The sequence below is a fragment of the Bradyrhizobium sp. MI1.11 genome (genome assembly GCF_055811255.1).
This window is the reverse complement of the sequence record NZ_JBVVPM010000042.1, coordinates 17,505-67,109: the sequence shown is the minus strand read 5'-3', so window position 1 is coordinate 67,109 and position 49,605 is coordinate 17,505. Positions and strand designations below refer to the sequence as shown.

General features: G+C 64.1%; 53 protein-coding genes and 3 pseudogenes. 32 read left to right on the top strand and 24 right to left on the bottom strand.

What is annotated here, in order from left to right; translation table 11 throughout:
* Positions 1-125: 125 nt before the first annotated feature.
* The gene (hslV, locus tag AC0L30_RS31160) at positions 126-686 is read right to left on the bottom strand and encodes an ATP-dependent protease subunit HslV (RefSeq protein WP_007598435.1); all 561 of its coding nucleotides are present in this window, start codon (positions 684-686) and stop codon (positions 126-128) included.
* Between the two features lie 191 nt (positions 687-877).
* Here hslV and hisB point away from each other — a divergent pair, with 191 nt between their 5' ends.
* From hisB to AC0L30_RS31120, 8 genes are all read left to right on the top strand, one after another.
* The gene (hisB, locus tag AC0L30_RS31155) at positions 878-1,471 is read left to right on the top strand and encodes an imidazoleglycerol-phosphate dehydratase HisB (RefSeq protein WP_473405960.1); all 594 of its coding nucleotides are present in this window, start codon (positions 878-880) and stop codon (positions 1,469-1,471) included.
* A 65-nt stretch (positions 1,472-1,536) separates the two neighbouring features.
* Entirely contained in the window at positions 1,537-2,067 is a 531-nt protein-coding gene (locus tag AC0L30_RS31150) for a DUF2628 domain-containing protein (RefSeq protein WP_354172018.1), read from the top strand.
* Positions 2,064-2,714 (top strand): imidazole glycerol phosphate synthase subunit HisH, encoded by a 651-nt coding sequence (gene hisH, locus AC0L30_RS31145; protein WP_007598439.1) that lies wholly within the window; start codon positions 2,064-2,066, stop codon positions 2,712-2,714. Before AC0L30_RS31150 ends, hisH begins: the two co-directional genes overlap by 4 nt.
* A gap of 166 nt (positions 2,715-2,880) precedes the next feature.
* Positions 2,881-3,612, top strand: a complete 732-nt coding sequence (hisA, locus tag AC0L30_RS31140) for a 1-(5-phosphoribosyl)-5-[(5-phosphoribosylamino)methylideneamino]imidazole-4-carboxamide isomerase (RefSeq protein WP_354127083.1) — start codon at positions 2,881-2,883, stop codon at positions 3,610-3,612.
* A 10-nt stretch (positions 3,613-3,622) separates the two neighbouring features.
* Positions 3,623-4,399: an imidazole glycerol phosphate synthase subunit HisF gene (hisF, locus tag AC0L30_RS31135; protein ID WP_007604055.1), complete on the top strand. Its 777-nt coding sequence runs from the start codon at positions 3,623-3,625 to the stop codon at positions 4,397-4,399.
* A gap of 100 nt (positions 4,400-4,499) precedes the next feature.
* Positions 4,500-4,826, top strand: a complete 327-nt coding sequence (locus tag AC0L30_RS31130; protein WP_007598445.1) for a phosphoribosyl-ATP diphosphatase — start codon at positions 4,500-4,502, stop codon at positions 4,824-4,826.
* Between the two features lie 20 nt (positions 4,827-4,846).
* Entirely contained in the window at positions 4,847-5,803 is a 957-nt protein-coding gene (gene coaA / locus AC0L30_RS31125; RefSeq protein ID WP_007598451.1) for a type I pantothenate kinase, read from the top strand.
* A 97-nt stretch (positions 5,804-5,900) separates the two neighbouring features.
* A complete protein-coding gene (locus AC0L30_RS31120; protein WP_354200292.1) occupies positions 5,901-6,140 on the top strand; it encodes a hypothetical protein in 240 nt (79 codons plus the stop codon).
* An 84-nt stretch (positions 6,141-6,224) separates the two neighbouring features.
* On the opposite strand, the gene AC0L30_RS31115 is transcribed toward AC0L30_RS31120, so the two are convergent.
* The 5 genes and pseudogenes from AC0L30_RS31115 to AC0L30_RS31095 all read right to left on the bottom strand — a co-directional run.
* Positions 6,225-6,854, bottom strand: coding sequence for a histidine phosphatase family protein (locus tag AC0L30_RS31115; protein WP_354200293.1), 630 nt, complete (start codon positions 6,852-6,854; stop codon positions 6,225-6,227).
* A 102-nt stretch (positions 6,855-6,956) separates the two neighbouring features.
* Entirely contained in the window at positions 6,957-9,182 is a 2,226-nt protein-coding gene (locus AC0L30_RS31110; protein ID WP_473405963.1) for an ATP-binding protein, read from the bottom strand.
* A 140-nt stretch (positions 9,183-9,322) separates the two neighbouring features.
* Positions 9,323-9,790: a hypothetical protein gene (locus AC0L30_RS31105; protein ID WP_007598455.1), complete on the bottom strand. Its 468-nt coding sequence runs from the start codon at positions 9,788-9,790 to the stop codon at positions 9,323-9,325.
* Positions 9,791-9,909: 119 nt separating this feature from the next.
* Entirely contained in the window at positions 9,910-10,251 is a 342-nt protein-coding gene (locus tag AC0L30_RS31100) for a hypothetical protein (protein WP_354127084.1), read from the bottom strand.
* 53 nt (positions 10,252-10,304) lie between these two features.
* Positions 10,305-11,210: pseudogene (locus tag AC0L30_RS31095) on the bottom strand (YifB family Mg chelatase-like AAA ATPase); the annotation flags it as partial.
* A gap of 46 nt (positions 11,211-11,256) precedes the next feature.
* On the opposite strand from AC0L30_RS31095, the gene AC0L30_RS31090 reads away from it, so the two are divergent.
* Positions 11,257-12,987 carry a recombinase family protein gene (locus tag AC0L30_RS31090; RefSeq protein WP_473405959.1) on the top strand — a complete coding sequence of 577 codons (1,731 nt, stop codon included), beginning with the start codon at positions 11,257-11,259 and terminating at the stop codon, positions 12,985-12,987.
* 8 nt (positions 12,988-12,995) lie between these two features.
* On the opposite strand, the gene AC0L30_RS31085 is transcribed toward AC0L30_RS31090, so the two are convergent.
* Positions 12,996-13,577, bottom strand: a complete 582-nt coding sequence (locus tag AC0L30_RS31085) for a DNA-3-methyladenine glycosylase (protein WP_473405962.1) — start codon at positions 13,575-13,577, stop codon at positions 12,996-12,998.
* Positions 13,578-13,820: 243 nt separating this feature from the next.
* Positions 13,821-14,459, bottom strand: a complete 639-nt coding sequence (locus AC0L30_RS31080) for a hypothetical protein (protein WP_473405958.1) — start codon at positions 14,457-14,459, stop codon at positions 13,821-13,823.
* A gap of 283 nt (positions 14,460-14,742) precedes the next feature.
* On the opposite strand from AC0L30_RS31080, the gene AC0L30_RS31075 reads away from it, so the two are divergent.
* A complete protein-coding gene (locus AC0L30_RS31075; protein ID WP_085352473.1) occupies positions 14,743-14,925 on the top strand; it encodes a DUF3606 domain-containing protein in 183 nt (60 codons plus the stop codon).
* A 41-nt stretch (positions 14,926-14,966) separates the two neighbouring features.
* Here AC0L30_RS31075 and AC0L30_RS31070 read toward each other — a convergent pair whose 3' ends face one another.
* The gene (locus AC0L30_RS31070) at positions 14,967-15,899 is read right to left on the bottom strand and encodes a 3'-5' exonuclease (RefSeq protein ID WP_473405957.1); all 933 of its coding nucleotides are present in this window, start codon (positions 15,897-15,899) and stop codon (positions 14,967-14,969) included.
* A gap of 187 nt (positions 15,900-16,086) precedes the next feature.
* Between AC0L30_RS31070 and ku the strand changes: the two genes are divergently transcribed.
* Positions 16,087-17,016, top strand: a complete 930-nt coding sequence (gene ku, locus AC0L30_RS31065; RefSeq protein WP_473405956.1) for a non-homologous end joining protein Ku — start codon at positions 16,087-16,089, stop codon at positions 17,014-17,016.
* 20 nt (positions 17,017-17,036) lie between these two features.
* Positions 17,037-17,243 (top strand): hypothetical protein, encoded by a 207-nt coding sequence (locus AC0L30_RS31060; protein ID WP_473405955.1) that lies wholly within the window; start codon positions 17,037-17,039, stop codon positions 17,241-17,243.
* A 109-nt stretch (positions 17,244-17,352) separates the two neighbouring features.
* On the opposite strand, the gene AC0L30_RS31055 is transcribed toward AC0L30_RS31060, so the two are convergent.
* From AC0L30_RS31055 to AC0L30_RS31035, 5 genes are all read right to left on the bottom strand, one after another.
* Positions 17,353-18,480 carry a PAS domain-containing sensor histidine kinase gene (locus tag AC0L30_RS31055; RefSeq protein ID WP_473405954.1) on the bottom strand — a complete coding sequence of 376 codons (1,128 nt, stop codon included), beginning with the start codon at positions 18,478-18,480 and terminating at the stop codon, positions 17,353-17,355.
* On the bottom strand, positions 18,480-19,271 hold the full coding sequence (locus tag AC0L30_RS31050) for an alpha/beta fold hydrolase (protein WP_473405953.1): 792 nt from the start codon (positions 19,269-19,271) through the stop codon (positions 18,480-18,482). The genes AC0L30_RS31055 and AC0L30_RS31050 overlap by 1 nt, the downstream gene beginning before the upstream one ends.
* A gap of 119 nt (positions 19,272-19,390) precedes the next feature.
* On the bottom strand, positions 19,391-19,753 hold the full coding sequence (locus AC0L30_RS31045; RefSeq protein WP_473405952.1) for a response regulator: 363 nt from the start codon (positions 19,751-19,753) through the stop codon (positions 19,391-19,393).
* 88 nt (positions 19,754-19,841) lie between these two features.
* Positions 19,842-20,108, bottom strand: a complete 267-nt coding sequence (locus AC0L30_RS31040) for a hypothetical protein (protein WP_473405951.1) — start codon at positions 20,106-20,108, stop codon at positions 19,842-19,844.
* Positions 20,109-20,977: 869 nt separating this feature from the next.
* A complete protein-coding gene (locus tag AC0L30_RS31035; protein WP_456766558.1) occupies positions 20,978-21,415 on the bottom strand; it encodes a MerR family transcriptional regulator in 438 nt (145 codons plus the stop codon).
* 81 nt (positions 21,416-21,496) lie between these two features.
* Between AC0L30_RS31035 and AC0L30_RS31030 the strand changes: the two genes are divergently transcribed.
* From AC0L30_RS31030 to AC0L30_RS31015, 4 genes are read left to right on the top strand one after another with little or no spacing between them, the layout of a single operon-like run.
* On the top strand, positions 21,497-22,063 hold the full coding sequence (locus tag AC0L30_RS31030) for a hypothetical protein (protein WP_473405950.1): 567 nt from the start codon (positions 21,497-21,499) through the stop codon (positions 22,061-22,063).
* Between the two features lie 10 nt (positions 22,064-22,073).
* Positions 22,074-22,466, top strand: coding sequence for a thioredoxin family protein (locus tag AC0L30_RS31025; protein ID WP_473405949.1), 393 nt, complete (start codon positions 22,074-22,076; stop codon positions 22,464-22,466).
* 10 nt (positions 22,467-22,476) lie between these two features.
* Positions 22,477-23,199: a cytochrome c biogenesis CcdA family protein gene (locus tag AC0L30_RS31020; protein ID WP_473405948.1), complete on the top strand. Its 723-nt coding sequence runs from the start codon at positions 22,477-22,479 to the stop codon at positions 23,197-23,199.
* Between the two features lie 24 nt (positions 23,200-23,223).
* Positions 23,224-23,547 carry a YnfA family protein gene (locus AC0L30_RS31015; protein ID WP_473405947.1) on the top strand — a complete coding sequence of 108 codons (324 nt, stop codon included), beginning with the start codon at positions 23,224-23,226 and terminating at the stop codon, positions 23,545-23,547.
* A 79-nt stretch (positions 23,548-23,626) separates the two neighbouring features.
* On the opposite strand, the pseudogene AC0L30_RS31010 reads toward AC0L30_RS31015, so the two are convergent.
* The 3 genes and pseudogenes from AC0L30_RS31010 to AC0L30_RS31000 form a co-directional block, all read right to left on the bottom strand.
* A pseudogene (locus AC0L30_RS31010) lies at positions 23,627-23,815 on the bottom strand (SOS response-associated peptidase); the annotation flags it as partial.
* A gap of 186 nt (positions 23,816-24,001) precedes the next feature.
* Positions 24,002-24,205, bottom strand: coding sequence for a hypothetical protein (locus AC0L30_RS31005; protein WP_473405946.1), 204 nt, complete (start codon positions 24,203-24,205; stop codon positions 24,002-24,004).
* A 75-nt stretch (positions 24,206-24,280) separates the two neighbouring features.
* Positions 24,281-24,480, bottom strand: a pseudogene (locus AC0L30_RS31000) (hypothetical protein).
* Positions 24,481-25,293: 813 nt separating this feature from the next.
* Between AC0L30_RS31000 and AC0L30_RS30995 the strand changes: the two are divergent.
* From AC0L30_RS30995 to AC0L30_RS30965, 7 genes are all read left to right on the top strand, one after another.
* A complete protein-coding gene (locus AC0L30_RS30995) occupies positions 25,294-25,800 on the top strand; it encodes a hypothetical protein (protein ID WP_473405945.1) in 507 nt (168 codons plus the stop codon).
* 18 nt (positions 25,801-25,818) lie between these two features.
* Positions 25,819-26,787: a formylglycine-generating enzyme family protein gene (locus AC0L30_RS30990; RefSeq protein WP_473405944.1), complete on the top strand. Its 969-nt coding sequence runs from the start codon at positions 25,819-25,821 to the stop codon at positions 26,785-26,787.
* Positions 26,788-26,820: 33 nt separating this feature from the next.
* Positions 26,821-28,545 carry an arylsulfatase gene (locus AC0L30_RS30985; RefSeq protein WP_473405943.1) on the top strand — a complete coding sequence of 575 codons (1,725 nt, stop codon included), beginning with the start codon at positions 26,821-26,823 and terminating at the stop codon, positions 28,543-28,545.
* An 87-nt stretch (positions 28,546-28,632) separates the two neighbouring features.
* Complete coding sequence (locus tag AC0L30_RS30980; protein WP_473405942.1) at positions 28,633-29,631, top strand: HAD family hydrolase; 999 nt, start codon at positions 28,633-28,635, stop codon at positions 29,629-29,631.
* A 61-nt stretch (positions 29,632-29,692) separates the two neighbouring features.
* Entirely contained in the window at positions 29,693-30,010 is a 318-nt protein-coding gene (locus AC0L30_RS30975; protein WP_473405941.1) for a hypothetical protein, read from the top strand.
* Between the two features lie 39 nt (positions 30,011-30,049).
* Positions 30,050-30,922: a dienelactone hydrolase family protein gene (locus AC0L30_RS30970; RefSeq protein WP_473405940.1), complete on the top strand. Its 873-nt coding sequence runs from the start codon at positions 30,050-30,052 to the stop codon at positions 30,920-30,922.
* Positions 30,919-31,539, top strand: a complete 621-nt coding sequence (locus tag AC0L30_RS30965) for an invasion associated locus B family protein (RefSeq protein ID WP_473405939.1) — start codon at positions 30,919-30,921, stop codon at positions 31,537-31,539. Before AC0L30_RS30970 ends, AC0L30_RS30965 begins: the two co-directional genes overlap by 4 nt.
* Positions 31,540-31,692: 153 nt before the next feature.
* On the opposite strand, the gene ligD is transcribed toward AC0L30_RS30965, so the two are convergent.
* Positions 31,693-32,583, bottom strand: coding sequence for a non-homologous end-joining DNA ligase (ligD, locus tag AC0L30_RS30960; RefSeq protein WP_473405938.1), 891 nt, complete (start codon positions 32,581-32,583; stop codon positions 31,693-31,695).
* Positions 32,584-32,924: 341 nt separating this feature from the next.
* On the opposite strand from ligD, the gene AC0L30_RS30955 reads away from it, so the two are divergent.
* Positions 32,925-33,152 (top strand): hypothetical protein, encoded by a 228-nt coding sequence (locus AC0L30_RS30955; RefSeq protein WP_473405937.1) that lies wholly within the window; start codon positions 32,925-32,927, stop codon positions 33,150-33,152.
* A 138-nt stretch (positions 33,153-33,290) separates the two neighbouring features.
* Here the strand turns inward: AC0L30_RS30955 and AC0L30_RS30950 are convergent, their stop codons facing one another.
* From AC0L30_RS30950 to AC0L30_RS30940, 3 genes are read right to left on the bottom strand one after another with little or no spacing between them, the layout of a single operon-like run.
* Positions 33,291-34,031 carry an SOS response-associated peptidase gene (locus AC0L30_RS30950; RefSeq protein WP_473405936.1) on the bottom strand — a complete coding sequence of 247 codons (741 nt, stop codon included), beginning with the start codon at positions 34,029-34,031 and terminating at the stop codon, positions 33,291-33,293.
* Between the two features lie 2 nt (positions 34,032-34,033).
* Entirely contained in the window at positions 34,034-34,483 is a 450-nt protein-coding gene (locus AC0L30_RS30945; RefSeq protein WP_473405935.1) for a hypothetical protein, read from the bottom strand.
* Positions 34,484-34,492: 9 nt separating this feature from the next.
* Positions 34,493-34,837 (bottom strand): hypothetical protein, encoded by a 345-nt coding sequence (locus AC0L30_RS30940; protein WP_473405934.1) that lies wholly within the window; start codon positions 34,835-34,837, stop codon positions 34,493-34,495.
* A 96-nt stretch (positions 34,838-34,933) separates the two neighbouring features.
* Here AC0L30_RS30940 and AC0L30_RS30935 point away from each other — a divergent pair, with 96 nt between their 5' ends.
* From AC0L30_RS30935 to AC0L30_RS30925, 3 genes are read left to right on the top strand one after another with little or no spacing between them, the layout of a single operon-like run.
* A complete protein-coding gene (locus AC0L30_RS30935; protein WP_473405933.1) occupies positions 34,934-35,335 on the top strand; it encodes a helix-turn-helix domain-containing protein in 402 nt (133 codons plus the stop codon).
* Positions 35,332-36,309, top strand: coding sequence for an AAA family ATPase (locus AC0L30_RS30930; RefSeq protein WP_473405932.1), 978 nt, complete (start codon positions 35,332-35,334; stop codon positions 36,307-36,309). The genes AC0L30_RS30935 and AC0L30_RS30930 overlap by 4 nt, the downstream gene beginning before the upstream one ends.
* A 36-nt stretch (positions 36,310-36,345) precedes the next feature.
* Positions 36,346-38,967, top strand: coding sequence for a S8 family peptidase (locus AC0L30_RS30925; RefSeq protein WP_473405931.1), 2,622 nt, complete (start codon positions 36,346-36,348; stop codon positions 38,965-38,967).
* Here AC0L30_RS30925 and AC0L30_RS30920 read toward each other — a convergent pair.
* The 3 genes from AC0L30_RS30920 to AC0L30_RS30910 form a co-directional block, all read right to left on the bottom strand.
* Positions 38,964-40,727 (bottom strand): CHAT domain-containing protein, encoded by a 1,764-nt coding sequence (locus tag AC0L30_RS30920; protein ID WP_473405930.1) that lies wholly within the window; start codon positions 40,725-40,727, stop codon positions 38,964-38,966. The two genes, AC0L30_RS30925 and AC0L30_RS30920, sit on opposite strands and share 4 nt — an antisense overlap.
* 56 nt (positions 40,728-40,783) lie before the next feature.
* Positions 40,784-42,157 (bottom strand): esterase/lipase family protein, encoded by a 1,374-nt coding sequence (locus AC0L30_RS30915; RefSeq protein ID WP_473405929.1) that lies wholly within the window; start codon positions 42,155-42,157, stop codon positions 40,784-40,786.
* Positions 42,158-42,393: 236 nt separating this feature from the next.
* Positions 42,394-42,630 carry a hypothetical protein gene (locus AC0L30_RS30910; protein ID WP_456652990.1) on the bottom strand — a complete coding sequence of 79 codons (237 nt, stop codon included), beginning with the start codon at positions 42,628-42,630 and terminating at the stop codon, positions 42,394-42,396.
* Positions 42,631-42,945: 315 nt separating this feature from the next.
* Here AC0L30_RS30910 and AC0L30_RS30905 point away from each other — a divergent pair, with 315 nt between their 5' ends.
* The 5 genes from AC0L30_RS30905 (at position 42,946) to AC0L30_RS30885 (ending at position 49,417) form a co-directional block, all read left to right on the top strand.
* Positions 42,946-43,548, top strand: coding sequence for a hypothetical protein (locus AC0L30_RS30905; RefSeq protein WP_473405928.1), 603 nt, complete (start codon positions 42,946-42,948; stop codon positions 43,546-43,548).
* 1,030 nt (positions 43,549-44,578) lie between these two features.
* Entirely contained in the window at positions 44,579-46,579 is a 2,001-nt protein-coding gene (locus AC0L30_RS30900) for an AAA family ATPase (RefSeq protein WP_473405927.1), read from the top strand.
* A 62-nt stretch (positions 46,580-46,641) separates the two neighbouring features.
* Positions 46,642-47,577: a GIY-YIG nuclease family protein gene (locus AC0L30_RS30895; RefSeq protein WP_473405926.1), complete on the top strand. Its 936-nt coding sequence runs from the start codon at positions 46,642-46,644 to the stop codon at positions 47,575-47,577.
* Between the two features lie 60 nt (positions 47,578-47,637).
* Complete coding sequence (locus tag AC0L30_RS30890; protein ID WP_473405925.1) at positions 47,638-47,886, top strand: hypothetical protein; 249 nt, start codon at positions 47,638-47,640, stop codon at positions 47,884-47,886.
* Between the two features lie 334 nt (positions 47,887-48,220).
* The gene (locus AC0L30_RS30885) at positions 48,221-49,417 is read left to right on the top strand and encodes a tyrosine-type recombinase/integrase (protein WP_473405924.1); all 1,197 of its coding nucleotides are present in this window, start codon (positions 48,221-48,223) and stop codon (positions 49,415-49,417) included.
* Positions 49,418-49,605: the final 188 nt, after the last annotated feature.

Below are 49,605 nucleotides of genomic sequence, written 5' to 3'. Positions count from 1 at the left end.
CCGAGGCCGCACAAAAAAATACCCCATATCGAGCCTCACTCCCGCTCGGCCAATTAAGCAAAGCCCTCGCAAGCGGGTGAGGTTGCAGCCAGTCCTGAGCTACATTGTCCAGTCACAGTTAGGCCCTAGCCGGCCGACAGCGCTTCGACGGTGACATTGCGGTTGGTGTAGACGCAGATGTCGGCGGCGATGTCGAGGGAGCGGCGGACGATGGTCTCGGCGTCCTTGTCGGTGTCGAGCAGGGCGCGGGCGGCCGCCAGCGCATAATTGCCACCGGAGCCGATCGCCATCACGCCGGCCTCGGGCTCCAGCACGTCGCCGGTGCCTGTCAGCACCAGGGAGACGTCCTTGTCCGCGACGATCATCATGGCCTCCAGCCGTCGCAAATAACGGTCGGTGCGCCAGTCCTTGGCGAGTTCGACGGCGGCCCGGGTCAATTGCCCCGGATATTGCTCGAGCTTGGCCTCCAGCCGCTCGAACAACGTGAAAGCGTCGGCGGTGGCGCCCGCAAAGCCACCAATGACGTCCCCCTTGCCGAGTTTCCGGACCTTCCTGGCGTTGTGCTTGATCACGGTCTGGCCGATCGAGACCTGGCCGTCGCCGCCGACCACCACCGTGCCGCCCTTGCGGACCGTCAAAATCGTGGTGCCGTGCCAGCCCGGCGAGCTGTTTGGGGAGTCCTGCATGAATGATCCTCATTGTCCGGGCTGATTTAGGCGGTCGGGAGCGGGGGCACAACGGGCCGCTCCGGGACCAATTTCGCTCACCATAGGCAGAAGTAGAGGCCCGGCCAGCCGTTCCCGCAGTAGCGAAGGCGTCATTTGGCTGTTAAAAGACCGGCGTTTTCGGCCCCGAACGAGGATGAAAGCTAGTTTTGATGCGCACCGCGACGATCAAGCGCAAGACCAAGGAAACCGACATCGAGGTCACCGTGAACCTCGATGGCACCGGCGTGTCCAATATCGCGACCGGCATCGGCTTTTTCGACCATATGCTCGATCTCCTCGCCCGCCATTCCCGCATCGACCTCACGGTCAAGGCGGTCGGCGATTTGCACATTGATCATCACCATACCACCGAAGACACCGGCATCGCGCTCGGCCAGGCCATCAAGCAGGCGCTCGGCAACATGGCGGGCATCACCCGCTATGCCGGCGTGCACATGCCCATGGACGAGACGCTGTCACGCGTGGTGATCGACATCTCGGGCCGCCCGGTCCTGGTGTTCAAGGTCGACTTCCCCCGCGACAAGATCGGCGAGTTCGACACCGAGCTGGTGCGCGAGTGGTTCCAGGCCTTCGCCATGAACGCCGGCGTGACTCTTCACGTCGAGACCCTATATGGCGATAACAGCCACCATATCGCCGAGTCCTGCTTCAAGGGTCTGGCACGGGCGCTGCGCACCGCCGTCGCGATCGATCCGAAGGCGGTGGGCGAAATCCCGTCCACCAAGGGCTCGCTCGGCGGCTGACGTCTTTCGGCCCGCGGCACGCGCCGTTTGCGGTATCACTGAATTCTTGGGAACGGGGCATCGCCATGTCCGTCTACACAGTTCATGCTCCCTCCCCTGCCGGAGCGGATCTGCGCGCGACCGACAAGTTCGTCTTCGTGCGCGACGGCTTCCATTTCTGGGCGATGATCTTCGGCCCGCTCTGGCTGCTGTGGAATCGGCTGTGGCTGGCGCTGATTGGCTGGCTGATCTTCGTTGCCGCGTTCAACGTCGGGCTGTCCAGCCTCGGCGTCGGCCGTTCCTCGATCTTCTTCGCCGACGTCATCGTCGCGCTCCTGATGGGATTCGAGGCCTCGAGCCTGCGCCGCTGGACGCTGTCGCGCGGTAAATGGCGGCAGCTCGACGTGGTGATTTCCGACGACGAGGACACCGCCGAGCGCCGTTTCTTCGAGCGCTGGAGCCAGAAGCAGCGCGGCATCGTCAACGATCAATGGGCCGTCGATCGCGGCGGCCCGCCGCCGACCCGCAACGTGCCGGGTCAGCAATTCTCCAACCCGCCGCCGATGCCGGCAGGTGGCATCATTGGTTTGTTTCCAGAACCGGGAGGGTCAAGATGAGCGTCGCCATCATCGATTACGGTTCCGGCAATCTGCATTCGGCCGCCAAGGCGTTCGAGCGCGCCGCGCGCAGCATGGACAATCCGCAAAAGGTGTTCGTCACCAGCGATCCGGACCAGGCCTACGGCGCCGACCGCCTGGTGCTGCCGGGCGTCGGCGCCTTCGCCGATTGCCGGCGTGGGCTCGATGCCGTCAACGGCATGGTCGAGGCGATCACCGAGGCGGTGCGCGTCAAGGCGCGGCCGATGTTCGGCATCTGCGTCGGCATGCAGCTGTTCGCCACCCGCGGCAAAGAGCACGTGATCACGCAAGGCCTGAACTGGATCGGCGGCGACGTCGAGAAGATCACGCCGCGCGACGAGAGCCTCAAGATCCCGCACATGGGTTGGAATACGCTCGATGTGCTGCGCGAGCATCCGGTGCTGGACGGGCTGCCGCTCGGCCCCAAGGGCCAGCACGCCTATTTCGTGCACTCCTACCACCTCAAAGCCGCCAACGAAGCGGACGTGCTTGCGCGCGCCGATTACGGCGGGCCCGTCACCGCGATCGTCGGCAAGGACACGGCGATCGGGACGCAGTTTCACCCCGAGAAGAGCCAGCGCTTTGGTCTGGCCCTGATCTCGAACTTCTTGCGATGGAAACCGTGATGGCCGCTGCTCTTGTTACCTCCCCCCTTGTGGGGGAGGTCGAATGCGAAGCATTCGGGAGGGGGGTAGCCACAACGGTGGTGCCCGTGGCTTACCCCTCTCCCCAGCCCTCCCCCACAAGGGGGGAGGGAGCGCACCGTTCGCGCAGAAAAATCCTGGCTCAATCATGATTCTCTTTCCTGCGATCGACCTCAAGAACGGCCAATGCGTGCGCCTCGAACAGGGCGACATGGCGCGCGCGACCGTGTTCAACCTCAATCCCGCCGCGCAGGCCGAGAGCTTCGTCGCGCAGGGCTTTGAGTATCTCCACGTCGTCGATCTCGACGGCGCGTTTGCCGGCAAGCCCGTGAATGCGCAGGCGGTCGAGACGATGCTGAAGACGATCACGATTCCGGTGCAGCTCGGTGGCGGCATTCGCGATCTCGCGACCGTGGAAGCCTGGCTCGAAAAGGGCGTCACCCGTGTCATCATCGGCACCGCCGCGGTGCGCGACCCCGAATTGGTGAAGGCTGCTGCAAAAAAATTCCCCGGCCGCGTCGCGGTCGGGCTCGACGCACGTGACGGCAAGGTCGCGGTCGAAGGCTGGGCCGAGACCTCGCAGGTAACAGTGCTGGAGATCGCACGGCGTTTCGAGGATGCCGGCGTCGCCGCCATCATCTTCACCGACATCGCGCGCGACGGCCTGCTCAAGGGCCTGAATCTCGATGCGACCATTGCGCTGGCGGATGCGATCTCGATTCCCGTGATCGCCTCCGGCGGCCTCGCCTCGATCGAGGACGTCAAGGCGATGCTGACGCCGCGCGCGAAAAAGCTCGCCGGCGCGATCGCCGGTCGCGCGCTTTACGATGGCCGGCTCGATCCCTCAGCCGCCCTCACCCTGATCCGCGCCGCGGCCTAGGAGACATCCGATGTTCAAGGTGCGCGTGATCCCCTGCCTCGACGTCAAGGACGGCCGGGTCGTCAAGGGCGTCAACTTCGTCGACCTGCGTGATGCCGGAGACCCCGTCGAAGCGGCGATCGCCTACGACGCTGCCGGCGCCGACGAGCTCACTTTCCTCGACATCACCGCGACCCATGAGAATCGCGGCATCATGCTGGACGTGGTCCGGCGCACCGCGGAAGCCTGCTTCATGCCCGTCACCGTGGGCGGCGGCGTGCGTGAGGTCAACGACATCAAGACCCTCCTGCGCGCGGGCGCCGACAAGGTCTCGATCAACAGCGCCGCGGTGTCGCGGCGCGAGTTCGTCAAGGAAGCTGCCGAAAAATTCGGCGGGCAGTGCGTGGTGGTCGCGATCGACGCCAAGCGGGTCAAGCGCGCCGGTGGCGGAGAGCGCTGGGAAATCTTCACCCATGGCGGCCGCAACTCGACGGGGATCGACGCGATCGAATACGCCCAGGAGGTGGTCTCGCTCGGCGCCGGTGAAATCCTGCTCACCTCGATGGACCGCGACGGCACCAGGCAGGGTTTTGACATCCCGCTGACCCGGGCGATCGCCGACAGCATTCCCGTTCCCGTGATCGCCTCGGGCGGCGTCGGCAATCTCGACCACCTGGTCGACGGTATTCGCGACGGCCACGCCACCGCCGTGCTGGCCGCCTCGATCTTCCATTTCGGGGAATTCACCATCCGCGAAGCTAAGGAGCACATGTCCCGGCGCGGGCTGCCCATGCGCCTCGATGCCTGACGACTCCCATCCCTAAAAATGCTACATCATCGGCAGGAACCGGCTTATCCCGCCGGATAGACAGCCAATACCGGCCAAGGCGCGTTTTCCGGGTATTTGTATGCCGCGTTTCACGATCCACGATCTGGCCGAGACCATCGACGCCCGCGCGGCAGCGGGTGGCGAGGCGTCCTATACCCGCAAGCTCCTCGACAAGGGCGCCGAACATTGCGCCAAGAAGTTCGGTGAGGAAGCAGTCGAAACCGTAATCGCAGCAGTCGAAAACGATCGCGCGCATCTGATCGCCGAAGGCGCCGACCTGCTCTATCATTTCCTTGTGCTGCTCAAGGCCCGCGGCGTAAAGCTGGAAGAGGTCGAGGCCGCATTGGACAAGCGGACCAATATGTCAGGGTTGGAAGAAAAGGCGTCGCGCAAGGGCGGCAGCTAGCCGAGGTGGAGAGTCGCGTCATGGATATCCGCGCACCCGAGCAGCAGTATAATCCTTACCGCGTCTATACGCGTGAGGAGTGGTCGCGACTGCGCGACGACACGCCGATGACGCTGGAGCCGGGCGAGTTCGACCGGCTGCGCTCGCTGCACGACCGCCTCGACTTGCAGGAGGTCGAGGACATCTACCTGCCGCTGTCGCGCCTGCTGTCGATCTATGTCGATGCGATGCAGCGGCTTTATTACGCGGAGCGCCAGTTCCTCAACATCCGCGACCGCAAGATGCCCTACATCATCGGCGTCGCCGGTTCGGTCGCGGTTGGAAAATCCACCACGGCCCGCGTGCTTCAGGCGCTGCTGGCGCGCTGGTCGCCGCGTCCAAAAGTCGAGCTGATCACCACCGACGGATTTCTGTATCCCAACGCCGTGCTGGAGCGGCAGGGCATCATGCAGAAGAAGGGTTTTCCGGAAAGCTACGACCTGCCGCTGCTGCTCAGCTTCCTCTCCGACATCAAGGCCGGCCGCCGCCATGTGCGCGCGCCGGTCTATTCGCATTTGACCTACGACATCGTGCCGAACCAGTGGGCCGAGATCGACCAGCCCGACATCCTGATCGTCGAGGGCGTCAACGTGCTGCAGACCGGCAAACTGCCGCGTGACGGCAAGGCCGTGCCCGTGGTGTCCGACTTCTTCGATTTCTCGGTCTATATCGACGCCGACGAGGCCGCGCTGCGGCAGTGGTACATCAGGCGCTTCCTGTCGCTGCGCGACACCGCGTTCACCAATCCAAAATCCTACTTCAACCGCTACGCGCTGTTGTCGGACGAGGAAGCCACCGCCACCGCGATCGCGATCTGGGAACGCACCAACCTCGCAAATCTCGAGGACAACATCCTGCCGACCCGCCCCCGCGCGACCCTGATTCTGAAGAAGGGCGCCGACCACACGGTGGCGAGCGTGGCGCTGCGCAGGCTGTAATCGCTGCGGTCGACGAGTCTAGCCCGCGCGCAGAGTGTCTTTTGTTGCAGACCGGCAAAGGGTATTCCGCTATGACCTTCGTAAACGCGAGGGACCCATGGTTGATCGTCTCAGAAACGCCGCCGAGCAGCTGGAAGCACCGACCTGCCCGGACTGCCATATCGAGATGAAGTGGTTCCGTTCCGAACTGCTGGCGGACGAGCCGACTCCGATCATCGCGCATCTTTTCGTGTGTCCGCATTGCAAGCGCGCGGCCCAGGCAGACACCAAATTCAAGGGCACGCCAGCGCCGACGGCCAAGCTGTCCGCGCCGCGGTTTGCTGCTCACGCCGCATAACGGTTCATCCCGCCGGAGCGCGCTGCGATGCTGGGCGCCCAGCCTGCGCCGCACCCAAGCTGACGTGCGTCGCCGGCAAGCGGCTCACTTGCCGGCCTTCGCGATCCAATCCGCAGGCTTGATGCGCCCTGCGAAAGCCGCCGCACCGGTGGTGCTTGCCCGGTAGACGAAAGCTTCGCCTTCCTGCACGTCCCCGGCATCCTTGCCGAAGGCATCGGCGATGTTGGTCTTGTGGGTGACCAGGACGGTGTTGGTGCCCGCCTTGGGCGGCGCATCGACGAGCTGCCGCACGGCCTGGCCCGCTTTTGCATTTGCACCGGTCGGATTTGCCATGCCCGACGCACTCGCGTTGCTGCTGTCCGTCAACGCGTCGACTGGCTTGAGCTCGCGACCGGAGATCAGTCTGCCCGCCTCGATCGCGCGGTTCAGCTTGCTGGTGTAGACATCGCCGATCGGGATCGCGAGTTCCTTGATGGCCGTCCCGATCTGGCGCGCCATGTCGCGGCCCTTTTCACTGAGCTGACGCTGGGCGCTCATGTCGTCGAACTTGAAAGGGTAGACATCCTTTTGGCTGTCGTCGGTGGCCGTGTGGCGAAACACCAACACGTAACCGCCTTGCTTGAGCGAGGCGATCAGTTGCGAGCTATCGGCCGCGGTGGCTTGAGTGGAACCACAGAGAAGGATCACGAAGGCGAGGCGGCAAAGCATGTTCATGCGAAATCCTCTGCTTAAAATGCCCCAGAGGATGGTGACGCGCGAAGCGCTCGATTTCAATTGTCGATTGCCGTCCGAGATCGGGTTCCTATGGAATCCGGATCAAACCGTCAGCTGCCGCGCCGCCGCCAGTCCGGCCAGCGCCTCTTCCAGCTTCTCGCGATCGAGCGGCTTGATCAGAAACCCGTTCATGCCCGCTTCAAAGCAGGCGTAGCGATCTTCCACCAGCGTATTGGCGGTGAGCGCGAGGATCGGCGTGTGGTGGCCGCCTTTGGCCGCCTCATGCGCACGGATGCGTTTTGTCGTTTCGATGCCGTCGAGCTGCGGCATCTGGATGTCCATCAGCACGAGATCATAGGGCGTGCCGGCCGAGGACGCGCCGAGCCAGGATTCCAGCGCGGCCTCGCCATTGATCGCGATGATGACGCGGTGACCGAGTTTCGCCAGTAGCGAGCGCATCAACAGCGCATTGATCTCGTTGTCCTCGGCGACGAGAACCGAGAGGCCTTTCGCCGGTACCGCGCCGGTGGATGGGGCAGATGGCTCCGGCGCGAGATCGGGCGAGGCGACCTCCGGGGGCAGCGCGAGGCGTGCGGCGAGTGAGGCCGCGCGCAGCGGCTTCACCAGGAAGCCGGTGAAGGCCGGCGAGATTTTCTCGTGGCGCGAGCCGGACGTCAGCAGCACGAGGCGTTGCGTCGCATGGCTGCGTGCGGCTTCGCCGAGGCGGTCGGCAATGGCAGCGCCGAGCGCGCGATCGATGAGCACCGAATGCCATGAGCGTTCCGGCAGCAGCGCTTCCGCCACCGCGGCGTCCGTCACCATGCAGGTCTGGCCGCCCCAGCGCTCCAGCCGCCGCGCGATCAGTGACGCCTCGATGCCGTCGGCAATCAGCAGGATCGACTTGCCTGTGAGGTCGGGACTCGGGAACGCCGTTTCTTTCGTGCCGACAGGGGATGACGCCAGCGGTACCGCGACCTCGAAGGTCGAACCCTTGCCCGGCTCGCTCGCGAGCGTGATGCGGCCGCCCATGCGCTTGACGATGCGCTCGCTGATAGCGAGACCGAGGCCGGTGCCGCCATAGGTGCGGGCGACGCGTTCGTCGGCCTGCTCGAATTCGCGGAAGATGCGCTGTTGCGCGTCGGCTGCGATGCCGATCCCGGTGTCGCGCACCAGAAAGCTGATTTCGTTCGGCCAGATGCCGGGCTCGACGATCAGCGCGACGCCGCCGCTCGCCGTGAACTTGATGGCGTTGCCGGCGAGGTTGAGCAGCACCTGGCGCAGCCGCGCGGCGTCGCCGACCACTTCGAGCGGCAGCCGCTCGTCGACATAAGCGGCGATCTCGAGCTGTTTCGCCTGCGCGCGCGGCGCGAGCAGCTCGGTGATGTCCTCGATCAGGGCCGAGAGCGCGAAGGGACGCTGCTCGAGATCGAGCTTGCCGGCCTCGATCTTAGAATAGTCGAGCAACTCCTCGATCAGCGCCATCAGCGCTTCGCCGGAGGTCTTCACGGCCCTGGCGTAGGTCGACTGCTCCGGCGTCAGCGTGGTGTCGAGCAGCAGCCCGCCCATACCGATGATGCCGTTGAGCGGCGTGCGGATCTCGTGCGACGCCATCGCCAGGAAGCGCGATTTGGCCCGGTTGGCGGCGTCGGCCTGATCGCGGGCCTCGGACAGCGCCCGCTCGGTCTCGGTGCGGTCGGTGACGTCGCGTCCGACGCTCTGCAATTCGGCGGGCTGGCCGGCGTCGAGGCGGACATAGCCTTCGCGCCAGGCGATCCAGCGCGCGCCGAGCGGAGTTGCGATCTTCTGGTCGTGAATCCGCGTGCCGTTGCTCTCGCGGGCGCTGTCGCCCTGCTCCAGCACGTCGAAATCAAAGCGCGTGCCGACCAGCGCGCCGCGCGCCTGTGCGGCAAGCGCGCAATAGGCGTCGTTGGCGAAGGTGATGCGGCCGCCTGTGTCGCGCAGCACGATCAGATCGCCCTGCTGTTCGAACAGGCTGCGAGCGCGCTCCTCGGCCTCCTTCAGCTCCCAATTGCGGTCGATCAGCGTTTCGTTGTGGGCAGCCAGCGCACGCATCCGCTTGTTGACGAAGCGCAGGCGCATGCTCAGCGTGGCGAGGCCGAGGCAGGCGAGCGCGAACAGGAAGCTGACGCCGATCGCAAACGCATTGGGATCGTAGCCGGACGTCTCGGACCGGCTGCCGGAGACAAACCCATAGGCGCCGCCGAAGGTCGCCGAGAAGATCATGAAGGAGCGGATCGCGAAGGCGATTCGTGGGTACTGTCGCCTGAAGCGACGCATGCGCACCTTGATCCGGAACGTCCGATCCATCGCCACCGACCCGACTCTTTTCGTAAAAACCTGTGCTCGCTGTAAACGACGATGTGCCGCCGACCTTGCGAACAGTTTGAGGCCCTGCGACCGCCTCCAAACAGGGTTGACGAGACGTTAACGGCGCAAAGCGAGGCGGCTCAAAGCGAGGCCGCCTGGAGATGGCGGTGGCCGCCGCGGGCGCCGACGATCAGCGCCGCCGCCTCGCGCTGCGAGAAGGTTTTCGAGCGCACATAGACCCGGTAATCCGCCGGCCCCTCGGTGGAGAGATAGACCACCTGACCGCCGTCGACGGGCTGTGCGGCAATCGAGATCAGGCGAGTCGAAGGGTTGGCCTGACAGGACTCCGATTCCGAACCGGGGCCGTCGTCGACAACGGCGAAATCGGCAGCGTCCGCATCCTCGGTGATCTGAACCCGCACCGTGGCGCGCGCGGGATCGTCGGTGAAGGCGACATGCACGCCGGCGGTCCAGAACAGCGACGTCAGCTCGACCGAGGTGTCGCCGAGGGCGATGCAGGGATGCGAGACCGATCCGATCTCGCTGCGCGCGAACACCGCGGCCGCCAACAGGGGAACAACCGAGGCCAGGATCTTGAAACGCAACATGACACGCTACTCGCCAGGCCCTGTACGGGGAACTGATGGGCCTTATGGTTTGCAGAGCGTAAAGGAAACTCGTTACCGCCGGGTTGATGCCGGTATCTGGGGATGAGAATCTCAGTCGGTTAAGCGCTTCTATTCGTTTTTCGCTCGACTTCAGTGAGAACCAAATAGCTGTTCTTGCCGAAGCTGATCGCCCACAGCGCTGCCCAGGCGCCCCACCTGTTCCTGACCTCAATCTCGACGATTTGGCCAGGCGTGGTGCGAACGATGAGCGGCTGGCTCCTGCCCCAATCAATGGTCGCCTCGATCGTGCAGGCACCGGCCGGCAGCGTGACCTCCAACGCGTCATTGCGCGCAAGCTTCCCAACGCTGGTCCCGTTGACCCACAACTCGTACGACCTCAGCCGATCGGCATATTGGGACGGGCGGACAAATCTGATGGTGCAGGCATTGACGTCGGTCATGGTTCAATCTCGGGCATGGTGATGTTGTCGAGAAAGCTGCGGCGGCGCATCGCTCAGGCCAACTGGCGCACATCCTCCGCGAGTGCGCGGTAGGACAAGGCTTCGGCGAGATGCAGCCGGCCGATCCTGTCGGCGCCGTCGAGATCGGCGAGTGTGCGCGCCACCCGCAGCACGCGGTGATAGCCGCGTGCCGACAGCCGCATGGTCTCGGCGGCGTCGCGCAGCAGCTTCTGGCCTTGCGCATCCGGCTTGGCGATCTCCTCAAGCACCGAGGCCGGCGCTTCGGCATTGGTGCGAACCTTCGGCAGGCCGGCATCCGCGTAGCGCGCGAGCTGGATGTCGCGCGCGGCGGCCACGCGCGCGGCGACTTCGGCCGAGCCCTCCGCCGGCGGCGGCAGGATCAAATCGGCCGCGGTCACGGCGGGAACCTCGATGCGCAGGTCGATACGGTCCATCAGCGGCCCCGAGATGCGGGCCTGGTAGTCGCCAGTGCAGCGATCGATGCGGCCGCGCTTGCAGGCATAGCCGGGCTCGAACGCATTGCCGCAGCGGCACGGATTCATCGCCGCGACCAGCATGAAGCGTGCGGGATAGGTGACGCGGTGATTGGCGCGGGACACCGAGACCTCGCCGTTCTCCAGCGGCTGGCGCAGCGAATCCAGCACGCGCGGATCGAATTCGGGGAGCTCGTCGAGGAACAGCACGCCCTGATGCGCGAGCGAGATCTCGCCTGGCCGCGCCCGCATGCCGCCACCGGTGAGCGCGGCCATGCTGGCGGAATGATGCGGCGATCGAAACGGCCGCCGCGCCGTCAGTGCGCCGCCCTCGATCTCGCCGGCGACAGAGGCGATCATCGAGACTTCGAGCAACTCGCCCGGTGACAGCGGCGGCAGGATCGAGGGCAGGCGTGCCGCCAGCATCGATTTGCCGGCGCCGGGCGCGCCGATCATCAGGAGATTGCGCTACATTTACTGGTAAGCAAAGTATTGCCTCCATCTTATACCTATGAAACCCGCAGCATACAGCTACATCAGATTCTCCTCCCCAGAGCAGGCCAAAGGGGACTCTCTCCGGCGTCAGTCCAAGCGAGCGGCAGACTGGGCAAAGGAACACGGTTACCAAATCGTCGATGTCCTCCAAGACTTGGGAGTGTCCGCTTACCGCGGCAAAAACACCGCCCAGGGGCGGCTCGGCGATTTCCTAGCCTTGGTACAGGCGAAGAAGATAGCTGAAGGATCCGTTCTCATAGTCGAGTCCTTGGATCGATTTTCGCGAGAGCAGGTGCGGAAGGTTCTCCCAACTTTCCTAAACATCATCAACGGGGGCATCGGGATCGTCACACTGATGGACGACCGGCTGTACACTCAGGATTCCTTGGACAAGGACACCTTCGAGCTGTTCGGCAGTCTCTCCGTGATGGCCAGAGCCCACGAAGAGTCTCAGCGGAAAGGCGAACGTGTCGCGGAGGCGTGGGCCGAGAAACGGCGGCGTGCCGGCCAAGACAACTCGGAGAAGCTGACCGACCGCGTCCCTTCTTGGCTGGAAGTTCGGCGCGACCAGCACGGCCGGCGCGTTTTTGTCCCAAACGACGACCGGGTCGACATTGTCAAAAGGATATTCGAAGAGACCGCCAACGGCTGCGGCCGTCGGATGATCGTCAAGCGGTTGAACGGCGAGGGCGGGCTATCGTTCAAATCCAAAAAGGCTTGGCAGCCCTCGTCGATAGCTAAGATAATCACTGGCCGGGCAGTGCTCGGCGAATACCTTCCACATAGGCGAAACCGGAAGGGCAAGCGAGTTCCGGATGGCCCGGCGATCAAAGGCTACTATCCGAGCGTGATCGAAGAGGACCTTTGGCAGAGAGCGAACGCCGCTATGAGACGCCGGCGAACAGGGGCTGGCGGTCGACCTCACGCCGAAGCCGCTAATCTCATTCCTTCGATCGCCCGGTGCTCCTGCGGCGCCCGCATGATGTTCGTCAACAAAGGTAAGCCGCCCCGAGGCGGGCGTTATTACCTTTGTTCAAAGGCGGCCCGGAAAGGTGGCTGCACCCTTACACGACACTGGAAATGCGAACTTGTGGAGCGGGCTCTCTTGAATCGGTTGGACAAGGCAGTCCTTGAGCAGGCCGTCATTGGGGGTGGCGAGCCGACGGGCCGGTCCGCAAGGGACTACGATTTGCTTATCCAGGAATTGGTGCGGAAGCAAAGGCGCGTACTCGACTTCCTCACCGACAACAAAGACCACGAAGACGATCCCGTCTTTGAGGCGAAGATCAAGGAGCTCAGGGCCGAGATCGTGGCCGCCGAACGGGAGCGGAATCAGGCTGCGAAGACAGAAATGTCGCGGCTCGATCTGCCGGAAGCTAGATCTTCTTGGGCGGAAGCGCGCGCGTTTGCTCGCCGACTCGAAAACGCGTCCGGCGAGGAACGCGTCAACCTTAGGCGCCTGATCATACGGAGGATTCGGACGGTGCTCACCGAAGTACGCTTTTCATCGCACGCTATTGCCGTCGTTGTCGAACTCCCGGGCAAGCCGATGGAGATGCCCGTAGGTCCGATGGCTTGGATAAGAAATATCGAATCCAGAATTGAGGACAAAAGACAGCGATACTTCGCGTGTGATAAAATCTATACGGACGATCCCGAACATGCGGCCCGAATGGGAAGGGAACCCTACAAGCCCGGCTCTGGAAGTTTTCTGTACCCGATGCAGAGACTTCCTGAGGCAGGATAGATCGGTATTCAGCCGAGCTCCTCGCTTCGGATTCCCGGGAACTTCTTGGCCAACCATGCCTGGTGATCGGGATGTCCCCAGCGCCATGGAAGCTCCTTGTCCTGAGTGACGCCCACGCGAACCCTGTTGAGCAGGTTAGTTAGGGGCTCTGAGGGACGGAGCAGGCGGAAGGGACGGCGGAGCAACGACGCACCGTCAAGCTCTGGATCAAGACCCATCGCCTCGCCCAAATTGAACGGCCCGTTACAGAGCTTTTTTTCGTAGCCCCTTGCGCGGTTCTTGACGGCGCGGTCGGCAGCGTCCGACTTGCTGCGGCGCTCAACCATCACTTCAATTCCGAGGACGGGGAGGCCCGCGCGGACGAGCACGGTGCTGCCTCCGTCCGGCTCGCCGCAGACGATGTCCATGGCCCACATGCCGCGGTTGCCATGAATGCGCACGGTCCCCTGCGGCCTCAGGTTTTTTGTTTCTTTGTTGCGTCGCGAGCGGTTTTCGGGGTGCAGGTGGGAGGCGCGGTCGCTACCTCCTCCGTAAGCCTCGACGTCAATCAGCATGACCGCGGTCCCGTTATCACGACCGTGTAGACGCATCCGATTAGGCATGGCGCCACCGAAGCCGCGGAACGCGCGAGAAAAGCCCCGTCGACGTCCACGTACTTTCTCCCGAAATATTCGGTCATCGAAAGTCCACGCTAACAGCGGCATATCCGCGCTTACAACTCCTGTAGCGCCATCCCGCGATTACTAGCCGTCGGACGCGCCCCCGTCGAGCCGCTCGGCCCGATGGCGAGCGCGTTGAGGGTCGAGTAGGCGCATGCTTCGAAACTCTTAATGTCAGATGCCAAATAGCGCCCCTTGCGCGGAATTTCGGCCGTAACGACGCAGGATTTGGCGCCTCGTTTCGGCCATCAGGCGGAGGGCCTCACCACTAGAAGCCCCAACTATGTCGGCGCCGGTCATCCTCCGTATCTCGTCGATCATCTGCTTGTAAGGCGCGGTTTGCGCCGTTCCCGGACGCCGGAGCGCATCCAAGAGCTTGCTGTCGACGGCAACAGGCCGCTGCTCATCGAGCAAGGCAGCACGACTGCCGTCAAGTCTCGCTGCGGCCGCGATCGCATGGGATTGGCCTAGTCCCATTTCCAGCCTGGTGGGCGCCCCTTGCGGAATGGACCGCGCAATCTCGAGCATGCTGCGATGCGACGCTGGTGGTGTAATCCTTGCCGTCGCCAGCCGATTGCGGGCGGATGCTAGTTCGACATCTGCCACGTAGCGCCACTTCTTCACTAGGCGATCGATGACGGCATCCTCGCTCGCGCCGAGCCCTTTCCAGCGCGAAGATCGGTAAAGCTGTCGAGCCGCCTCCGTCGCCTTTAGACTGGGGTCCTTGACGATGGCCTCGGCCATCAGTCGCAGCGCCGTGCGGTCCCACTTGTAGTCGCTGCCGGACGGCCGTCCCACCTTCTTCGTTTGCATCTACGTTAACTCCTTTTTTGACCATGCCGAAAATAGGGGTTCGGTAGGGCATACGCGACCGGGAAGAAGTCCGGAAAAGCCGAGAATAACTAACATTCAAGCGAGAATAATTGCATTAAAGCGAGAATAATCCGGAGAGTAGATTCGATCACCGATGCGCTTCGATTCGATCATCAAGCGGCAGAGTTGCTGCTGCGCAATTTGCTCCGCGGAGAGGCCGCCCAGGAACCCGACGATTCCTTGAAGCGTTGCACTGCCGTCAGTTTCGCAGACGGAGGAGCAGATGGCAGCGAAGAAGAAGACCGCACGTGGACGCAAACAGGATCGTGCCCGCGTGGCTAAGGGCCAGGACTACGAAGTGCGATACGAAGCAAAGAAGACTGGCCGCTCGGCCTCCGCGGTGAAGAAAGCCGTGAAGAAAGTCGGCAACAGCCGCAAGCGGGTCGAGAAACGTCTCGGCCGCTGAGGGGAGGTTCGCCGCGTATTCGGCATGGCGGTTGGCGGCCATCAGATCCTGCAGGAGAAGCGGGTGAAGGCGGTCAGCGTCTGCAGGCGCGGCTCCACGTCGCGCAGGTAGATCTCGGTCCGGAGAAACGCGAGCTCGGTGTCCAGCGCGGACTCGCGGACGTCCACGTACCAGGATTTTGGCCGACCGTCCGTTCCGTCGCTCCAGTGATAGCCGCGGCGCTTCAGCGAGTCCTTGAGTTCGAACGGCGACTGTTCGGCCCAGATCCGGACGGCCTTCTTTCGTGCGCTCTCGAGCAGGACGGCGAGCGCGGGCGCACCGGTCGTTGGTAGGTCGAAGTCCAAGATCTCGAGCAGCGCGTGACAGTCGTCGACCGCGCGGTGCGCCTGGTGGAAATAGCCGGCGCCATTCAGCAGGTAGCCGAGCTTCGCTCCATCGAAGCCGTGCTGCCGCCAATCGACCTCGGTCGCGGAGCATGCCCAAGCATTCCGCTCGAAGATCGGCCAGTATCTCTCGGCAAACTTCCTGTCGAAGCCGGCGTTGTGCGCGATCGCGATCACTGCGCCGTCGACGAAGGCCGCGACGGCGGCCTCTTCTAGCTTGTGGCCGGCTACCATTTCGTCGGTGATGCCCGTGATCGCGACTACTTCGGGCGGGATCGGACTCGAGGGCTCGTTGAAGGCGGAGAAGACGTCGCGGACGCCGACGATGCGGCCGTCCTGCAGGTAGTCGAACTTGACCATGCCGAGCTCGATGATCTCGTCGCGGGCGTGGTCGAGGCCGGTCGTTTCCGTATCGAGGAGGATGGCCGTCCGGACCTCTTGCCCGACTGTCGCCGGGGTGTAGGTCCCCCGGGGGACGAGGCGGCGCAGCATGCGGTAGTCCCCAGACCGCGCGAGCGCCTCGGCCATCGCGGCCAGGTCCGCCGGGTCCAGAAATTGCTCGTCTCTGAGGGGCTGGGTCAGCGAGTCCATTGGTTCACAATACCGGCCGAAACCTCCACGAGGTACCTGGAAAACAAGCGATTCACGACGTTTTCGGACGTACTCGGGCGCGCTGCGGGCGGCTGGCCGATTTTCCTGTTGACCGGCTCGGCGCATGTCGGAACCGCTAGGCCCCGTTCGTCTTGAGTCCGAGTACCCTATTTGGAGTTCCGCGTTCATGGCCCCCCGCGCCAACTGGAAAGGCTTCCTTCGCCTGTCGCTCGTCACCTGCCCGGTGGCGCTGTACCCAGCGACCTCGGAGAGCGAAAAGATCTCCTTCAACCAGCTGAATCGGGCGACCGGCCACCGCATCAAGTACCTGAAAGTCGACGCCGACACCGGCGACGAGGTCCCCAACGAGGACATCGTGAAGGGCTACAAGGTCGACACCGACACCTTCATCGAGGTCACCAAGGAAGAGCTCGAGAACGTCGCCCTGGAATCGACCCGGACCATCGAGATCGACGAGTTCGTCGACCGCAGCGAGATCGATCCGCGGTACCTGATCCGTCCCTACTACCTGCGTCCGGACGGCAAGGTCGGCCACGACGCCTTCGCGGTGATCCGCGAGACTATCCGCGAGATGGACAAGGTCGCGATCGGGCGGGTCGTGTTGACCAACCGCGAGCACATCATCGCGCTGGAGCCGCTCGACAAGGGCCTGATGGGGACGCTGCTGCGCTACCCCTACGAAGTGCGCGATCCGAAGGAATACTTCGACGAGATCGATGACGTCAAAGTCACCAAGGACATGCTCGACCTGGCCCGGCACATCGTCGATCAGAAATCCGGATCCTTCGAGCCCGACAGGTTCGAGGACCAGTACGAAACGGCCCTGGTCGACCTCATCAACCAGAAGCGCGCCGGCAAACCGATCGTGCCGAAGGATCGGCCGAAAGGCGAGAACGTCGTCGATCTGATGGACGCGTTGCGCAAAAGCGTCGGCGGCGCGGCGACGGAGAGCAAGTCTTCGAAGAAGCCGGCCAAGAAGGCGAAGAAGGCTGCGGCCGGCCAGAAGGAAATGCTAATGCCGATCGCGGGCAAGAAGCCGGCGAAGGAAGCAGCGGCAAAGAAGCCCGCGGGCAAGCCGCAGCGAAGGTCCGCCTGACCCAAGATTAGGAGAGCGGCATGGATATCAAGGAAGCCTCGGCGATGACGGAAGCCTCCGGGCTGGTGAACGAGCAGGAGCCGGCCGCAGAAGCGCGCCGGCCGCGATCGATTCAAGACGCCGCCGCCGGTTGGGCGGATCGACTCCGCAAGGCCACCGTCGAGGCGCCGCTTCAATCGCTGGCCGTCGCCTTCGTGCTCGGAATGTGGTTTAGCCGCCGTCGGTGAACGAGAGCGATGCCGGCCGGCTGGTAGTGTCTTCTCGCGATCTTGCGGGCGTCTGCACCCCCGAAGGAGGCGGGAACCCCCGCCGATCCGCCGCGGTTTCGAGCAGATCTCAGGCGGGCTCTAGCGGCATCGAGAACAGGAATCGGGTCTCCTCGGGCGATGAGGTCACGGTCAGAGTTCCTGCATGCGCCTTGGCGATTTGGGATGCGATGTAGAGACCCAAACCCAGTCCTTGGCGGCTCGCCCGCGCCTTCCCGCGAAAAAACGGCTCGAACAGCTTATCCATCGTGTCAGGCGGGATAGGCTCTCCGGTATTGGAGACCCAAAGCTCGAAGGTGGCCCCGGCCGTAGCGGCACGAACGACGACGGGCTTGTTTGCCGCTCCGTGTGTCAGAGCATTGCCCAGAAGGTTGGACAGGAGCTGGCCGATTCGGGTGCGATCGCATGGTATCGGCCGATCTATCTTGAAGTCGGTTTGGATTTCCCGCCCTGCGGAGGCCAGTCGGAGCTCATCGACGACCTGCGTCAGGACAGGTTCGAGCGGCTTGTCGGCATCCGTTTCCAGAGCAATGCCGCCGCCCAGCCGGCCGCGCGCGAAGTCGAGCACGTTGTCGATCATCGCAGCCATCCGCATGATCGTGGTCTGCATCATTGCGATGATCTGGTGCTCTTTTTCGCTCTGCGCGGTCCGGTCGAGGATGCGCGCGCCGGCGCTGATGGATGCGAGCGGATTGCGAAGGTCGTGGCCGAGAACGGCGATGAACTGCTCGCGCAACTCGGAACTCTGATGCTCGAGGCGCAGCACTTCCTTGGTCGCCCTCTCGGCGGTGACCGCCAGCTCGCGGGCGGCCAGAAGCTCCTGTTCGTAGCGCCGCCGATCCGTCGCCTTGATCAGCGCAAGACGTATCAGCAGCAGCTTCCCGTCCGGATCGCGGCGCTCGTTCGCGTTCGCGATCATCTGCAGCGGGGTATCGTCCGCAGCGAGCATGTCGATGGCGAATTCGTGGAAGGAGCCCTGCATCCGCAGGAGGGGCATGATGTGCGTCTCATAGTAGATGCGGCCCGGGATCGTGAGGAAATCGCTGAAGCGCTTCCCGATCATCTGCTCCGCGGAATGCCCGCTCCACTCCAGGAAGGTCCGGTTCACCTGATCGACGCGGCCGTTCGCCTGCACGGTGATGTAGCCGCAGGGTGCATTCTCGATCAGATCCTGGAAGTCGGGAGCGGAGTCGTCCACTAGACAAAGGTCCGCATCGAATCGACGACTTCGTCCGGCGCGCTGAGGTTGGGACAATGGCCGGTCGCCTTCAGAACGATCATCCGGCTTTTTGGAATGCTGCGATTCACGTAATCGCCTACCTCCTGCGATGCGATGATGTCCTCGCTACACTGCAGGACCAGGGTCGGAACGCTGACGAACGGAAGATCCTTGCGGTTGTCGGAAGTGAAGGTCACGCGGGCGAATGCCTTTGCGATCTCGGGATCCGTTCGGCAGAAGCTGTTGGTGAGCTCGGCTCCAAGCTCTGGGCGATCCGGATTGCCCATGATCGCCGGCGCCATCTGCGCGGACCAGCCCATATGGTTGGATTCCAGAAACTGGAGGAGCTCCTCGATCTGCTTTGCGCTGAACCCGCCCACATAGCCTTCGTCGTCGATGTAACGAGCGGAGGGGCCGATGAGCACCAGCTTGCCGAACATGTCGGGCGCCTTCTGAGCGGCGAGCACCCCGATCATGCTGCTGACCGAATGACCGACGAAGACGGCGTCCTGGAGATTTAGCTCGCGGCCGATTTCCACCACGTCGTCCGCATACCCGCCCAGGCTGGCATACTTGCTCCGGTCGTACGCCGACAGATCGGAGCCGCCGGCGCCCACGTGGTCGAACACGACCGTCTTGAAGTCCTTCTCGAATGCGGGCGCCACAAACCGCCACATGTTTTGGTCGCAGCCGAAGCCGTGAGCGAACATCATCCCCCTGCTGCCGGCTCCCCGGACGTGGACATTGTTTCGTTCGATCACGTCCGGCATCGGTAGGCTCTTCTTTTTTTCGGGAGGTTTTTGTCATCGTAGTCGCGGCCGCGTGGCTCGCCAACCGATCTTTCCTGGACCGGCCGGAGTACCCGGGGTCGAGGGGGATGTCTCGGATTTCAACCGAGGCTCGGCCTTTCCTTGCCCATCGTCCTGATGGCCTCGACGATCCGGTCCGGATGGTACGGTTTGTGGAGTGTCAGACTATCCGGGACCGGCCTGGCCTCGACCGGGGAAAAGCCGGTCACGTAGATAACGGGGAGCCCTGGATCGCGCTCTCGGCACCGCTCCGCGATCTGCCAACCGTCAATATGTCCGGGCAGCTTGATGTCGGTGACGAGAACGTCCGGATGTTTCGTTCGGCACAGTGACAGTGCCTCCTCGCCTTCTCCGGCCTCGATCACGTTCCAGCCTTCGTCCCGCAGCGCCTCGACTACGAATTCCCGAACGAGCGGATCGTCCTCGACTACAAGTATACGCACCGGACGACCCTCAAGACTTTGATTCGCAATCAGTTTCGAACGTCTGAGGTACCGGGAGGTTCCGCTGCTGCCGTTCTTGGTCGAACGGCTACTCCCCGGGCTGGCACTCCGGGCAGGTATCGCCGATCGAATCCAGCACTTCGCGGACTTCCACGACAGCCTGGTCCGGGGACAAGCCGTCAGGTGGCTGCTGCCTGGCGATATTCAGCGCGTGGTCCCGCGCATGGGGATCGGCGCGGTCTTTTGCCCAGCCGTGCTCCTCGCATTCATGGATGGCACCGGCCTCCTGCAGCACGTGGATAGCCCAGCCGCGCAACGTGCGGATCGTCCGTGGTTTTTCCCTTGTCATCAGCATCGCGATAGCTCCTGCCGAGACGAATCCTTGGGCCCGCCGGCTCGTTCCTGGCGGTTAGCACGGGTCAGGGATTCCGAAATGCGGTGGCTCCGCTTTGTCCACGTGTTCGCCGCCCTTTTTCTTAAACTAGCTAAATGCGGGAACCGGCCAGCTTTCCCCCAATGTCGGAATGGACGATTCACTACTGGCCAAATTGCAGATCGCGCGGGAGGACAGTCGAAGGTTGCGCGATGAGGCCCGCGCGCTTCTCTCCGCTTTGAGAAAACAACGCGCACTTCTCCGGCTTGCACGGGCCGACGCGGCATCGACCCGGGCCGAGTTGATCGCGAAGCGAGCAGACCAGCTCCCCTGACGGGAGAATTTCGTCTGCACCAACTGCGAGGACGATCCGCTGCACGACCCCGCCGCCTGCAGGTGGGCGGACAGCCCGCTGAGGCCCGCCGGGAAAGTGACGGCGCGTCGCCTAGAATAGATCAGCTGCGGTGTTGAGGCCGCAGGTCATCGCGGCCGCAAGCGATAGCAAAAGCCCAAGGCCGCAAAAGATCAGATGGTTTTCAGATCCTCGGCCTCGACATGCATACCCGTCGAGCGTGAGAGCGCGTTCACCAGTGCGGCCATCATCGGTCTCCTCCGAGAAAGCGGCAGCATAGCCCGCAAAGGCGTCGGCGAATGTGAACCATCTCTCAGGTCCCACAGCCCCCGACGTGCCGGCGGCGAAGTGGACACGGTCGCGATCTGCCTCCTAGCACAATCAAAAATGAAAGGTGGAGAGGCCTTGCGTGTCGGAACCAAGCTCCGCCGCTCGTCTTGAGCCCGCGAAATGAACTCGCCACAGACAAGGCTGCCGAGCCTGCGTCAGCCGGGCGAATTCAACAGCAAGTATTCGTCGGAACGGACAGGTCCTCCAGGATGACGCAGCCGCTCGCGGGGCCTCCGGCACATCTGGACGAACAGCTTTCCGCGAACTCGGCCAGGCTTTTTTCGAGTGCACGCAGTTCGACCAGCTTTTTTCTCACGCCGACGAGATGATCCTCGGCAAGGTCCTTAGCCGCAGTGCAGTCTCGTTCCGGATTTCCTATCAGCTCGACGAGCTCACGGACCTGCTCGATGGGAAATTGGAAATCGCGACATCGTCGAATGAAGATGAGACGCCGCAGGTCGGAATTCCGATAGACCCGATGCCCGCCGGGGCCTCGGGAGGGCTTCGGCAACAGTCCGACTTCCTCATAGTAGCGGATGGTGGCGACGTTGCAGCCGGTTTGGGCCGCCAGGGTACCAATGGTGAGCGGCGACGCGTCGAGGGGCATGATCTCTCCGAAACGTGACTTGAACCTCAAGTTACTTGAGGTCCCAGGGTCCCGGCAAGACAACCCAGACAGGCTCACGTGATGATGAATGCGATCAAGCTCGCGGCCGCCGGCGGTCTATGCATGCTGTGCTGCGCGCTGCCGATTTCCGCTGTCCTCGCGGGCGGCATCTTTCAAGTCGGCGCGGCGAGTTGGGGCGTTGCCGGCGGCCTAGGGCTGCTGGCGGCTGCTGCGGTCGGCGCCCTGTTTGCCGGCCGGAGAAGGCTTGCGAAGCCCGATGTGCCATCTTGTCAATGTTCGTCCCCGGGACCTCGGCTCGACGAGGTCGCCCCGCCGATCGCGTGCACGTTGGCGGCCTCCAGCTACCACGAACGTGTGAAGTCAATCCGAGCGCTGGCCTCGCACTCGCTGATTTCGGCGCGCAGGGGACCGCTGTCACTGCATCTGGTCTACGCAGCCGACGCCCTCGGCGAGGTCCGCGCTCTCGTCCGCGCCGAGCAGTCCTGTTGTGCTTTCCTCGACATCCTGACCATCGAGAAAAATGATGGCGTGCACGTCACGATCACGGCGCCTCCCGACGCAGCCCTGGCTGCCGAGGACCTGTTCAACCATTTCGCACCCGAACTCGCTCATCAACAAGTCTCATAAGGAATCGACCATGAACATCGACCGCCGCACCCTCTTACTCGCCCTCGCCGTCACGGCGCTGATTGCTCCCCAAGCTCATGCGTCGAATGGGCTGCCGTTCGACACCGCCGCGTTCAAAGCTGCCCAAGCGTCCGGGAAGACGATCGTCATCGAGATCACGGCAAAGTGGTGCGGCCCGTGCCAGCGGCAGCGACCAGTCGTCGCGAAAATGCTGGAAAAGCCGGAATTCGCGCACCTGACGATGTTCGATGCCGACTACGACGCGCACAAGAAGGAGCTTCTCGAAATCAATGCGCTGCAGCTTACGACGCTGATTCTCTATCGCGGCGGCAAGGAGGTCGCACGCTCCTCCGGAGCGACCAGTCCCGAGGCGGTCGAGGCGTTCTTCCGGAAAGCGCTGTAGGGCGGTCATAATGGAGCTTTTCAGCATTCCGCTGGCACTGATTGCCGGCCTGTTCTCGATCCTCTCGCCGTGCGTGCTTCCCTTGCTGCCGATCGTGCTCGGCGCAGCGGTCTCGGAACACAGATACGGACCTGCCGCTCTCGCCGGCGGGCTCGCGCTGTCGTTCACCGCTATCGGAATGTTCGTCGCGATAGTCGGTTATGCCATCGGTCTGGACGGGGAGGTTTTCCGCAAAGTCGCGGCTGTTTTGCTGGTTGCGGTGGGGGCCGTGTTGGTCGTGCCGAATTGGCAGGCGCAGGTGGCGCTCGCTGCGGGGCCGATCGCCAACTGGACCGAGCAAAAATTTGCCAGCGGCCGGTCCGGAGGCCTGGGAGGACAGTTCGGCGTCGGGGTCCTACTCGGTGCCGTCTGGAGCCCCTGTGTGGGTCCGACGCTGGGCGCGGCATCCGTACTTGCGGCACAAGGTCGAGAACTTGGGCACGTCGCGATGACCATGTTCGCCTTCGGAATCGGTAGCGCGCTGCCGCTCCTCCTAGTTGGTGTGCTGTCTCGCGAATCCTTGATGCGCTGGCGTGGCCGCATGCTTTCGTTCGGCAATGGCGGCAAGGCCATTCTCGGCGGCGTGCTCATCGCCAGCGGGTTGCTGATCCTGTTGGGTCTTGATAGGGCTCTCGAAACGGAGCTGGTCCAGGTTCTTCCGTCGTTCATGGCGGATTGGGCGGGACGCTTCTGAAGGAGCAGCGCGAGTGGATTTGGCGTGATCACGGTTCTGTCTTATGCAGGCGCCGCTGTCTCGGAGATCGCAGGATGTTTCGCGTTCTGGGCCTGGCTTCGGCTGGGCAAGTCAGCACTGTGGCTCGTTCCAGGCATGGCATCGCTGGCTCTCTTCGCCTACCTGTTGACGCTCGTCGACAGCGACGCCGCCGGCCGGACCTACGCCGCGTACGGTGGCGTGTACATCGTCGCGTCTATCTTGTGGCTGTGGATCGTCGAGGGGCACCGACCGGACCGGTGGGACGTCACCGGCGGTTCCATCTGCATCGTCGGCGCCATCGTGATCCTGCTGGCGCCCCGGCCTTGAGATTGACGTCATTCACGCATCGTGACGGAGGTACTTGGGCGGTCCGGGGCCATTGTCGAGCTTCGACCTCGCTAAGGCGTTAAGCGGTCGGCGCGGGGTCTTCCTTCACGCCGCTGGCGACGATCCGCAGCGCCCCGTCTGGAAGCGGCCGCTGCAGCTTCAGGGCTTCCTCCGCGGGCGCGGTCATCCAGGTCTCGACCTCGTCGGGCGTCGTCAGGATCACCGGCATCGCCTTCGGATGGATGGCGCCGACCTCGGCGTTCGGCTCCCGAATCCATTCGATGAGGTCGGTTCTCGGCCAGCCAGACGGGTCCACATCCGCTTGGGCGATGTCGAGGGGCAAGTTTTCGCACAAGATGCGGATGCCGACCGCCGCAAGCAGCAGCAAGAGACCCGGTCAGGTCCGAGCGGAAGTCGGCTGGCGCCTGGCTGGCTCGCTTGCGGCGCAAGCACCTCAATGAAGGTGGCCGCGAAGCCGTTCGATCAGTTCGAGCAGATCTTTCACGTACTCCTCGACAACGCGGCGGGCCTGCTCCGTGCGCGAAGGCTTCGCCTTGGTCTCTTTGCCGCCGTTGGGAGGAGCCTGAACCGGCCGCTTCATGACCGGATTTAGAGATGACGTCGGAAGGCGCGATTGACCTGAATCAAGGAAAGGCATCCACCGCTTCTAGTCGCGGGGCGGACAGTCCGGACACGTGTCGCCGATCGAATCCAGCACGTCGCGGACGGCGGCTCAGGCATCGTCCGGAGAGATACCGGGGGGCGGGCGCCGACGTGCGATGTCGTAGGCCCGCTCGCGAGCGTGCGGATCGGCGCGATCCTTCGCCCAGCCGTGCTCCTCGCATTCGTGGACGGCGCCGACTGCCTACAGCACGTGGATGGCCCAGCCGCGCAACGTCCGGATCGCCTTTGGCTTTCCTTCGTCATCAGCATCGGAATCGCTCCCGCCGTGACGAATCCATGGGACCGTCGGCTCGTTCCGGGCGGTTAGCACGGGTTAGGGATTCCGAAATGCAGAGGCTCCGGATTGTCCACGTGTTCCGTGCGGCTGTGCAGAACCCTAGACCGTGGACGTCGGCTCCTTCACGCGCGAGCCCAGATATGGAGCGCTCCGTCCGGAAGCGGCGGCTGGAGCTTCCCTGCCTCGTCGGCCGGCGCGTCAGCAGGTCTCGACCTCTTCCGGCGTCGTCAGGATCATGGGCACGGATCATGGGCACTGCCTTCGCATGATGGCGCCGATGGCGTCCTTCCAAGAGCCACTCGCCTTCGATCGAAGCGGTATCGAACCTGCTCAACGGCGCCAGCGCCGGGTAGCTAAACAGAGAAACGCCTCCGCAAGTTCGTTGTCGTCCAATCTACCGCTCGCCATTCGATCTTCTCGATAGCAGGAGCGGGGCCGTCCGAGGCGACTTGAAGCCGTGCGTCTTCCGAGACCATTGCCAACCTATGTTAATCGTCCTAGCCTCCGGCCTTCCAGACGCTTCAACGTCAGCGTGTTCCTTCAAAGCGGTTTGCCGTGGAGAGAAGGTGATGATGCAGGCAGGCAGAATGCGGTAGTCGGGCGCGCTCGACCGCGACCGATCTGAGTGCGCCAATCAATGCGCCGGTTGACTGACTTCGTTCCCAATTGACCAGAAATCTGTCGCCATCTCACCGATGGCGCGACCAAGACGGCGCGGAAGCGTCGTCGGACGGTTTCGGTCGTACACAAAGAAAAAACATACGTCGATCACGACGGAGGACCGAATGCCGAAGATCCCGACGCTTCATGCTGCCACGTCCATTGCTCTCGCGCTTTCCCTCTTCCTCCCGAGCGTTCCGGCACTTTCCGCACCGCTTGCGCCGACCTCCGAACTCGCCCGAATCGCGACGGGGATGCCTGACCTGGTCGAAGTCCGTGCGGCCGCGCGCGGCGGCCGCGCCGTCGTAGGACCGCGCGGCGGGGCTGTAGTTCATCGCGGAGGGGCCGTCGTGGGCCCGCGCGGGGCTGCCTACCGTGGCCGCACGGCTGTCGTTGGGCCCCGAGGCAACGTCGCGGTTCGGGGCACCACCGTCGTCCGGGGGCGCGGCGGTTGGGCGCGGCCGGGCCGTTACTACTGGCCGAGGGGCGGCGCGATTGCCGCAGGCGCTGCGATCGGCGTCGTCACCGCGGCGACCGCGGCGGCTTGGGCGGGCGCGGCGCCGGCGCCCGGCATGTGCTGGTACTACACCGATCCGGGCCGGACCCAGGGCTTCTGGGATTACTGCCAGTAGCGGCCCAGGGACGGTGCGATGACGATCCGGTTGACCGATCATCCTCCAATAGAATCCGCGGGCATGCTCTGGCTCGCCGGCGGCACCTTCCGCATGGGCTCGGACCGTCATTATCCGGAGGAGGCCCCCAGCCATCGGGTGACCGTCGACGGATTCTGGATCGACCGCACGCCCGTTACCAATCGCCAGTTCAAGGAATTCGTCAACGCGACGGGGCATGTCACCACTGCGCAGATCGTACCGGACCCCAAGGATTACCCAGGCGCGCTGCCCGGCATGATCTTCGCGGGCTCGCTGGTGTTCTCGCCGCCTAATCGCGTCATTAATTTGCACGACTGGAGCCAGTGGTGGAGCTTCCAAAAGGGTGCCAACTGGCGCCGTCCGTACGGACCCAAGAGCAACATCAAGGACCTCGATGACCACCCGGTCGTGCACGTGTCGTACGCCGACGCGCTGGCCTACGCACGATGGACGGGCAAGGATCTGCCGACCGAAGCCGAATGGGAGTTCGCCTCGCGGGGCGGCATCGACGGCGCCGAGTTCGCTTGGGGCACCGAGTTCAGTCCCGGCGGCATCCACATGGCCAACACCTGGCAGGGCGAATTTCCCCGGCAGAATCTGAGCGAGGACGGCTATGAGCGTACCTCGCCGGTGACCGCGTTTCCTCCGAACGGGTACGGCATCCACGACATGATCGGGAACGTCTGGGAATGGACGTCGGACTGGTACTCCCAGAAGCATGAAGCCGATGCGCCGAAGGCCTGCTGCATACCTGAGAATCCGCGCGGCGGTCGCGAGGAAGCGAGCCTCGATCCGAACCAGCCGAACATCCGTATCCCGCGCAAGGTCATCAAGGGGGGCTCGCACCTGTGCGCGCCGAACTACTGCCGGCGCTACCGGCCGGCCGCGCGTCACGCGGAGCCCATCGACACCTCGACAAGCCACCTCGGATTTCGCTGCGTAAAGAGAGCCCCGGCGCCGGAATAACTCTCAGTCCTCACAGTGAAGAAGGAGCCCAGGATGCCCGACGACACCAAGGAGCAAGACAAGAACGAAGCGCAGTTGCAGGCGAGCGAAGATCGCGCCCATACCCGTCGTAACATCCTGCTGGGCTCGTCGGCTCTGGTGGCGGCGGCGACGATGACTTCCGCTGCGCTGGCGCAGGCGCAGAAGGCGGCGCCGAGTCCCGCGTCTTCACCTGCTTCAAGCGGCCGCAAGCCGAACATCGTCATGATCATGGCCGACGACGTCGGCATCTGGAACATCAGCGCCTACCACCGTGGCATGATGGGTGGAAGCACGCCCAACATCGACCGACTCGCACGCGACGGTGCGCTGTTCACCGACTACTACGGACAACAATCCTGCACCGCGGGGCGCGCCGCCTTCATCACGGGGCAGACGCCGTTCCGCACGGGCCTGCTGAAAGTCGGCCTTCCGGCGGCGAAACAGGGGTTGCAGGATTCCGATCCCACGATCGCGGATTTCCTCAAGCCGCTCGGGTATGCGACGGCGCAGATCGGCAAGAACCATCTGGGGGATCGAAACGAATATTTGCCCACGGTTCATGGCTTCGATGAATTCCACGGGATCCTCTACCACCTCAACGCGCTGGAGGAGCCCTACGACCCACAATATCCGAAGGACGCGAAATTCCGCGAAAGGTTCGGCCCGCGCAACATCATCAGCAGCGTTGCTACCGACGCCGATGATCCGACGGAGGATCCGCGCTGGGGCCGTGTCGGCAAGCAGAAGATTACGGACGCGGGTCCCCTGCCGCCGCATCCGGGCATGGACCCTGCCGCCAAGGTGAGCATGGAGGACATCGAGCCGGATCTGGTGAGGCGTTCGTGCGACTTCATGGAGCGCTCGGTGAAGGCCAACAAGCCGTTCTTCCTCTGGCACAACTCCACGCGCTGCCACTCCTTCACGCATCTCTCAAAGCAATGGGACGGCAAGACTGGCTTTGGCCTGTTCGCCGATGCGATGGCCGAACTGGACTGGGTCGTGGGCGAGCTGCTCGCCAAGCTGGACGCACTCGGGGTGGCCGACAACACGATCGTCATGTTCACCAGCGACAATGGTGCCGAAATCTTCAGTTGGCCCGATGGCGGCAATCATCCGTTCCGTGGCGAAAAAGGCACCGTGTACGAAGGAGGCTTTCGCGTGCCGATGCTGGCCAAGTGGCCCGGCGTCATCAAGCCGGGAAGCATCATCAACAACGTGATGTCGGCCGAAGACTGGATGCCGACCCTCGTTGCGGCTGCCGGCGGCGATCCGGATCTGAAGAACAAGCTGCTCACCGGCTACAAGGCGGGCGAGAAGACCTTCAAAAACCACCTCGACGGCTACAACTTCATGCCGTTCTTCGAAGGCAAGGTCACCGAAAGTCCGCGCCGGGAGTTCTTCTATTTCAGCGACAACGCCGATCTGATGGCGGTGCGCTATGACGAATGGAAGATCACCTTCAAGACCATCGTCGGAAACCTGTTCTCCGGCAAGGAGGATTCCACCAACGTCCCGATCGTGACCAACCTGCGCGTCGACCCCTGGGAGCGCTATCAGACCGAGTCAACCTCCTACGGCGAATGGTGGGGAAAGAAGCTCTGGGTAATGATGCCCGCAACGACGGTGATGGGGCAGTTCCTCGCAACGTTCAAGGACTACCCACCGAGCCAGGTCTCCGGGTCGCTGAGCGTCGAGAAGGCGTTGCAGGCGCTGCAGCAGGGAGCCACAAAAAACTGACGTCCGACGCGACTTGTCGTGATCAATCAAGTGATGGAGGTGGTGCTTTAGGCCCACCTCCTGATCTGGGGCAGCGAAGGTGGCACAATGAGTTGGAAGAGCGTCTCAAGCTTTCTGTTCGGGGGGATGCTCTGCTTCGTTGCGGGCCTTGCGTGGGCGCAGACCGATCCGCTGCCGTCCTGGAACGACGGCCGGGTCAAGAACTCGATCAACGATTTCGTCGCGCGCGTCACGGCCGAGGGCGGGTCGGACTTCGTGCCGGCGCCCGAGCGCGTGGCCGTGTTCGACAACGACGGCACGCTCTGGACCGAGCAGCCGTTCTATTTCCAGGGCTTCTTCGCTCTCGACCGCGTCAAGGCGATGGCCCCGCAGCATCCGGAATGGAAGACGACGCCGCCGTTCAAGGCGGTGCTCGATGGAGACATGAAGGCGCTGGCCGGCTCGGGCGAAAAGGGGCTGATGCAGATCGTCGGCGTCGCGCACAGCGGCATGACCACCGACGAGTTCTCGAAGTCGGTCGTCGACTGGCTCGCGACGGCGCGGCATCCACGTTTCAAGCGTCCCTACACCGAACTGACCTACCAGCCGATGCTGGAGCTGCTGACGCTTCTCCGGAGCAAAGGCTTCAAGACCTTCATCGTGTCGGCCGGCGGCGCCGAATTCATGCGGCCTTGGGCGGAAAGGGTCTACGGCATTCCGCCCGAACAGGTGGTCGGCTCGTCCGGCGTCGTGACGTTCCGGACGGACCCTGGTGGCAAGCCGTTCCTGCTCAAGATGCCCAAGATCGAGTTCGTGGATGAGGGGCCCGGCAAGCCCGTCGGCATCAACCGTTTCATCGGACGGCGGCCGATCTTCGCCTTCGGCAACTCCGACGGCGACCTGCAGATGCTGCAGTGGACGACGGCCGGCGCGGGTGCCCGCTTTGCCGGGATCGTCCATCACACCGACGCCGAACGGGAGTACGCCTACGACCGGGGATCGAAGGTCGGCAAGCTGGATAAGGCGCTGGATGAAGGCCGGGCAAGAGGGTGGACCGTCGTCGACATGAAGCGGGACTGGAGAGCGGTTTTCAAGCCCGAAAAGTAAGTGCGACCAGAACAGCGAGTGATACTGCAATTGATGCTTTGCCAACCTGAGGAGTAACCCGATGTATAGACTGATGCTGGCTGCTGCCGTGTGTTTTGTCTCCTTTGCCGCAACGGCTGAAGAAGATTCCAAAACCGCCATTAAAAAATGGCGTGCGTGTGCCGACGCTACGGCGATTCGATTCGCCAAAACCGATGAAGCTGCTCAAGTGGTTTCACGCCTGGCGATATTGTCTTGCCGCGCCGAGAAGCAGGCCGCCTGGCAGGCGATGTCCCAGGAAAGCGGCCCGCACTTTGCCGACGACTACGTCGAAACCATGGAGCGTCGCTACACCGATCTGCTTGCGATCGACGTCATAGAGATGCGGCTGAAAAAGTAGAATGTATGGGACGGACGTCCGCTGGAGATGCACCCCGTGATGAAAATCATGAACAGCATTGCGGCTCTATTCGCCTGCTTGGTGATGTTCTCTGCGGACGCCTGCCATGCCCAGGAACCGCGCCTGGATGAGCGCCTCCTTGTTCTGCCGCTTCCGATCCCGGTCCTCGCCTATGTGGTGAGACCGCTCGTCGATGCGCCGCTCCCTCTGGTCGTCATGAACCACGGCGAAACGCTGGACCCGAGGGAGCGCAGCTTTTATCCGATGGTTGAATTCCGCGACGCCGCCTTCTGGTTCGCCAGGCGCGGACATCTCGTCGTCGTGCCGATCCGGCCGGGTTTCGGCAGTTCGGCAATCGATCTCCCCGACCAAGGCGTATTCAGCACCTACTTCGGCGCTGTCGGAAAGTGCACCGACGCAAGCTTTCGAACCGCCGGCATCGCAATCGCCAGGCTTGATCAGTGGGTGATCGATTATGTCGTCGGCCAGAAGCTCGCGATTGCTTCCGGTACGATCGTCGTCGGCCAGTCCGGCGGCGGCTGGGGCGCTTTGGCATTCTCGTCTTTGAATCCGACCGGCGTGCGAGCCGTCATCACCTTCGAGGCCGGCCGGGGCGGCCGGGTGGACGGCAAGCCCAACAACAACTGTAATCCCGAAAAGCTGATCGAAGCGGCGCGTGAATTCGGCAGTTCTGCACGCGTGCCCACGCTGTCGATATACACCGAGAACGATACTTATTTTGGTCCGGCGCTCTCGGGAAAGTTGCTCGAAGCTTACAATGCCGCAGGCGGACAAGGCGAATATCACTTGGTGCCGCCGTTCGGGAATGAGGGCCACTTCCTGATAGATGACCCGAAGGCCATTCCGATCTGGTCACCCATCGTGAGCCGGTTTCTGGAGGCCCATCCATGAGAGGGATCAAGAAATCGACGCTTCGTTCATCGACGGTTGTTGCGACGTGGGTGTGCACGATCTTGGTCGCTGGCATGCAATTTACCGGGTCCTCGGCTCAACAGGCGTCGGACACCAAACCGGACATGTCCAACAACTCCGGCGTCAAGCCGCTGGGAAAGCGTGATATCCGGGACATTCGATTGAGTGGCTGGCGTAAACTGTGCTTCGAAGTGTCCCCTGCGGAAAAAGTATGCCGGACAACGAACGTCGGCGTGATGGATACCGGGCAGGAAATGATCCGGTTCGATCTGATCGACGCGGGGGCCGCCGAGGGTCGCATTCAGATGCTGCTGCCGCCCGGAATGTATTTGCGATCCGGCATTACGTTGGCCGTGGACCAGAAAGAGCCGCTCCACCTTTCATACAGCTGGTGTCTTGCAAACGCGTGCGTCGCCGCGGGCCCCGCCACCCCTCGCTTCGTCAGCGATCTTCGGTCCGGTCGCGTCTTGACGATAGAAGTCGTCGACCCAAGCCTGCTGACGGTTTCGGTGGCCGTTCCACTCGATCAGTTCGCGTCAGTCCATAGCGGGCCGCCGGCTCAGCTATTCGATGAATCGCTGAGCCTCAGGAACTAAACCGCGACCATCGTCAACAACGGCCAGCAGGTCATTCATTGTATTCTGACAATCCCGCGGGCTGGGCTCGACATAGCGAGCCAGGAGGCTTGGGCTTTTTTTACCGCTTGGGTATGCGCTCGTCACGCCGGTACTCTCGTGCAGAAAATGCCGTCAGGAACGCCGCGTCCCCTTGCTGAGCCCCTTGAAAGAACTGGCCCGCAGAAGGCCTTCAGAGGTGATGTCACGGTATTCGATGTCGGCATAGAATCTTGGCTCTACCCAGGTTGCCTTCGGTTTCTTGACGGGCTTGGTGAGCTTTTGCTTCGGACTGACGACGGTATCGAGAGCCTTGCGGATCTCCGCCGACTTCGTCCGGCTCCAGCCCGTGCCGACCTTGCCCATGTACCGCAGCTCTTTTCCTTCCTGCTTGCCGAGGTAGAGCGCGGCGACGCCGGACGGGTCCTTGACGAAGCCAACGACGGGGAATTTCTGGCGCTGTACCGTCTTGATCTTCTGCCAGGCCTCAACCCGGTCCGACCGGTAAGGGGCATCCACTCGCTTGGAGACGATGCCCTCGTAGTTGAGCTTGCTCGCCGCCTCGAACAACGCCTGACCGTCGCCTTCATGGTGCTCGCTGTAGAATATCGGTGCTTCCAGGCCGTTCTCTTCGATCAGCTGCTTCAGCAGCTCCTTGCGGGCAAGCTGCGCATGTTTGCGGAGGTCTACGCCGTCCAGCCACAGGAGATCGAAGGCGAAGAAAACGAGGCGGTCCTGGTCGCCTCTACCGAGGTCCGCCTGAAGTTCGGAGAAGTTGGTGCGCTCTTCGTGGATGACGACCACTTCCCCGTCCACGATAGCCTGACCAGGGATGTCGAAGGCGCCGGCAATGACCGCGAACCGGTTGATCCAGTTATGGCCGTTCCTGGTGAAGGCCTTCCGGCTGTCGCCGTCGATGTGGAGCTGTACGCGGTAGCCGTCGTATTTGACTTCGTGAATCCATTGAGCCCCTGAAGGCGCTTTCATCTTCAGGGTCGCAAGCTGGGGGCTGATAAAGCCCGGCATGGAAGCTCGCGGCTTCTTGGCCGGGGCTCGGGTACGCTTCGCCACTAACGCAACTCACAAAAAAGCCCGCCGCCGGTGTTGGGAGCCGGCGGCGGGACAGTCTACCTACCTTATTCACGACTCTCCAACCGCGAAGCCGAACTGGCGTTCCCGCGCGTTCTCCCATACAACCGCAATCGCGATTCCAGGTTGTATTTTCAACGTCAACGAGAACGGCCGCCGAACGGTTGGCGAACGCGTGATAGGGCGTTCTTCCTGAGGAGCGTCAGCTGAGGCCGGACAGATCAGGGTTTGGAACCTTAGAACCGACTGCGCGCTAGGAAATACCGGAGGTCGTTCCGATGTCCCCGGAAGAATACCTTGAGCTGGCTGCGCGATACCGGAAGATTCTTGAGACCGCCACAGACCCGTTTACCCGTTATCATCTTGAAGCAATGGAACGGAGCTATCGGGTTCTTGCGGACAGCGAACGTGCAGTTCAAACATCCCGCCGGATCGTTGAGGCCTTGGACGAGTCGGGCAATCGCGACGAAGAAAAGACCGTTGCTCAGATCAAACCGGGGTCCTGAGGTCGGGTGGCCCGCTGGCGTTCCGAAGCACGTTGCTTGCCAGCGACCTCGGACATCCGGCGGCTGACGCGCTCTGGGCTTAGACCCTACGGAGCATCGCGAGTCAGGTTTCTGCACCCACTATCGGTCTGTCCAGGCCTAGCTTGGTTCTGAGGCACGCACTGACGGCGCCGCGTCTTCCTTCACGCCGCGAGCGACGATCCGGAGCGCCCCGTCCGGAAGCGGCCGCTGCAGGTTCAGGGCTTCGTCCGGAGGGGCGTTCATCCAGGTCTCGACTTCCTCGGGCGTCGTCAGGATCACAGGCATCGCCTTCGGGTGGATGGCGCCGACCTCGGCGTTCGGCTCCGTCGTCAGGAATGCGTAGAGGTCGTTGGTGGTCTCGCCTTCCTTGACCTTCCTGACCGATGTCCAGTTCGTCCAGATGCCGGCGAAGCAGGCCAGTGGCCGGCTTTCATCGAGCGCGAACCAGATGTCGCCGCCCTCGGCCTTGTTGAACTCGCTGAACGAGTTGAACGGCACGACGCAGCGGTTCTCGGGACCCAGCCACCGCGTCCAGTGTTTGCTCTTCACGTTGCGGATGTTGGTGGTTCCAGAATCCGGCTCCATCCGGAGCAATTCCTTGAAGTCGACGGGCTTGCCCTTGGCCTGCAGTTTCTCGGCCCGCTTCTTCGTCGCGTCCATCAGCGCTTTGGAAGATGACGGCATGCCCCACCGCGCGGTTGCGAGCTCACGGCCATCGATGCCGGTCCGAACGATCGGCGCCTTGTAATCTGGAAACACGCCGGGCATCGGCGCGAGATTGCCGACGTACCGCTTGACGACGCGGAACAGCGCGCTGATGGCGGCTTGGTTGGTGGTGATCGAGTAGAGATTGCACATCGTCAGGTCTCCGGAGCGACCTGGCGAGGGTGCTGCGCCAATTGTAGCAGCGTGGCCGCCGGGCGGCGATTGGCCTTGGCGCACTTGCTGCACCTGAGTCTGCTCGCCAGGTCGTGGACCGCCATCGTGGGCGGGTGGCGCAGAGCGGCCAGATCAACGTCCCGCTTGGTCTTGCAGCGCGAGCATTCGATCTCAAGCCATGGGTAGCCGCCGTTCAGAGCTTGGTCGACCGTCGGCGAAGGATCGACCGGACCCCCGTCGGCCCACATCCGCTCGTTCCAGCTTTCGCACGCCAGCTTGTCCGCCGTCCGGATCAGAGCCTCGCCTTTGGCTCGGGCCTCGGCGGACTGCGCCGCAAGGATGGTCGTCATCGCGCGCGACTTGCCGAGCTCCTTGCTCAGCGCCTTGCGGTCTCCTCCAGAGAGGGGTGTGGGGTGGTGCTTCGGCGCCATTGCCCTCGCCTAGTCGAAGGCGGGCCAGCAGCCGTCCTCTTCGTAGCGGCCGGTCCTCGCCTGGCAGGTGTTCTCCAGCAGCCGTTGGCCGACCTCCGCCCAGATCGCGTTCTGCCAATATAGGCGGGTGGCGTCGACCTTCTGAATCTCGACCGTTCGGCCGCACCGTCGGCAAGCCACCCGCAGCAGGTGCCGCTGGATGTCGGCCAGCCGCTGCGTCCGGATCGAGGGGCCGGGTGGGACGCGGTCGGCAGAAGCGTCGTCTAGGATGGCTTGCCAGTATTCCGCAGGCAGGTCGTCGCCAGGCGCCCATCCGCGCGCCGGCGGGGCGTTCCTGCCGACCGCAGCAGCCATCCGTTCCATCTGGGTTCGACTCGGCAGCCAACTTGCGGGGTGATCGGTCATCTCCGTATTAGAACATATAGAGAACAAAAATCCAGACGATTCGAGATGGTTGAGTTCGGTAAGGATTTATGCAAAAAATGCAAAATGGTAGGGCGACCAAAACGAACCCAGGATGTTGCGTTGGCGGATCGCCTTCATAAGTGGCGGCTGCGGGCCGGACTAACCCGTTCGCGTATGGCCGAAAGGCTCGAAGTTGCGCCGTCGACGCTAACTAGAGCACTACAAACGCGTAGTTTTTCAGCCGATCTGAGAGAGAAAGTGCTCTCGTTCCTGGAGGAGATGGAGAGCGCCGGCAGTGACATCGCCGAACCCCGGACATTTCTGGTCGAGGGCGTTTCGGCAAGCGATTTGCGGTTTTTGCAAAAATTCGTTAACCATATCCTTCCGAAGGTCGAGGAAGTTCTGAGGTCAGCGCTACGCGGGCCGTCCGTTGGAGAGAAGTCATGACCAGCTCGAAGCAGATCATCGCGATGATCCGCAGCCACGCCGACGGTGACAGTCAGAAATTCCTTTCCATCGCGGAGCACATCGCCAGCGACGCGGACAAGTCCGGGAAGACGAAGGTCGCCACCGAGATCCGCGACGTCGTCACCAGGATTCGGGACCGTGCGGGCGAACGTGGCGGCGCGCCGATTCCGCTAGCGGCGCCACGCGGTGAATTGGCCGGCCTCGTCACCGCGACCTATCCGGAGGTGATGCTTTCCGACGTGGTTCTGAACGCAGATCTCAAACGCAGGGTCGAGCGTCTGGTGCGGGAACACCGCGAAAGCGCGACGCTCCAAGAGAAGGGCCTGAAGCCGAGTCGGAAATTCCTGTTCTCGGGTCCTCCCGGCACCGGCAAGGGCATGACCGCCGCGGCGCTGGCCGCGGAGTTGAACCTGCCGCTCTTCACGGTCATGCTCGATGCCGTGATCACGAAATATCTGGGGGAAACTGCGGCCAAGCTTCGCCTGATCTTCGACGCGATGAGTTCCGTGCGCGCGGTCTACTTCTTCGACGAGGTCGACGCGCTGGCGGCCAGCCGCAGCATGGACAACGACATCGGCGAGGCGCGGCGCATGCTCAACTCCTTCCTCAAATTTCTCGAGGACGACCGCTCGAAGAGCATCATCATCGCGGCCACGAACCATCGCACGCTTCTGGATGCCGCTATTTTCAGGCGCTTTCACTCGGCCTTCGTCTACGAAAGACCGACGATCGCGGAGGCGCGGAGCGTGCTGGTCAACAATCTGCTCAGCTTCGATCTTGATCGGATCGACTGGTCCGAGTTCGTCGGTCTGACACCAAAGCTCAGCCAGGCCGATCTCGTCGCTGCAGCCGAAGATGCCGCGCGCGAGGCGGTTCTGGACAACCAAGGGGTTGTCACGACCGAAATTTTGTATCGCGCGTTGCAGGACCGCGCTGGTATAAATCCCGAATAGCAGGGCGAATCGAGAACCGCCCGGACGAGTGGGCGGATGGCGCGGAAACTAGCGAGGCCAAGGCAACAGCAGCGCAGGCGGCGTCCGGACACGATCGCCGCACCGGGCGGCACGGATTCGCCCGCCTACCGTCACCTCCACATGCGCGGACTCGGCAAGGCTCCGGCCAAGTTCGGATCGCGCGGCTACAAGACCGAGAAGGACGTCAATCCGGTCCCCGATCGTGCCGCTCATGCCAAGCTCCTGCTGCGCGAACTGGACGTCGCGGTCGGGAAGATCGACGACTTCATGGCCGAGCAGGAAGACATCGGCATCCCGGCATCGAAACGCGGCATGTCGCTGACCGTGCTCGGCAGGCCTGGCATGGAACTCCGGACCGGCGACGGCCGTCCGGCCTCCCCGAGGGGACTGAAGGTCCTGAACGTGCGCAGGGCCGATGCCGCTGCCGCCGCCACGGGCGAGACCAACGGCGGACCCGATCAGGCGACGTTCTTCGTCACGAAGAGCACCGTGGCGAAGCTGCAGGATAACCTTGACGCCTACGGCAAGTGGGGCTCGCACTCTCCCACGAACGAACGCCAGAGCAAGGAAAAGAAGCCCGACAACTACTGGCTCTTCGAGACGGGCGCATCCATCAGGGAAACCTCGCTGCGCGATCTCTGGACCGACGACGTCGAGACGTTCCCGAAGGGGAAGAAGGAGACGCGATGGGAGGTCTGGCTTCAGGCCTCTCTGCAGGAGTTCTTCATGGAAGCGGCAGGGCGCCTGGGTCTCCACACCTACGGCGGTCCGAGCGAATTCGTCGAAACGGTCGTCCAGAGCATCGTCGCGACGCCGCAGGATCTACAGCGCCTGGTTCATCAGAGCGCCGCCGTCGTCGAACTGCGGAGCGCTTCCTCGTTCTCGTCCGGCTTCTTCAATCTGGATCCCGAGGACAGGAAGTTCGCCGCCTCCGAGATGGCCCGTCGCATCGTGCGAGCTCCTGACGACGCGCCGAAGGTCGTCATCCTCGACACCGGCGTCAACCGCGAGAACGTGCTTCTGCGCAGCAGTCTTGCGGCGGCGGAGTGCAAGACGGTAAAGCAGTCGTGGGGGACGGACGATCATTCCGGGCACGGGACCAAGATGGCCGGCCTTGCGCTGTTCGGCGATCTCGAAGAGGTGGCGACGCGGCCCGGTCCGATCGCGCTCGAGACGGCGTTGGAATCCGTGGTGGTCTCGGCCCCACGGCCGGACGGAGACGTTCCCGCCAGGTACGCGCTGCAGAGAGCGGTTGCGATCGTCGAGAAGAAGAAGGCCCGTCGGATCTTCTGCCTGGCTCAGACCGCGCCGGGCGAGGCCGAGAACGGCCGTCCCTCGAGCACCTCCGCGGTTCTCGACCAACTGGCCTACAACGACGGCGTGGCAACGCGGCTGTTCTGCGCCGCGGTGGGCAACGTTCCGCACAGCCTGCAAGAGCCCTATCAGCTTGCCGACTACGAAAGCAGGAACGTCCGCTTCGGCATTCAATCGCCGGCGCAGGCGGTCAACGCCCTGTCTGTCGGCGCGGTCAGCCTGAAGGCCGATGATGGCTCCTCCGGAACGGTCGTCGCGCCGCAGGGGGACCTGATGCCCTCGTCTCGGACGGCGGCCCGATGGCTCCCGCCGCGGACGCACAAGCCCGACATCATGATGGAAGGAGGCAACTTCCTTGTCGACGACGACGGCTTCTTCTGCCGCGCCTCGAAGCGCCACTTCGTTTTGACGACGTCGCGCGACGCACCGGGACGGCCGTTGGCCGTATCAGGCGAGACCAGTACGGCCACCGCGCTCGCGGCTGGACTCGCCGCGCGCCTGTCGGCGCGATACCCCAAGTACCGGATGGAGACGATCCGCGGCCTGATGGTTCACGCCGCGCGATGGACTCCGGCCATGCTCGACCATCTCGACCGCCTCGAATCCGAGGGGCGCAAGGACGCCTGGGACGAGATCAGAACGCGCTTCGGCTGGGGAGTGCCGGACACCGTCCGGCTGTTCGGAAGCGCGGCCAACGCGATGACGATGATCGTCGAGGACGAATTGCGGCCCTACCACCGGCCGACGAAGGACGGAAAGCTTCAGGGCATCAGCCTCAAGGAGATGAAGTATTTCAGGCTTCCTTGGCCGACGGACGCTCTTGCAGCCCTCGGGAATACCGAAGTTAGCATGCGCTGCACGTTGTCGTACTTCGTCGAGCCGGACCCGCAGGCTGTAACGCGGGACAAGCTCGATCGGTACCATTCCTGCCGGCTGAAGTTCGACTTCAAGCAGTATGGCGAAACCCACGCGAATGCGCAGGCCCGCGTCAACGCGCTCGTCGAGGACGAAGACCCGGCGACCAATGCTTCCAACGAAGGGTGGCTCTTCGCGCAACGGTCCATGGGGACGCTGGTGCAGGACGAGTGGCGCGGCCAGGCCTATCGCCTCGCAGAGCGATCCGGAGTTTCCGTCCTTCCGATCAGGGGGTGGTGGGGCGAACTGGTCAAGATCAAGAACTGGATGAGGCCGGCACGGTTTTCGCTCATCGTTTCGATCGCCGTTCCGGCAGGGGTCGATATCTATCGCGAAGTCGCGATCCGTGCTCCCGCCGAGAATCTCGTCGAAGGCGGGCTGCTGCGGACGAGGCCTCTGACCGCCTAGCCCAATCTGGCGTTGACGTCCCCGTGACATACGTACGCGAATGGGGTTGCGGACGCGTTGCGTTGCGCCGTGCGCGCCCGCAACATGGCCACTCCGATCGGCACGCCCTTGCAGAAGGAGCCTAGGTAGCTCCTGACGACCTGCGACGCGCACTCGTCCTCGACTCGCCAAAGCGGAGCAAGCACGCCACCGAATTCGTTCGTCGTGAGGCTTGCCGCCCAGCCCGAAACCAACCCTAACCTGAAGGCGCCGCCCCCGGTTTCGCAGGCGTTGAGCACCACGAAAGGATGGTCACGCACGCCAAGCTTCACGCTGCCGTTTACCTCGTCGCAGGAGACGTAACCATTCGACAGTCTGATTCTAGCTGGTTGGTTGTCCCCGTGGCCTGCGAAATGGAGCACCGCGACCCTCTCTTTGGGGATGTCCGTCGACCAGAAGGTCGTGAAGCTTTCCCAGGTCGGGTCTCTCGCTTCCGCGCCCAGCGTTGAAACCAGCCATTGACCTTCTTCGATGGCCGCCTGCAAGGCGGGCCTCGAGCCCGACCCATATACGGGAACGAAGCTGGCTATGGAGCCGGGCGCAAGGGAAGACAACATGCGCCCCTCGATCGAGGCGTACCATCGGCTGACGGGATGCGTCATGAACATATGATCCGGATCGGCGATGCCGGATTGCGCGGTGGGATGCATCATCTCCCACGGCACGTGGGGCTCGTCCGTCACGATCTGGATCGAAAAGGCCGCGCCGAACTCTCGCCGCATATCCGCGTAGAGCGAGCGGAAGGTCTCCGGCGTGGCGGCCCAGATCTTCTCGCCGATTCCCCGCAGTTTGTTCTGATGTCTTCCGGTCTGCAGATCCGGGCATTCCTTCAGCAGGTCGGTGGCGAAGCTTTCCGCATCGCCGAGCTCGACGACCTCGCTTCGCCCGGGCTTGCCGAGACTCTTTGCCTTAGGGGCGTCGAGCACCCAGATCCAGGACTTCGTCGCGCCGACGCTCAATATCTGAATCGTCAGATCGGGCGATGTCGCTGCAGGATGAATCGCGATGGCGGCGGGAGCGGACGGCGCCTCGCGCTGAGCCTCCTTCCTTTCGAGAGCCTTGAACGAGCTTTTCGCGATTCCGCTGTAGCGTCCCCGACAGTTGAACACCGCCTGAATCTCGACGAGACCGTCGTCGGTGACTCCTACGACCTCGGCTTCGTACAGCGCCGCGATCGATCGTCCGTCACGCTCGATGACGATCTTCCGCCGATCGGCGCCCTCGGCGAAGCGCAGGTGGGCCGAGACGATCTGGCTGTCGACGCTCACCGTCGTCCAGTCGTAGGGCAGCTCCATGCGGAAAGGCGGCTGATCGTTTGCGTCCTGAGCGAGGTCTACTTGAAAGCGGAAACGCTCGCCGAGAGACGGTTGTTGTCCGGACTCGAAGCGTGGATATCTGTCCACCACGACGGTCTGTTTAGGGCGAGCTTCCGCGGTCCCGAAGTCGTCGTCGTGCTCGGCCGAGCGGAAAGGCGCGGTGACTTCGATGTCGTTCGTCAATCGCGCATCCGGATCGTAGTCGCGGAATACCTCCTCGATCACGTCCTTGATGTCTTCTGAAACGACGCTGCCCGACAGCGCGATCATCCCCAAAGCCGACTCCGCATGGATCTCGAAGACGTAGGGTCGCAGACGCGCGAGTTTGCCCACCGCGAGGGCCCAGTCGCGGTCGGCATCGTCGTAGTTCGTTCTCGACGAGGGGGAAAGCGGCGCGGCGCCCATGTCCCTCCTCATCGTGAATCGCCAGTTGGATCGCGCCATTCCGTAATGCCTTCGAATCAATCGTCTGATACCAGGAACACGTCGTCGACCGTGTGGAAGCGCTCGGCCGAAAGCTTCACGCGGTAGACGCCGGGATCAAGAGGCACCTCGCAGCGATAACGGCCATCGGCCGATGGCCGCAGCGTAATCCATGTTGACGGGCCGGGTTCGTCCACCCGATCCACGTGCCCCTCGATCGCCTGGAGATGGTCGCTCGCGGTCGCCTCGATGCGGACGGGCCGACCCGCCCGGTAGGCATCCTCCACGTAAAGCGAAAAGGTCTCGGCTTCTCCCGCCCGGAACGTTCTGGGATCCACGCCGCTCTCGGTGAGCACGCCACGCATGTGTCCGAACGATGCCTCGTCGCTCTGCAGGGCGGAGTGCGTGTTCGGCACGTATGTAGCGACCGGGAAGTCCAATTCCAGAGGGAGCGCCGAAACCCGAGGCACCGTGCCGTCGCCGGATTGGTCCCTGTCGTCGTGTCGCATCAGCATCGTGAGCGTTCTACCGTCCCAAGCCGCGGATTGCACCGTCGGCTGCTCGGTTCCGATCACAGGGCGGACGCGCGGGCCGACGCGGCCGTATTCGTCAGATCGGCTGTTGGCCTCCTGCGCCACGCGGATCTCGTCGTGGAACGCATGAGCGGCCGTAGCCCGTGTCCGGTCGAGGTTGGGCAGATCGAGCTCGAAGACGCGCTTCAGATCCTGGCCCGGCTCCTTCACGAACTTGTACGTCGGCAGCAACTGGTACACCGAATCGAACGATCGCAGCGCTTCCGTGCCGTCGAACGCCTCCACCGGACCGATCTTCCAGGTGAAACCGTTGCACAGGAATCCGAGCGCGTTGCCTGATCCCTTGTATGGCGTCCCGAAGCTCAGGATGGTTCGGGCGAGCTTCCAGCCTTCCATGCATTCGACATAGTGACGGGCGACGAGGCCGCCCATGGAGTGGACGACGAAGACGACCTTGGCCTCCGAGTTTCCGCTACTCTCGCGCCATGCCTTCAGTCGTGCAGGCACGAACGCCGCGAGCCTGCGTGCCGACACGCGGTTGCTGCGTCGCCAGTCGTAGGGGAACACGAAGTAGTTCTCGCCGGGAATCAGACCGACGCCATCGACGAGGCCTGACTGGAGCCGAGAATATCCGCCCTGCTTCCAGAGGCCGGGGAGGATCTCGACGTTGTCGACAAGGGCGGTCGCGACGATGCCGTCTTCGACGTCGTCGGTCTCGTCATCGGTCCCGGTCAGCGCAAGCTGGCGCATCGCGTCTCCGCGGAGGATGCGATATAGCGCGCCGGGAGACGTGCCCCACAGCGGCTTGCCGTCCTTCGACAGGACGGAGCCGATCAGGCCCGGCACGACCACCACGACGTCGGGGTATTTCCAAGGCATGCATCCTCCAGGCTTCGTCGGCGGTGGCGTGACGTCGTACACGCCACCGAACCGCCCGGCCGGACCAATACCTCAGCTTTCAGAAATTGGCGACACCAACTTCCGCGAGCCGGCGCGGTCTGTGTCGCAGCGGGTGGCCGCCCCGGTCGTTCTCGTCGATCTACCTGCTTGCAAGCGCCTCAAGTCTCCGTGAAGACCTCGCCGATGCCACACAGGTCGGCGCGTGCGGCGGCCGGTCAGGCCTTCTTCGACTTCTGGGCCTTGATCGCCCGCTCCACGAAATGCCAGGCGTCCTGATCCTTGAGCGCCTTGATCACCGCCTGCTCGACGAATTGCCAGGCCTTTTGATCGTTAGCGGCCGCGGCACTTCCCACTGCGGCGATGTATTCGGGCTTCATGTAGTACAGCGCGGCGCGGCGGCCGTCTTTTCTCGGAGCCTTCGCCTCCTTGGCCTTCTTTGCCGCCTTCGCCATCTCCGATCGCCTGCCCTGTCCGATTCGTCGCAATGCTATCACGCGCCGCCCGGCCGGTCGCGGACGTTTACCTTAATCTTCCGCCTGCCTGCGGGTTTCGAGAGTCGAGCTTCATCTTGATCCTCTCGAAGATATCTATTAGATATCTGTTCGATATCTTTTTTGTTGACTTTTCCACCGCTTTGTGATCTAACGACCGCCATCCCGCCTACGACCAGCTCGGCCACGACGCCGTCAACCCGCGCCACTCACGCGCGGACTCCCTCGCCTTCCGCGAGGGGGCATTCGCGCGTCCAAACATGGAAGCGAGGACCAATGAAGAAACCCGCCGCCGCACTCTTCGCCAGCTTCAAGACGTCGCGGGCGATTCCCTGCGTCAAGCCGCTCCGGCGGGATCTCATGATCCAGTCGACCTTGGACGTCGGCGTCAGAGCCATCGAATATCATTCGATGGTGGTGCTCGACGACCACGTGATCAGGACCGACGCCATCGTGCTCGACAGGGACGACGGTCGCTTCGCGATCGACTTCGTCGATGCGCGCCCGCCCGAGGATCCGCGCGCGGAAGGCCTGCTCCAGATCGGCTTCGAGCAGCGCTGCTCCGGCATCATCGCCGTCACCGCGGCCGATCTCGGCCGCGAACCGCGCCTGTCGGCGGCCCGTGAGGTGTGGTTCCACGCGGGCATGACCGTGACCGCGGACGACCGGGCACATGTCCTCGACGCCCTCGACCGCGAAGGCCCCGTTCCGCTGCGCTCGCTCCAGGCTCTCGCCGCCACCCGACGCGATCCGGCCCAAGTGGTCTACGCGCTGGCCTGCGAGGGCAGCCTCTCCATCGACCTGCGCAGGGGTCTCGACGGTCGCGCCATCGTTCGCGGCGGGGGCCTCGGGCTGGGCGGCCTGCGCTACGGAACGTAGCTCCGCCGAAACCTCGGAATCCCATGGCGGCATAGCGGCGATTGGTCCGATCGGCGATCGGAGATCCATCTCCGCAACCTGAGGAATTCACGCGACGGATCACGGCACGACGGATTGGCGCGACGCCAAGCATACTTCTCTCTTCGAACGCAGATTGCCGTTCGCCAGGGGCATCGGCACCCTGCCGGTCGGCTGGCGCGAACTGGTCGAGTCCTTGTGCTCGCGACTGGCAGCGCCCGCGCCGGCGGAGGCCGGTCGCGTGCGGCCCTACGACTGGAGAACGACCGGACGGCGCTAAACTTCGGTCTGCGAGGCCGCATCGCCGCACGGCGGGGTCGCGGCCGTAGCCGCGGAGATCGTGGCGCGCGCGACGGCCCGTTCGGCCTGCACCTGCTCGACGTGCGGACGCGCCGGCGCGCGCTACCGCACCGGCTTCGAGACCCTGGCGCGGCCTGTCCGCTAAACATGCCCCGCGGCCGCCTGCGAGGTCTACGACAGCGGGCTCGACCGCTTCGTCGCCACCTCGGCCGCCGCCCTCGGCATCGACGGACGTCCTAGCCCGGGCCGGCCGGCCGCGGAAGCATGGAGCCGGGCGCGAGCGCGGATTCGGCACGCCACCGGTGCGCACCGCGGTCGCCGCCGCCGTCGGCGCCGGGCCGAGCCTCCGGCTACCGCCGGCGGGTCCCGACGAACGAATCCTAGAAAAATCGAATCCTTGAAAAACCGCCCGGAAAACGAATCCTAGAAAAACGAATCCTAGAAAAAACGAATCCTTGGAAATCGAATCCTTTGAATTTTGAATCCTTGAAATTCGAATCCTTGGAGTTCCGATTCGCCGAATTTTCGTCGTGGCGCTGGCCGGCGGCCGGCACGCGCTGATCGCCTCGCTGCGGCCGCGGCCCTCGGCGTCGGTGGCCGTTGCGCGCACCCCCGCACGCCCAGCAGCGATCAACCGCCGGCGATCGCGCGCCGAATCGTCACCCCCCGTTTCGCCGCCGGTTTCGGCCGCGGACCAACGTCAGGAGCCCCGATGAGCAAGGCAACGAAATCGAAGAATGCGAAAGGGACCGGCCGCAAGAGCCTCTTCGCCGCCGAACCCGACCTCGATTTCGACCAGTCGGCTCCGGAGGAGCAAGAGGAGGTGGAGCAGGAAATCCAATCGCGCTTTGAGCGTCCGGCTCCCGGCCGATGCTTGGCCGAGGCGGCGGTGCGCGCGGCCATCGACGACGACCTGACGGCCCGGCTGAACGGCGGGGAGACACTCGTCGTCGCAGTCCAGGTCCCGACCCCGGCCTGGGTGCAGCAGATCGAGCGGTGCTTGAAGCGGCTCGCCGGCCGTGCGCTCGTCATCGGGCGCGACGGCAGCGACCGCACGCGACACAAGGCGGACTTCGGCAACGAGGGCGTCGCCGATGCGCTCGCGGAAGGCAGGCCCGTCATCGGCATCGCGACTTCGCCGGCGCTGCTGCCCGGCTCCCTCGTCGCCGGCTCCGACGTCTCGATCGACATCGCCATCGACGACGGCGTCGTGAACGATGCGATCACGCGCTTCGTCGGCGCGCCGGCGCGGCCGCCCGCGGTCGACGGACTGGGTGCGCTCGACTTCGGCGACATCGTCGTGAACTTCCGCGCGGACTCGAGCGCGGCCGAGATCGTCAACAGGTTGAAGCGCGCGGCGAACCGCCGGAACGCCCCGCGGCAGGACAGGTTGCCGAAGCTCTCCGACGCCGTGGAGTTCGGAGAGGCCCGCGATTTCGGATTAGCGTTAGGCAACGATCTGGCCGAATACCGGGCACGCAACCTTAAGTGGAGTGACATCGCTGGCCACGCTAACTGCGTGTTCGCGGGCGACCCGGGCCTGGGCAAGACCTTTTATGCTCGAATCCTTGCGGAGCATCTCGGTGTTCCGCTCGTCGTAGGGTCGTTGTCGGAAATTTTTGCAACTACAGCGGGATATTTAGACTCTGTCGTAAAGGGTGTTCGCGATTTGTTCCAACGGGCCGAGGCGGCAAAGGCCGCGCTCTTCCTAGATGAACTAGATGCGCTACCTTCGCGTGCAAATCTGGAAGGACGCCATCTTACATGGTGGACCCCCGTTATCGCTGAGTTCCTACTTTTGTTGGATTCGGCGACGAACGGCAACAACCGGGAAATGCGGTTCGTCTGGGCGGCGACCAACCACGTCGACCGGCTCGACCCGGCGCTTCTCCGGCCCGGCAGGCTGGACCGAATCATCCATTTCAGGCCGCCCGGTCCCGAGGGCATCGCCTCGATCCTGCGGCACCATCTCGACGGCGACCTCGCCGGCACCGACCTCGCCGTCATGGGCACGCTCGGTCTCGGCCGCACGCCGGCGGAGCTCTCGGCGGTCGTGAAGGCGGCCCGGCGCGCCGCGCGTGCGGAGCGGCGCGCGCTGGCCTGTGACGACCTGATCGAAGCGCTCGCGCCGAAGGCTGACGTCGACGCTGCGACGCTGCGGCGCATCGCGGTCCACGAAAGCGGGCACGCCGTCGTCTGCCTGGTGCTTGGCATCGACGAGCTCGTCCTCGTCGAGGCGATCGGCACCACGGGCGCCTGGGGCCGCACGCTGATGCGCCGCCGGGAGGGCATCGAGACCCGCGCCGTCATCGAGGGGCGCGCCACCGTCAACCTCGGCGGCCGCGCGGCGGAGGTCGTCGTCTATGGCGGGGACTGCTCGGGGAACGCGGGCGGAAACGTCTCGAGCGATCTGGCCATCGCGACGCGGGCCGTCTGCGGCCTCAGGGCCAGCATGGGCCTCGGCGACGGCCTCGCCTATCTGGCCGATCCCGCGAACGCGACGGCGCTGCTGCGCATGGACCCCGTGCTGCGCGCGGCGGTCGAGGCGGATCTCACCCGACTGCACGCCGGCGCCGTCGACATCGTCGCCCGTCACCGCGCCGCCCTCGACGCCATCGCGGAGGCGCTGGTCGCGCGGCGCCATCTCTCGGGCGAGGAGGTTCGGGCCATCTTCGACGCCAACCGCCCGGCCGACGGCCGCGGTGGCCACTGACGCCGCCGCCGGTGACGTCCTCTTCCGGCACGACGATCCATCGCGAACCTCACGGAGACAGCATGACGAATCCTTCGACGCCGACGTCCTCGATCATCCACCGTCCGCTCGGCGGACTGACCGGCTACCGCGTGGTCTACGATCGCGCGTGCCGCGCGGTGGTCCACGCCTTCCCGCTCTCGGACCTGCCCGCCGTCGCGGCGACCGGCCTGCTCGCAGGCGCCGGCGCGTACGTGCTGACCGACGGCGCGACGGCCTACATCGGCGAATCCAGCCGCCCCGCCCGACGTCTGGCCGACCACGCCGCCGATCCGGCCAAAGGATTCGCGCGCGAGGCGTTCGTCGTGAGCGGCGAGGCGGGCGCGTTCGACAAGTCGGTCGCGGTCGACTTCCAGTACCGGCTGACGAACCTGGCGATCGCGACGGGCGCGGTCGCGCTGGCCAAGGGCGTCAACCCGGTCGAGCCGGCGCTGTCGCCGGCGGACCGATCGACGCACGACCGCATCTTCGACGACGCGCTGCGACTGCTCCACGATGCCGGCTGCCCCGTCTTCCACGTGCCGCCCCCGGCGGCCGCCGAGGCGGGCTCGCCGCCGCCTGCGGCCCCGTTGGCCGAGGCGGCCGGCGACGAGCGCGACGGCGGTCCGCTGACCATCGACGTGTCGACCGTGCCGCTCGGCGCGGCCGAGTTCGGGCTCAGATATCTCGGGCTCTGGGCGCGCGGCTACGCCCTCGGCGACCGGTTCGTCGTGGCGGCCGGCAGCGAGGTGAGGAGAGAGCCGAACGAGAGCGTCGACAGGCTGACGAAGCGGCGCCACGACCAGTTGCTCGGCGCCGGCGTCCTGACCGCGATCCCCGGCGTCACCGACCGGCTCCGCCTGGTCGTCGCGGTGGCGTTTCCGACGCCGTCGATCGCGGCCAAGACCTGCTGCGGCGCCCACACGCCGGGCCGCTGGCTGCCGCTCGAACCCGCCAAGGCGGTCTGGCTCGACGCCTGAGGCCGGTGTGCGCCGCGCCTGCAATTCGAATCCTTGCAAACTCCAGCGGAGGAACCACCAATGGCACCGAAACCGAGACGCGTCGCTTCTCGCCCCGATCCTACAACTTGGGGTGATGATGAATTATTAACACTCGCAGAAGCTGCGGCGCTGATGTGGCCGGAAGGGGGGCCGGTCACTGCCTCAACTTTGAGGACATGTTACAGATCAGGCTTACTTGAGGTTGTGGTCGTGGCCAGGAAGGTCCTGGTGACCAAGAAAGCCATCGCGACGATGACCGAGAACGCGCGCCGCAAGGCGCGCACCTGAGCCGGCCCGCCAAGTATTGGCGAACCGCGCGCAAGTATTGCAAGCGTCCGCCCGGAGGACACTGCCCCCCTTTTCAGGCCCGTCGAGGGTCGGCGGGTACGCTCGACTCTCCGACGGAAATGATCAATCGCTTGAGCCGCGCTTCCGCCCGGTCCGCCGGCGGCAGGCGCGAAACGATCCGGACGACCCCGGCGGATGCGCCGTCGGGGACGACGTTCGGAAATGACGAAGGCCCCATCGGTTTCCCGACGGGGCCTCTGACAGAGAGTGTGCGGTCCGGACCTAGCCCTAGGAAAGCAAGCCGGACCGCCCGCTCCGAGGAGCCATGTCTACCATGAACTACGTCGACAGACAAATGCACCGCGTGGCGGTCGAACTCGCGTCCAAGCTGCCCAGGCTCGCCGAAGGCGAGAGCATCGATCCCCCCGTCTGGGCGGTCCGGCCCCGAAAGGACGGCAACTACCGCGCGTACAAGGATGGCGTCTACTGGGGAACCACCGGGCGGAAGACCGAGGCCGGCGCCAATGAATGGCTCCGGACCATGCTGCTGCAGCAGGAGGCCGACGAGGACGGTGTCTTCGACGTCCGCCGCGTCTCCGTGGCCGTGGTGATCGAGGCGCGCAAGAAGGCGGTCGTGAAGAAAGGGCTGCTGGGCGCCAAGGTGATCGTCTCCACGCTGAAGGCGATCGAGGAACACGTCAACAAGCTGCAGCTGCGCCACCTGACCGACGACAAGATCGGGCAGGTCGACACCGCGATGGCAGCCGAGGGCTACTCCCGCGATACCATCGTCAACGCCGTCCGCTTCCTGCGCACCGCGATCCGCCAGTACACCAAGAAGGAGCACGGGGCGACCTACTTGCCGTTCGACGCGCCGCCGAGCCCCAAGGGCCGCACCACCGTCGTCACGGACGCCCAGCGCGACCGCGTCAAGCGCTTGGCCGCCGCCGCTTTCGACCCGCACAGCGGCCTCTCCGACAAGCAGCGCCGCGACTTCGAGGTGGCCTACATGGAGCTCCTCCTCGGCATGGTGTTCGGCTCGCGCCCGGGCGCCTACCACATGCTGGCCTGGGAGGAGCACGGCGAGGGCGGCTGGCTCGACCTCGACGGCGCGACCTTCCACCGCGTGCCCCCCGGCGCGGCGACGCCCTCCAACACGGCGGCGCCGCCGGTCGACATCCCGGAGGAGATCCTCCCCGAACTGCGCCTCTGGAAGGCGCGGGCCGCGGGCAGTCCCTGGGTCTTCCGCACCCTGAGGGGCGGCCCCCTGAGCCAGCGCGAGCAGCAGGTCATCTTCAAGGACGTGATGGCGGCGTTCGGCCTGGGTCGCATCACCGGCCACATGCTGCGCCACACCTGCATCTCGAGGATGATCCGAAAGCGCTGCACGGGGCCCGAGATCTCCTCGGTCTGCGGTGTCTCGATCGAGACCTTGTACCGGCGCTACGGCCACTTCGACCGCCGCGCGGTCCAGCAGCTGGCCCATTCGGCCATGGCGGACGCCATGGGCGAGATGCAGGTGGCCGCCTAGACGGCGATGGCCGCCGGCCTGCTGAGGCGCCGTCCCCTCTTCCAAAACGCGCCGCCGGCCTCGCGCCCGCGGCGCGTTTTTTAGCCCCCCGTGGCGGCCCGCCCGCGCCCCCACCCCATATAAGCACCGGGGCCCCCCCCGGGCGGGGGGCCCCCGGGGCCCCCGAGGGCCCGGCCCAAATAAATTGC

Excerpts from the sequence above, each read along its gene's own strand:
- hslV (WP_007598435.1), bottom strand. The coding sequence starts at position 686 with ATGCAGGACTCCCCAAACAGCTCGCCGGGCTGGCACGGCACCACGATT.
- hisB (WP_473405960.1), top strand. The coding sequence starts at position 878 with ATGCGCACCGCGACGATCAAGCGCAAGACCAAGGAAACCGACATCGAG.
- AC0L30_RS31150 (WP_354172018.1), top strand. The coding sequence starts at position 1,537 with ATGTCCGTCTACACAGTTCATGCTCCCTCCCCTGCCGGAGCGGATCTG.
- hisH (WP_007598439.1), top strand. The coding sequence starts at position 2,064 with ATGAGCGTCGCCATCATCGATTACGGTTCCGGCAATCTGCATTCGGCC.
- hisA (WP_354127083.1), top strand. The coding sequence starts at position 2,881 with ATGATTCTCTTTCCTGCGATCGACCTCAAGAACGGCCAATGCGTGCGC.
- hisF (WP_007604055.1), top strand. The coding sequence starts at position 3,623 with ATGTTCAAGGTGCGCGTGATCCCCTGCCTCGACGTCAAGGACGGCCGG.
- AC0L30_RS31130 (WP_007598445.1), top strand. The coding sequence starts at position 4,500 with ATGCCGCGTTTCACGATCCACGATCTGGCCGAGACCATCGACGCCCGC.
- coaA (WP_007598451.1), top strand. The coding sequence starts at position 4,847 with ATGGATATCCGCGCACCCGAGCAGCAGTATAATCCTTACCGCGTCTAT.
- AC0L30_RS31120 (WP_354200292.1), top strand. The coding sequence starts at position 5,901 with ATGGTTGATCGTCTCAGAAACGCCGCCGAGCAGCTGGAAGCACCGACC.
- AC0L30_RS31115 (WP_354200293.1), bottom strand. The coding sequence starts at position 6,854 with ATGAACATGCTTTGCCGCCTCGCCTTCGTGATCCTTCTCTGTGGTTCC.
- AC0L30_RS31110 (WP_473405963.1), bottom strand. The coding sequence starts at position 9,182 with ATGGATCGGACGTTCCGGATCAAGGTGCGCATGCGTCGCTTCAGGCGA.
- AC0L30_RS31105 (WP_007598455.1), bottom strand. The coding sequence starts at position 9,790 with ATGTTGCGTTTCAAGATCCTGGCCTCGGTTGTTCCCCTGTTGGCGGCC.
- AC0L30_RS31100 (WP_354127084.1), bottom strand. The coding sequence starts at position 10,251 with ATGACCGACGTCAATGCCTGCACCATCAGATTTGTCCGCCCGTCCCAA.
- AC0L30_RS31090 (WP_473405959.1), top strand. The coding sequence starts at position 11,257 with ATGAAACCCGCAGCATACAGCTACATCAGATTCTCCTCCCCAGAGCAG.
- AC0L30_RS31085 (WP_473405962.1), bottom strand. The coding sequence starts at position 13,577 with ATGCGTCTACACGGTCGTGATAACGGGACCGCGGTCATGCTGATTGAC.
- AC0L30_RS31080 (WP_473405958.1), bottom strand. The coding sequence starts at position 14,459 with ATGCAAACGAAGAAGGTGGGACGGCCGTCCGGCAGCGACTACAAGTGG.
- AC0L30_RS31075 (WP_085352473.1), top strand. The coding sequence starts at position 14,743 with ATGGCAGCGAAGAAGAAGACCGCACGTGGACGCAAACAGGATCGTGCC.
- AC0L30_RS31070 (WP_473405957.1), bottom strand. The coding sequence starts at position 15,899 with ATGGACTCGCTGACCCAGCCCCTCAGAGACGAGCAATTTCTGGACCCG.
- ku (WP_473405956.1), top strand. The coding sequence starts at position 16,087 with ATGGCCCCCCGCGCCAACTGGAAAGGCTTCCTTCGCCTGTCGCTCGTC.
- AC0L30_RS31060 (WP_473405955.1), top strand. The coding sequence starts at position 17,037 with ATGGATATCAAGGAAGCCTCGGCGATGACGGAAGCCTCCGGGCTGGTG.
- AC0L30_RS31050 (WP_473405953.1), bottom strand. The coding sequence starts at position 19,271 with ATGCCGGACGTGATCGAACGAAACAATGTCCACGTCCGGGGAGCCGGC.
- AC0L30_RS31040 (WP_473405951.1), bottom strand. The coding sequence starts at position 20,108 with ATGCTGATGACAAGGGAAAAACCACGGACGATCCGCACGTTGCGCGGC.
- AC0L30_RS31035 (WP_456766558.1), bottom strand. The coding sequence starts at position 21,415 with ATGCCCCTCGACGCGTCGCCGCTCACCATTGGTACCCTGGCGGCCCAA.
- AC0L30_RS31030 (WP_473405950.1), top strand. The coding sequence starts at position 21,497 with ATGATGAATGCGATCAAGCTCGCGGCCGCCGGCGGTCTATGCATGCTG.
- AC0L30_RS31025 (WP_473405949.1), top strand. The coding sequence starts at position 22,074 with ATGAACATCGACCGCCGCACCCTCTTACTCGCCCTCGCCGTCACGGCG.
- AC0L30_RS31020 (WP_473405948.1), top strand. The coding sequence starts at position 22,477 with ATGGAGCTTTTCAGCATTCCGCTGGCACTGATTGCCGGCCTGTTCTCG.
- AC0L30_RS31005 (WP_473405946.1), bottom strand. The coding sequence starts at position 24,205 with ATGCCTTTCCTTGATTCAGGTCAATCGCGCCTTCCGACGTCATCTCTA.
- AC0L30_RS30995 (WP_473405945.1), top strand. The coding sequence starts at position 25,294 with ATGCCGAAGATCCCGACGCTTCATGCTGCCACGTCCATTGCTCTCGCG.
- AC0L30_RS30990 (WP_473405944.1), top strand. The coding sequence starts at position 25,819 with ATGACGATCCGGTTGACCGATCATCCTCCAATAGAATCCGCGGGCATG.
- AC0L30_RS30985 (WP_473405943.1), top strand. The coding sequence starts at position 26,821 with ATGCCCGACGACACCAAGGAGCAAGACAAGAACGAAGCGCAGTTGCAG.
- AC0L30_RS30980 (WP_473405942.1), top strand. The coding sequence starts at position 28,633 with ATGAGTTGGAAGAGCGTCTCAAGCTTTCTGTTCGGGGGGATGCTCTGC.
- AC0L30_RS30975 (WP_473405941.1), top strand. The coding sequence starts at position 29,693 with ATGTATAGACTGATGCTGGCTGCTGCCGTGTGTTTTGTCTCCTTTGCC.
- AC0L30_RS30970 (WP_473405940.1), top strand. The coding sequence starts at position 30,050 with ATGAAAATCATGAACAGCATTGCGGCTCTATTCGCCTGCTTGGTGATG.
- AC0L30_RS30965 (WP_473405939.1), top strand. The coding sequence starts at position 30,919 with ATGAGAGGGATCAAGAAATCGACGCTTCGTTCATCGACGGTTGTTGCG.
- ligD (WP_473405938.1), bottom strand. The coding sequence starts at position 32,583 with ATGCCGGGCTTTATCAGCCCCCAGCTTGCGACCCTGAAGATGAAAGCG.
- AC0L30_RS30955 (WP_473405937.1), top strand. The coding sequence starts at position 32,925 with ATGTCCCCGGAAGAATACCTTGAGCTGGCTGCGCGATACCGGAAGATT.
- AC0L30_RS30950 (WP_473405936.1), bottom strand. The coding sequence starts at position 34,031 with ATGTGCAATCTCTACTCGATCACCACCAACCAAGCCGCCATCAGCGCG.
- AC0L30_RS30945 (WP_473405935.1), bottom strand. The coding sequence starts at position 34,483 with ATGGCGCCGAAGCACCACCCCACACCCCTCTCTGGAGGAGACCGCAAG.
- AC0L30_RS30940 (WP_473405934.1), bottom strand. The coding sequence starts at position 34,837 with ATGGCTGCTGCGGTCGGCAGGAACGCCCCGCCGGCGCGCGGATGGGCG.
- AC0L30_RS30935 (WP_473405933.1), top strand. The coding sequence starts at position 34,934 with ATGGTTGAGTTCGGTAAGGATTTATGCAAAAAATGCAAAATGGTAGGG.
- AC0L30_RS30930 (WP_473405932.1), top strand. The coding sequence starts at position 35,332 with ATGACCAGCTCGAAGCAGATCATCGCGATGATCCGCAGCCACGCCGAC.
- AC0L30_RS30925 (WP_473405931.1), top strand. The coding sequence starts at position 36,346 with ATGGCGCGGAAACTAGCGAGGCCAAGGCAACAGCAGCGCAGGCGGCGT.
- AC0L30_RS30920 (WP_473405930.1), bottom strand. The coding sequence starts at position 40,727 with ATGGGCGCCGCGCCGCTTTCCCCCTCGTCGAGAACGAACTACGACGAT.
- AC0L30_RS30915 (WP_473405929.1), bottom strand. The coding sequence starts at position 42,157 with ATGCCTTGGAAATACCCCGACGTCGTGGTGGTCGTGCCGGGCCTGATC.
- AC0L30_RS30910 (WP_456652990.1), bottom strand. The coding sequence starts at position 42,630 with ATGGCGAAGGCGGCAAAGAAGGCCAAGGAGGCGAAGGCTCCGAGAAAA.
- AC0L30_RS30905 (WP_473405928.1), top strand. The coding sequence starts at position 42,946 with ATGAAGAAACCCGCCGCCGCACTCTTCGCCAGCTTCAAGACGTCGCGG.
- AC0L30_RS30900 (WP_473405927.1), top strand. The coding sequence starts at position 44,579 with ATGAGCAAGGCAACGAAATCGAAGAATGCGAAAGGGACCGGCCGCAAG.
- AC0L30_RS30895 (WP_473405926.1), top strand. The coding sequence starts at position 46,642 with ATGACGAATCCTTCGACGCCGACGTCCTCGATCATCCACCGTCCGCTC.
- AC0L30_RS30890 (WP_473405925.1), top strand. The coding sequence starts at position 47,638 with ATGGCACCGAAACCGAGACGCGTCGCTTCTCGCCCCGATCCTACAACT.
- AC0L30_RS30885 (WP_473405924.1), top strand. The coding sequence starts at position 48,221 with ATGAACTACGTCGACAGACAAATGCACCGCGTGGCGGTCGAACTCGCG.